We start from the raw sequence: 57,671 nt of genomic DNA, 5'->3' as shown, positions 1-57,671 counted from the left end.
GAAAGTACAATTCAATCATCGTGTCTTGTGGTTTATCAATTTTCCATTGGATTTGTTGTAAGATAGAATTACTATACTTTGTTTCTAAGATAGGGGAAATTGTAAGGTTTCCTTCCATCGTACCAATTTTTGTATCATCATCATACTTGACAGATTCAAATTTTGTATAACGAGTTTCTGGTTCCCCTTTGTGGATGTGAAAACCATCCAAATTACCATAATAAGATTTTCCTAAAACCAAAGGAGTTGAATCATTTTCAGGAAAACCAAAACCAATTGTATCTGGTGAATTGTTTTCATATTCTGCGGTTTCAATACCATTTTGAAATAACACATAACGATGGTTTAGCGTGTCAAAGTAAATGGAAATGACTTCCCATGTTTGACGTTTGATTTTCACAGAAGATTCTAATACAAAACTACTTGTCCTTCCATCAGTTTTTTGCAAAAGATTGTTCACAAAAAGTGTTGGTTTCCCTTCGTTTAATTCAAGTGATATGCCGTATTTTTTCCCTTTCACATAAACAGTTCGATCCAAGATCACGGAACCTGCACCTTGTTCTCCCATACGGAGTGGAATGGAAATGCTGAATGGATCTGGGTGGGTTCCAAAAACTGAGTTTCCCGAAACGGAAAGATGGATTTGGTTCCTTCTACCAGAAAAGTATGCGGATTTTTTACCAAAAAATTGTGTTTTGGTATCTTCTAAGTAAGAAGAGGAAACAACCGAGATTGACTTGGAAGGGAAAGAGGTTCCCGATTCAGAAAGGTTTGGTTCGTTTGGTTCCCCTTCAAAATCAAAAAATAACTCACCATACTTGGGTGTATTTTCTTTAGGTTTGAGTGTGTTTTTTTTGCCGGGTTCTTTGTGTTCGACAACACCAATTTTTTTCCAAAGGCTCAAGTTGACAGTCTCCTTTTTGGGGACTTCCCATGAAAAGAGAGAGGTCCCTACAAAAAGGAAACAAAGGGAAATTAGGATTGTTCTTCGATAAGACCCAATCGTTTTTGGTGCCTGCCACCTTCGAAATCTGTTTCGATCCATTTTTTCACAATTCTCAGAGCTAAGTCTGTTCCGAGAACTCTTCCCCCTAAAACGAGTACATTGGCATTGTTATGGCGTTTGGACATTTCCGCCGTAAACTCATCATGGCAAAGGGCCGCTCGAATGCCTTTGAAGCGGTTTGCTGCAATGGACGCTCCAATGCCAGTACCACAAAGAGCGATGAGCCTTGGGACTTCGTTGGAGAGAACCTTTCGGCAAGCATCTCCAATGATGGTTGGGTAGTCGACGGACTCTTCGCTCTTAGTACCGTAATCGACCAATTCATACGATTCCTCGAGACTTTTCCTGAGGAATTCTTTGAGAGCAAATCCTCCATGATCAGAGGCGATTCCAATTTTTTCTTTCATTCGGATTTTTCCTTTCTTTGTTTTAGGGCATCGGTGTAAGACGTGTAACTTTCGACCGAAAGGGAGAGTAGAAACTTATCTCTCTCTCGGAGCAAACTTCCATAATAACCAGTGAATAGGTCTAAATACCTTTCACGTTTGGAACTTGGATTTTTTTCGGATAAATATTCAATTGTCAGTGCGAAAATTTCTTGTTTGATTTCGTTATGAGACTCTAGCCATTGTTTGGCGACCAGAATCTCACTGGGAGTAAGAGGATAGGTTCTATTTTCAGAAAGAAGGATCCTCCATTCTATTTGGAAATAGGATTCTTCCCATTTGAGTCCAGAAAGAAGTGATGGTGTTAACAGTTCTCCCAAATTGGAATCTTTTTCGGGAAGTGTGATCGAAGCTTTGATACAATCTAATGAGTTGATTCTAAGTTCCGCTGATTCTCTAGCAAAAATAGCCATTTTGGTTCGATCCAAATTTTGGATGTCAGGGCTAATGGCTTTTGGCGGAATTTCTTTTTGCAAAGTCACATAACATTGTTTTGCTTCTTCCCAGCCATAATTTCCTTCAGGAATCCAAACAGAATGTGCATAGAGAACACCTGTCGTGAGGCAGAAAAATATCCCTAATCCTAATTTAACCATTTGTCCTTTCAAACTCTTTGATAAAGGATACAAGTGCATCCACACCTTCTTCTGGCATTGCATTGTAGATACTTGCTCTAAATCCACCTACCTCACGGTATCCTTTTAGGCCAGCAAACCCTTGTTCTTCGGCAAGTGACAAAAATTTGGAATCTAAACTGTCATTATGGCTTCGAAACACTACATTCATTGCAGAACGAAAAGCCTCTGGTACAGGGGCATAAAATAAAGAAGAAGCATCAATGGCATCGTACAATTTTTTTGCTTTTCTTTCATTGATTTCTTCCATAACAGAAAGTCCACCTTTCCGTTTTAGGTATTTGTAAACGAGTCCTGCAATGTAAATGGAATAGGTAGGTGGTGTGTTATAAAGAGAGCCGTTTTTTTCCATCAATTCAAAATTCATAAGGTTGGGAATTGCATGAGAAACTTTTCCCAGTTTTTCCTTATCATAAATCACAACGGTGAGTCCAGATGGGCCTATGTTTTTTTGAGCTCCCGCAAAAATGACAGAAAAATCATCGATTGGAAGTTTACGACTGAGTAACTCACTTGTCATGTCTGCAATGAGGGGAGCTTTTTTCAATTTGGGAAAAGTTTTGTATCTTGTCCCATAAATTGTATTATTGGAAGTGATGTACACATACTTTGCACCATCATTGACAGAAGCGTCCGTGATGGTTGGAAGTTCCATGTATTTGGAATCAGCTCCATTGAAGATGGATTTTACATTTGGGTAGAATTTTTTGGCTTCTTCGAAGGCTTTTTTTGCCCAAACGCCAGTTACTGCGAAATCGGCTGAATCACCAGATTCTAAATAATTAAAAGGAATCGCTGAAAATTGTAATGTCGCTCCACCTGGAAAATAAACGACCGCATAACGAGATGGTAGGTTTAAGAGTTCTCGTAAATCAGCAACGGATTCATCTAAAATGGTCTGGAAATGTTTTTCTCTATGGCTCATTTCCATAACAGACATACCAGTTCCTCTAAAATTGAGGAATTCAGACTGAGCCTCTTCCATGACCTCGGTAGGGAGCATGGCGGGACCTGCATTAAAATTGTAGATTCTGTGTGTAAACGTAGGCATTCTCCCACAGAATTTTGAATGTCCAGCCCCTGGTAAATAGATTTTTATTCGAAAACTTGCTTTGCAGAATCGGAAAGGTTGTTAATCTTGTGGGCATCTGAAACCTAATTTCGTGAGGAAACAATGAGAATCTCTCGTTCCATCATCATCTGTCTAATTGTTGTCGGTTTTTCACTGACAGCCCAATCCAAAGCCCCTCTCGGTGAATCCGAAATCAAGGGATCCAAAAAAATTGAATTCATCAACCGTTCCCTACGTAAGGCTTCGGACGACATCATCCAAGAAAACACGGAAACGGGTAAAAAACTCGCAGAAACCTTGGCCAAGGAAAATTCGGCAACTGTGGATGGGGTAAAAATCCAAAGGATTTTACCTGGTGCTGATGGAAAACTCGGAGCCGATATCCTAATTATCTCTGAATCCCAAAGTTTTGATCATATCAACTCCATTGCGAGGATCCTTGCTTCTTACATTGAAAAGTCTTTTCAATACAAAGTAGGTAATGCTGAGACACTCGCTCAGTACATTTTGTACTACAATGCAACTCACAGAAAGGATGCCAAATTTTTTGGAAAAAAATACACTTCTGGTGTAATGGAAGTTACATCCCCTGATAAATTGGGGATTGATACTGTTTATAAAAACTGGCCAGGCAAAACACAAATCATCATTCCCATTGAAGGGAATATCTTAAAAGACAACGGAAAAGATGTTACCACTGATGAATTGGAAAAAGATGTAAATCGTACGGTGAAAGACAAAGAAAAAGATCCTGCCACCAAACAAAAGATGGAAGACGAAGCCAAAAAAATGGACAAGTTGCAAACTGATAAAATCAAAGATGAAAAAAAGGTTTTGCAAGATAAAAAAGACGAAGTGTCCAAAGAAGGTAAGGATCTCCAAGACAAAAAAGAAGCTCTTAAAAAACAAGAAGCGGAAGCCGTCGCAAGTCTGAATGAACTGAAAAAAGATCCTGTAAAAAATAAAGCCGAGATCGAGAAAAAAACGGAAGAAGTCAAAAAGATCGAACAAGAGAAAAAACAAACTGACGAGAAATCCCAAGCAGTCGAAGCAAAAAAAGAAGAACTAAACAAAAAAGAAGAGCAACTTGCTAAAAAAGAAGAAGCAAGAACAGGAACCACTACTTCAAGTGATGGTGCAAAAAAAGATGACACGGTTCAAAAGGTAGAAGCGAAAGTTGAAGAATTAAAAACAGAACTCGCACAAACCAAAGAAGAACTGAAGAAAAAAGAAGAACAAAGTGATAATGTTGTGAACAACAAAATCCTTTTTATGAAGTTTATCAAATATGATACAGACGGTCACTATTCCAATGAACTTTGGGCCATTGATCCAGCAAAAGATGATGCTTTATTCAAAAGTCCTTACAATAATATATGTTCTAAGGAGTTTAAAGAAATTGCAAACCAAGGGGTACTTGTGCTTGGTTATGATGGAGAAAAAGTAGAAACTCGCAAACACAAACTCGTGTTACTTGATCCAGATAAATTAGGTGTAAAAAAGACAAGTGAATCAGCGGATATTTTCTGGCGAACACCTATGATCAATCGTGAAGACAAAATTTATGTGATTGAAAAGGTGAAAGACAAATACCATGTATCACGTTTTAAATCAGATCTAACGTTTGAAAAACGGACAGAAGAACCAGTCGAAGAAAATTCGGAACTCACATTTTTTGGAGATAAAATTTACGTAACCGGAAAACCAAAAGAAGGAGACAAAACAACGATTAAAGTCTTCAAAAAAGAAGACTTAAGTTTACTCAAAACCATTGCTCCGTAAGGAGTGTTGCTGATTCTTTTCCATCCAGTTTCATAAGCGTGTTACCTAACCGGAAACATTCTTATGGACTGGCAGGTTCTCTAAAAATTTGAAAACAATTTCCAAAACAGTTTGGATACTCTCGCTTGTGAGTCTTTTTACAGATATCGCAAGCGAAATGTTATACCCAATTTTGCCAATTTACCTAAAGTCCATTGGTTATTCGATCCTCTTCATTGGATTATTGGAAGGGGTCGCCGAGTTTGTCGCTGGTTATAGTAAAGGATACTTCGGAAATCTCTCGGATATCCAAGGAAAACGAGTTCCTTTTGTGCGATTTGGTTATGCACTAAGTGCTATCTCCAAACCCTTGTTAGCAATCAGTCGATTGCCATACCTTGTCTTTTTTTCCCGTACAATGGATCGGATTGGAAAGGGGGTTCGCACTGGAGCTCGCGACGCTTTATTATCAGAAGAAACCACTGCTTCCTCAAAAGCACAGATTTTTGGATTCCACCGTTCCTTTGATACACTTGGTGCCGTGATTGGTCCAAGCATCGCACTTATCTTTTTGGCAATCTATCCCAATCAATATGTATATTTGTTTTATTTTGCAATTGTGCCAGGTTTCATTTCGGTAGGACTAACTTTTTTATTAAAAGAAAAGGAAAACCAAACAAAACAAATGCGAAAAATAACTAGTTTGTTTTCCTATCTTTCGTATTGGAAACAGACAAATTCCAATTATCGAAAGTTAGTTTTTGGATTACTTGTTTTTGCTTTGTGGAATAGTTCCGATGTTTTTTTGATCCTGAAAGCAAAAGAAGTGGGGCTCACTGACACGACAGTCATTGGGATTTATATTTTTTATAATTTAGTGTATGCCATCTTTGCTTATCCATTTGGGATATTGGCGGATCGTTTGGGACTCAAACGAATGTTTTTATTCGGAATTTTTATGTTCATCCTTGTTTATTGGATCATGGGAACCTTCCAAACTGTGGTTTGGATTGTATTTGCCTTTTTTTTATACGGTCTTTTTGCAAGTGCAACTGAAGGAATTGGAAAAGCTTGGATTAGTAATCTTGTACCTTCCGAAGAAGTAGGGACTGCCATTGGTATGTTCACTGGGTTACAGAGTTTTGCTACTTTTTTTGCAAGTCTGATTGCTGGTTGGATTTGGTTTACCTTTGGAGCAGGTGTTACTTTTTTAGTAACAGGAATGTTTGCCTTATTGGTATGGATGTATCTCAAATTCATACCAATAGGGGAAAGATATTATTCCTAATCTTTTAAATACTCAATCCGTTCGCGAATCGCTTCGTTGGATGGATTTTTCTTTGCTAAATCTTCTAGAAGTTTGATGGCCTGTGTTTTTTTTCCCATAATGTCCCAAAGATCAGAAAGTTCCAGTGCTGGTCTTGGATCATTTGGAGATTTGGTTAGCAGTCCTAAATAAATTTCTTCTGCTTTTTCGAGGTCACCAATGAGTCGTAATGCGGCAGCTTTTCCGAGAAGTGCAAAGTAATCATCGCCACTCGCGAGAATTTTATTAAAACATTCGAGAGCTTTGTCGTAGTTACCAAGACCCCTGAGAGAGTCCGCATAACGGTTGATAATGAGTTTGTTTTCAGGATCGGACTCAAGGATTTTTTCCCAATGAGTGATTGCAGTTTTAAAATCTTTTTTCCCTCGGTAAGACTCGGCAAGACCATAAAGAGCAAAAAAGTTTTTTGGATCTAGATTTTTGGCACGTTCGTAGTAAAGAATTGCTTTATCAAAATCTTTGATCTTACGGTAACTATTGCCAATTTCAGTTAGGATTTTAATATTATTTGGTTGGCTACTCAGAAGTTTTTCCCACCACAAAATCGCATCTGCATACCGTTGGCATGCAAAATACAAATGCCCAAGTCCTACAATGACATATTGGTCGTTTGGATTGATTTGCAGAGCTTCCATATAATACACTTCTGATTCTTTGAAGTTTTTTAACTTCCTGTGGGCATCAGCAACTCTAGATAAAATACTTGCATCTGTGATTGTTATGTGGTGAAATTCTTCCGCAACTTCGATGATTCTTTTTAAACTATTGAGATCTCGGTAGGCATTCATAAGTCCCATAAGGGAAAACTTATTTGTGGTATCTCCACTCAAACATTTTCGATAGTATTGGATGGCTTGTTCTGGTTGTTTTGTTTTGGCATAATAATCACCAAGGCCAACAAGTCCATAGGTATTGGAAGGATCTTCATCAAGTAATATGTCTAATCGTTCTTTTGCTTCTTTGAAGCGACCTTGGTCGAGAAAACGATAAGCTTCTTTTGCAAGAGCTTTTATTTTTGTGAATTTTTCATCTTCTTGTGTTTTTTCAATCTCGGCGTTTTCCATTTTCTCTGTCCAATTTTCAGCATTCCTTTTTAGACAGTAAAAATCGACTCAAAAACGTGAGAACATTGACACCAGGCTCTTTTTTGCAGAAATGACAATGAGGGGGGATACGTATGACATCTACAACCGAAGCAATTACAGGCGGCCGGCTCATGGTCGAATTATTGGAAGAAGCGGGTGTGGAAATTGTCTTTGGATACCCTGGTGGTGCCATTCTCCCTTTCTACGACGAACTGTATCATAGTAAAAAAATCAAACACATCCTTGTGCGCCATGAACAAGGTGCTATCCATATGGCTGAAGGGTATGCTCGTTCGACAGGAAAGTTAGGTGTTTGTATCGCAACTTCTGGACCTGGAGCAACCAATTTGATCACTGGTCTTACTGATGCCAAAATGGATTCCATCCCCATTCTTGCTATCACAGGTCAGGTATCCACTGATGCCATTGGAACCGATGCTTTCCAGGAAGCAGATATTTTTGGAATCACAATCCCCATCACAAAGTACAATGCACTGATCAAAAAGGCTGATGACCTTGCTCGTCATTTTGAAGAAGCCATCAAAATCGCAATGGGTGGTCGACCAGGCCCAGTATTACTCGATTTTCCAAAAGATGTACAATTGGAAAAAACTTCCGTAAGAAAAGCATCCGCTTTAAAAATTGCTCCTCATCATTATGAAAGACCAAAGGTAAAAGGGGATCCTCAAGAATTTGCGGATGCACTAAACCAAGCCAAACGCCCGTTACTCTATGTGGGTGGTGGTGCGATCAATTCCTTTGCTTCTGCTGAAATCAAAGCCCTTGCTGAAAAAGCAAATGCACCTGTGACAACGACACTCATGGGACTAGGTGCCTTTCCTGGAACCCATACACTTTCTGTAGGGATGTTAGGTATGCATGGAACGGCTTATGCCAACAAAGCCGTGTTAGAATGTGATTATATCCTCAATTTGGGTGCTCGGTTTGATGACCGTGTTGCCAAATACCAAGACTTTGCACCAAATGCTGTGAGAGCCCATGTGGACATTGATGCAGCAGAGTTTAATAAACGAATTAATGTGGACCATATTTTACATGGTGATTTGAAAGATGCCATTCGTGAAATCCTTCCTTTTGTAAAAGGTGGAGACCGTACAGGTTGGATTTCCAGAATCCAAACTCTCAAACAAAATCACCCACTCGATTATGACAACAGTGGCGAAAGTATCAAACCCCAAGACTTCTTAAACAGGGTGTATACAAAAACGAAAGGTGAAGCCATTGTTTCTACCGATGTTGGCCAACACCAAATGTGGGCAGCACAGTATTATCTCTTTGATAAACCGAATACATGGCTTACTTCTGGTGGCCTTGGTACAATGGGATTTGGATTACCTGCGGCCATCGGTGCCAAATTTGGTAACCCAGATAAAACTGTGATTTGTGTCACAGGAGATGGTTCTTTCCAAATGTGTATCCAGGAACTGGCAACGATCGCACAATCCAAGTTAGGTGTTAAGATTTTACTTTTTAATAATAACTTTCTTGGTATGGTTCGCCAATGGCAGGAACTTTTTTATGAAGAACGTTTTAGTGAATCACAATGGTCTTATAATCCTAACTTTGTGAAACTTGCCGAAGCTTATGATATCCCAGCAATGAGGATTGAAAAAAAATCAGAGATTGATAAAGGGGTAGAGTTCTTTTTGAAAGACAGTGGTTCAGCACTCATTGAAGTCATGATCCCTGCAGAAGAAAAAGTTTTCCCTATGATCCCTGCTGGTAAATCACAACAAGATCTCATCGAATTCAAAGACTTGGGGAAATTGAAAAAATGAAACATACACTGAGTATATTAGTCAATAACCATCCAGGTGTCATGAGCCATGTCTCAGGTTTATTCACAAGACGTGGGTATAACATTGATTCAATTGCTGTTGGTGTTACCGATAACCCAGAAGTGTCTTCTATGACAATTGTCCTGAATGGAGATGATTTTGTAGTTGGTCAGGTGAAAAACCAATTATTAAAACTGCCTGATGTTTTAAGAGTACAAGATATGGCGTATGCGAGTTCCGTACAAAGGGAACTGGTTCTTGTTTCGTTCTCCATCAGTGAAAATAATCGTAGTGAAGCACTTACAATTTGTAACGGATTTGATGTGAAAATTTTAGAAATGACAGAAGATTCCCTTCTCATTGAGTTTTCAGGAAATTCACGTCAGGTGAGTAATATCATAGCGGTTTTAAAACCATTTGGGATCCGAGAAATTTCAAGAACAGGCCAAATCGCCATCGCCTATCGAAACCAAAACGCTGTTTAGAATCCTCTTGACAGTGGTCTAAATTTAGACCAAAATTGGGGGCAATTGAGATTTGTCCCTATGAAACGTACTCTTGTTTTTCTAATTTCCTTCTTCCTTGGTTCTTTCCTTTATTCTGATGCTGAGAGAAAACCTGTTCCTTTAAAACGAGGGAGTGGGGCAGAAGTCTTGTATTTTGATTTTGGAGAAACCGCACCAACGAGTTTTTTCCAATCCGAAAAACTCCAAGAACCAAAACTGGAAGATTTGAAGTTAGGATTTTTGGATGCAGCCCCAGGGTATTATTTGGGACCAGATGGGGGGGAAGTCTACCAATGGGTTAAAAACCATTACCAATGGAAACGGGCTGATGGCAGTGTGTTTACAGAATGGCCCACTGGGATTTTTAAATTAGATTTTCCAACTGGGACTGGATTTGTTTTTGCTCCTGCACTTACATCATGTAATGGATGTTCGCCGACACTCGTTTGGAATTATCCAGACAATTCCAAAATCACAAAGTATTGGATTTCCCACCGAAAAGAATACGATACCATTTACCAAAAACCTCTCGAGTTTCAAAACTACCTCCTCGTAAATGAATCCAAATTCGGAAAACCAAAATTAGAGATAGGAAATCTTGTTTTTTATGGTTCGGATAAGTGGAATGAGTATTTACGTGTGTTTGGTGAAGAAGTCAAAACAAAATCTCTATTTACTATTTTAAAAAATGAATTTGGTTTTGAAAATCGTGGGAAAATTCCTGTCCTACTCTTTGATGACTACCCAACTGCAAAAGAGTATGTAGGATTTGATCTTCCGGGAGCCAACCAAACGGAATTGGGACTTGGGGGTAAGGATGCCATCGTTATGTGTTGCGGCGAACAAATGCCAGAACGATCGGGAAATCCAAATTTTGATGCCGACTCCCTTCGACGGGTTAATTTTAGTATGGTACTCCAAAAACTGACACGAAACGCAGAACAAGTATCTTGTTTAAAAACCATAGCCGAAACAGGAACACAACCTTCCCAAGAAATCCTTGATCCTTGGTTTGAAGAAGGATTGGCCTCTTATATTGAATCTAGAATGAGTGACCGCAAACGTGTTTGGGTTTATGCGGAAACAGAAAAATTAATCCGCGAAAATAAGGCACCCAAGTCCTTTAAATCTTTGTTAGACGCCAAATACAAAGACAACATTCCTTATCTTTTTGGTGCCATCTTAGTCAAACACATCCATGATGTGTATGGAAAAGACGCTATCACTTCCTACCAAAAAGAAACTTGTTTAGGACTTGAATCGACTCTCGCCTTACAAAAAGTAACTGGTGTGAGTGCTGATTCCATTTTGAAAGAGAGCACAAAACGATTTGAAACAGACAAAATTCAAATCTTAAAGGATACAAAATCACTCTCTCTTTCTGGGTATACAATCATGAACCCACAACTTCCCAATGAATATTTTTCCTTTTTGGAGAAAGGTTTTGCAATCAAAGATTCGGCGAAAGATATCAAATCATATGAGGAACTTCCTCACCTATACAAAATCTTTGTTGCAAATGTTGAAGATTTTTCTGGAAAACGAGAAGGGGATTTTTTAGGGCCCAAAGGAACGTATTTTTTCTTATGGAAAAAAGGAAATTACCGTTGGTATGGAGATGGTTGGGAAGCCAATGTATTCCCTGGAAACCAAATCGTGTTTCGTGGATCCAATTACACCATCGTAGAGTGGGAAAATGGAAAAAAACAATATGTGGCACCTAATGGAACTTCGGTTTTATTTTCCAACAGAGAGTCCGTCCAGTATTCGGACTAAATCAAAAAAAAACCGATTTGGCATTTGATTACCAAATCGGTTTCTCTTCCAAAGGAAAGTAAACGATTAAAGTCTAATGACCTTCTAACCAGCGTTCTGCTTCAAGTGCGGCCATACAACCACTACCTGCGGCGGTGATCGCTTGTCTGTACACTTTGTCTTGAACATCTCCTGCAGCAAATACACCTTCAACATTGGTTTGTGTGGTTCCGGGTTTTGTGATGATATAACCTGTTTCATCTAAATTCAATTGGCCTTTGAAAATTTCCGTATTGGGAACGTGTCCAATGGCATAAAAAAGTCCACCCACTTCCAAGTCTTTTTGGGATTTGTCTTTTGTACTTTCGAGTACAATGGAAGTAAGACCACCAGCACCACCTTTTGCTTCCACAACCGTTTGGTTCCAGAGGATTTCAATTTTGGGGTGTTCCATCGCACGTTTTTGCATGATTTGGGAAGCGCGGAGTTGGTCACGTCTTACCACAAGATACACTTTGGAGGCAAATTTTGTCAGGTGATTTGCTTCTTCGACTGCCGAGTCCCCACCACCCACGACCGCGAGAGCTTTGTTTCGGTAAATGGGAAGGGCACCGTCACAAACCGCACAAGCGGAAATCCCACGTTGCCAAAATACGTCTTCTCCTTTTACAAACATACGTTTGGCGGTTGCACCTGTCGCTATGATAATGGATTCTGCTTTGATTTCTTCGTCATCAGACCAAATGGTAAAAGGGCGTTTGGAAAAATCGACTTTGGTAATGGTTTGGGTATGGATGGTGGTACCGTATTTTGCCGATTGCTCGCGGAAAAGTTGGGTGAGTTTGGTTCCATCGATCCCTTCTGGAAAACCAGGGAAATTCTCCACTTCTGTTGTGGTTGTGAGTTGACCACCTGCGGCAACACCTCCTGCCATAAATCCTTCATACATCACTGGGTTTAAATTGGCTCTCGCCGCGTAAATGGCTGCTGTATGTCCTGCAGGACCTGATCCAATGATGACAACTTTGTGGTTCATATTCTCTCCTAATCTGTATCTAGTTCGTTATTCTTTAGACTCGGTCTAAACGATTTGTGCCTATTTTGTTTCACACGCCCGCACCCAAGGTGCATAGTACGGGTCACCCGAAAGTGGGCTAGTTTCTAAACTCTGGAGGTAGTCCTTTTGTTTGACCCCTCTCGTAAGACAGAGATAGGTAGCTTCAAAAAATTCCAAGGTTTCTTTTTTTCCTTGGAAGCGAATTTCCTCTAAAATTTCCAGTGCTTCTTTTTCGTACCCTGTGGTAAGATAGAGGCGGAAGAGTTCTCTTTGTACTTCCGTGTCGTCTTTTTTTTGTTTGTGGTATTTTTCCAAATAAAAGATGGCCGTGGCAATGGATTCCACACTGTCGGCAAGGAGAAGTCCCATCCGTTTGAGGACAGGGTCATACTCAGGATTTTCCCGGAGCGAAAGTTCGTAATAATAAAGGGCTTTTGTTTTTTCTCCGACCAATTCCCATTTTTTCCCTTCTTCAAAAAGTGTTCGTTCTTTTCGGCCGCAATTAACGACTAACAGGAAAGAAAGGATGAGTAAAAAAAAGGGAGTGATTCGATAAGACACATCTCCTTTTTTCCTGACATAGCCATTTGTGGCAAAAAAAATAATAAGTCTCTTTAAGCTTTTTGTCCGACTCTTTAAGTAACATAAGAGAGTAAAGATGGGTTCCAAATTGCCAGTTTCTCAAAATCAGCTTTTACAAACATTCCAAGAGTACCTGTCCGTAGAAAAAGGACTGAGCGATAATTCGATTTATTCCTACGGATACGACCTGAACAAGTTCGCCATCTTTTTGGAAAAAGAACATATCAACTTTTTAGAAGTAAAAGCAAACGACATCATGCGTTTTCTCGAAGAAGAAAGAGAACGTAAAATCTCTGCAAAAACTCTTGCAAGAGAAGTTGTGGCAATCCGTCAGTTTTACAAATACTTACGAGATGAAAAACGTCTCGATTCCAATCCAACGGAAAAAATTGAGACTCCTGAAGTTGCAAGAACCATCCCTGATTACCTCACACAAGCGGAAATTGAGGAACTCTTCAGAAATATCAAAGAGGACAATTTGTACGAACTTCGTGACAAATGTATCTTTGAATTACTTTACTCTTCTGGCCTTCGGATTTCAGAAGCATGTAATTTAAAAATGTCCGATATTGATATGGAAAATATGACCATCACTGTCGAAGGAAAAGGGGGTAGACAACGCCTTGTTCCTTTTGGTGAAAAGTCTTTGGAAATCCTCAAACGTTACCTCACAGAAAGTCGCACTGAAATTTTGAAAAAAAGAACCTGTGACTTTGTATTCGTTTCTAAAAAAGGATCGTATATCAATCGTAAGTCGGTTTGGAGACTTCTGAATCACTACATCAAACGTACTAAAATTAAGAAAAAAGTCACTCCACACACGTTACGTCACTCGTTTGCAACTCATCTACTCGAAAACCACGCAGACCTTAAGTCCGTACAAGAGTTACTTGGTCATATTGATATTTCTACCACACAGATATACACACATATGGCAAATAAAACTCTGAAGGAAGTTCATAAGAAATTCCATCCGAGAGGATAATGTCGAACCCCACGAAACATGCGGACTACGGAAAAGTAGTCCGTATCCAAATTCCCTCCAACCCTCGTTTTGTTTCTCACACTCGAAATTACTTTTTCAATTTATGTTTAGAACATGGATTTTCCCTATTTGATTCCATGGATTTAAAATTGGTCATTGGGGAAGCCATCACCAATATCATTCGGCACGCTTATTCCAGTCGCACAGACAAACCCATTTTCATTGAAATCCAATTTGATAAAGACAGAGTGGAAATCAAACTCCGCGATTATGGAAAAAAAGTAGAACCCAAAGATTTACGGAGTTTTGACGTGAGTGATTATAGAGAACATGGCATTGGGTTATTTATGATCCGCGAACTCACCGATTATTATTTTTTAGACCAATCCTTTGAGATTGGAAACCAGATGGTCCTCATCAAAAGAAAGTAACCTCCATTTTTCTCGACAAAGGTTTCCCATTTGGAATTTTATCCGTATGGAAACAATTCACGCAACCACCATCCTCTCTGTTCGTAAAAATGGAAAAATTGCAGTAGGGGGAGATGGCCAAGTTTCGATGGGAAATACCGTCATGAAACATACAGCGAAAAAAGTTCGTCGCCTTTACAACGGTAAGGTGATTGCTGGCTTTGCTGGAAGTGCGGCTGATGCCTTCACACTCTTTGAACTCTTTGAAAAAAAATTAATTGAACATGGTGGATCTGTTTCTCGTGCTGCAGTGGAACTTGCACGTGAATGGAGGATGGACCGTATGTTACGAAGGCTTGAAGCTCTCCTCATCGTATGTGATGCCAATGAATCCTTTCTCATTTCAGGAACGGGGGATGTGATCTCACCAGATGATGGTGTACTTGCCATTGGATCTGGTGGTAATTTTGCCCTCAGTGCTGCAAGAGCCCTTGTAGAGAACACTGACTTAGACCCAAAAGAAATCATCACAAGAGCCATGAAGATTACCGCTGACATATGTATTTATACAAACCACAATTTAGTGATCGAGGAATTATAATATGACACTCAAAACCATACTAGCAGAAGTGGCAAACGATCCACACAAAACAGAGGATCTCACTCCGCGCCAAATTGTAGAACGATTGGATGAACACATCATTGGCCAAACAAAAGCAAAACGAGCTGTAGCAGTGGCCCTTCGTAATCGTTCCAGAAGGCGTAAACTGGAAGAATCATTACGAGAAGAAATTTACCCCAAAAACATCATTATGATTGGGCCTACAGGAGTTGGGAAAACAGAAATTGCTCGTCGTCTGTCCAAGTTATGTGGTGCGCCCTTTTTAAAAGTGGAAGCCACAAAATATACGGAAGTTGGGTATGTCGGTAGGGACGTCGAATCCATGGTTCGAGATTTGGCCATGGGTGCATTAAACCTAGTGAAAGCGGAATTTCGAGACCGTGTGAAAGACAAAGCCGCTGAAAAAGCAGAAGAAATCATTTTAGATGCGATCCTTCCTCCTATCTTTCATAAAAAAGAATCTGAGTTAAACCCTGAAGAAAAAGAACGTTTTGAGAGTTACAAGGAATCCAGAGAAAAGTTTCGCGACAAGGTACGGAAAGGAATTCTTAACGAACAAGAAATCGAAATCGATATTCCTAAACAATCCCCTCAATCAGGGATGCCCATGTTGCAGGTGTTTGGTGCGGGGAATATGGAAGAGATGGACAACCAAATCCAAAACCTTCTTGGGGATTTGATGCCAAAAAAATCTGGTAAACGAAAGGTGAAAGTTTCGGATGCACAGAAAATTTTATTAGAATCAGAAGCAGAAAAACTCATCGATTCGGATAAAATCCAATCAGAAGCAGTACGCCGAGTGGAAGAGATGGGGATTATCTTTCTGGATGAAATTGATAAAATTGCAGGAAGAGAGGGGCGCCAAGGAGCCGACGTTTCGCGAGAAGGGGTACAACGGGACCTTTTACCAATTGTAGAAGGATCAACTGTGAATACAAAACTAGGTCCAATCAAAACAGATCATATTTTGTTCATTGCCGCTGGTGCCTTCCATATGACAAAACCATCTGACCTAATCCCTGAGTTACAAGGAAGGTTTCCGATCCGTGTGGAATTGGAAACACTAACGGAAGGAGATTTTATCAAAATTCTCACAACACCTAAGTCGTCTCTCACCAAACAATACGAGGCGCTTCTTGCCACTGAAGGAGTGAAGATTGAATACACAAAAGATGGAATTGCTGAAATTGCAAAACTTGCCTTCCAAATGAATGAAAAAAACGAAAACATTGGAGCAAGAAGGCTCAATACCATCATGGAAAAATTATTGGAAGACACAAGTTTTGAAGCTCCCGATTTACCAGAGGATAAAAAACATGTGGTCATCAATGAAGAGTATGTATCGAACAAACTTAAAGGAATCATAGAGGACAAAGACCTCAGTCGATTTATTTTGTAACAAGTGTTACCCGTTCGAATCCTCGAACGGAATTCCCTACCAGGATGGCCTCTGCTTTCAGTAAGTCATCTTTGGTTGTGGGTTTTACCTTCACCCAATTTTTTTGGAGAAGTCTTTCTCGAAAGACTCCTGGAAGTCCGCCTGTGTCTAAGGATGGCGTGTACCACTCTCCCTTTTCTTTGAAAAATAGGTTACGGATTGTCGTTTCTAGCACTCTGCCATCCTTGTCAAAAAGGATACAATCATCGATCCCTAATTCTTTACAATCTTCTGTTAGTTGGTTGTAAACACTGCGGTTTGTTGTTTTGTGATATAAAAATACATCATCTGAATTGATGGGTTCTTTTGCAAAACCCAAAGAGATGGTAGGTCGGATGGAACGTTTCGGAAGTGGAGTTGATTCCCATTGGAAGTTACCTTCTTCACTCAGTAAGAAACGTATCCTAAACTTTCCAGGTAATTCTGTTTCCATCCTATGGAAAGTATCTTCTAATTTTGTTTTTGAAAATGAAAATCCAAACCGTTTCGCTGTACTTTCCACTCGATTCCCATGTTCTTCCTTTAAGAAGATTTTTCCATTGGAAAGTTTCAAAGTCTCTAAGATTTGGAAACTGGGTGGTACGGGACTTGTCAGTACCTTTAGTTTGGAGAGGCATTCTTCATATTCTTCATTGGGTGTGGAAAGCACTGTGACCCCACTCCCAATTCCATAAATGGCATTATGAGTTTTGCCAATTGAATCTGTTTCTAACGTACGAATCGTAACACTGGCACGGATCCAGGGAAGATGGTTTGTTTCCTCTGATGTAAAAAAAATACCTGTATAAACTCCTCTGTTCTCAACTTCCAAAGAACGTAAAAGTTCATAGGAATTCCGTTTGGGAGCACCAATCACTGACCCTGATGGAAACAAGGAAGAGAGGACTGTATTCCAAGAAAATGGTTTGTCTAGTTTTGCCGTTACTCTGGATACCATTTGCCAAACAGTACTGAGACCTCGGATTGAAAAAAGTTCTTCCACTGCAACTGTTCCTTGTTTGGCGACTCGTCCCAGATCATTTCGATACAAATCTGTGATCATTACATTTTCGGCTCTTTCCTTTTCGGAAGTTTGTAGGTGTAAAAAATTCTTTTGGTCTTGTTCTTTTGTATTCCCTCTAACGATGGTTCCTTTCATTGGTTCTGTGGTGATCGTTTCACCTTGTACTTCAAAAAAAAGTTCAGGTGAGAGTGAAACAATTGTTTTGTTTTTTCCTTCGTAAGGATAAAATACTGAATATTTTGTTTTTTGTTTTGCTTTGAGGTTTTGGTACAAGGAAAACAAATCACCGTGAATCTGTAGTTCTACGGGAAAACATAAATTCAATTCATAACTTTCCCCAAGTTTCAGATATTCTAATGTTTTTTCCCATTGGTTTGTATATTGGTCTTTTGACCATTTTGGTTTGGGATTTGAAATGGAAACTGACGTATCGACCTTGGGATCAGGATTTTTATACTTTGATCTTTTTTTGTTTTGGAAGATGGTGATATGAAGGAGAGGGGTTCCTTCCATTAAGGGAGAAGATTCTAAATCCAAACCTTCAATGAAGTGATAGCCTAATTCATAATTGAGGATCCCACAAGGGTAATTTCCTTTTTTTCTTTCTATATCCAATCGATCGAATAAGGATTTGATTTGGCCTTTTAGATTTTGGTTTCGATTGAGTTTGAGTTGAATTTCTTCAATAGGACCAAAGTAATGATCGGAAATTGTATATCCAGGTTCTGATACACAATCTTCGAAGAGAAGGCCACCTAAGTTTCGGTAGTTCTCTTCGAATTGTATCCAAGGAATGGATTCGATAGGAATCAAAACTCCATTTTTTGGAGTGCTTCGAGTGGGTAATTCAAATAGACAGTTGTGGTTTTTTTACTCGTTTGGATATCAAAACACTCTAAAGGATCAAGTCCCAAGTTATAAAAACCTTCATCTATCATCGCAATTCCAAAACCGGCACTTTCTTTTTCATCTAAAAAGTCAGGGCGAAAGAATTCGGCACTATTCCCTTGTTTTGCAAGTTCTGCGTGACGTTCTCTACTTTTCCGAATCCTATTTAAATCCATTCCCATAATCGGTGAATCGTTACGAATCCGAATGTAAACGGAAGTAGGACGGATTTCAATTTTCATCGAAATCTTTAGATCATACTTTTTGACCTTTTCTCTAACAATTGTTAAGAATTCTTTTTCGTCTTCGTTAAGATTGTGTTTTTTCGTTCTCTTTTTGTCTGAAAGGGTTAGGATTTTTTGAACCACTTTTTTGATTTTATCGGGCACAATGTAACGTTGCATTGCATCTCGTAGTGGTTCTGTTTCTAAAATGATATCAAGTAACTCTTCTGCTTCTTCTTCAGGAGTTTGGCCTTGGGCTTTCAGTTTGTTTAAGAGTTCATCTTGGAAAATGACAAATCTTGTATTCGCTTTTACCGCATTGAGTAGGGCTTCCATGAGTCCACTAAAGAGGTGAAAAGAGGTGAGAGGGTTTGCACCCACACGGTTTAAAATTCCTTGGACCACTTCGTTTACGATATCACGTGTCGATTTGGTTAGACCTTTTAATTCAAAATGGAAATAATCCTTTTTGATGAGGTGGTCTAAGTTTTCAAGGATTTCTGTGCCTTTGTATTTGATTTTCTCGTTTGCCATTGAGGTTCGCTAAACTTTTATGTATAAAAAACGGGAAAACAAGGTTTTGTAAACCAGTTTTCCGACCGAGTGAGCAGGTTTGTTTGTATATGAAAGAATTCCTTCTGAAAACTCCTGATTTAGGTGACACTGAAAAAATCGAACTCGTCCGTTGGTTATGCAAAGAAGGCCAATCTGTGAAGGAAGGGGACGAAGTGATCGAACTTGTGACTGAGAAAGCTGCATTTCCTGTCGAATCCCCTTATTCTGGTACCTTAAAAAAAATCATCATGGAACAAGGATCGGTGGTGAAAAAAGGAGATATCCTTGGAATCATGGATATTAACGAATGAAAATCCTTCATATATCCGATTTACATTTCCCGAAAAAACTCTCATTGTTTTCACTTCGTGGGAAAGCCATTGTCGGATACCTCAATTACCATGTGAGGAGAAGGTCAAAACACCCGGTAGTTCTAATCGCTGCCATGGTGGACACCATCAAAAGTTTAGAATATGATGCACTCGTAATCTCTGGTGACCTAACAAACGTTTCACATCCAAGTGAATTCCAAAACGCAAAAGACATCCTAAAACCGATTTTAACGGACAAAACGTTCTTAATTCCAGGAAACCATGACCGTTACCAAAAAAGGGCAATGGGCCCAAATCCTTTATTTGAAAAGGCATTTGCAGAATGGATGGGTGAGTCTGTAAACTCCAATCATTACTTACGCACCAAACGAATTGCAGGAAAATTATTTGTTGGATGGGATTCCAATTTAGCCATTCCGAGAATCACAGCAAACGGATATGTTGCCAAAGAAGTGGTCGAAAAAACAGTGAAGCTCACGGAAGAACCGTATGTGCTTGTGGGACACCACCCACTTTGGAATCCCAAAACAGAAGTCGAATCTGCTTCCCACCGAATGTCCAACAGGAAGGAAGTGGTGGATGGATTACAGACCAATCCTCCAGAATTGTACTTACATGGGCATACTCATACCAATTGGGTCAAACTTCCTGGGAAAGAAACTCCCTTCACCATTGTGAACTCAGCATCAAGTACACGGCTTTCGGATTCCAAACATGAATGTGGATTCCATTTGATCGAGCTGGGAAAACAAACCCATTACCGTCGTTTCATCTATTCAGATAATAAATTTACAGAGACAAATCCCATTCTTTACGAAGAGACTGAGGGAGTCGTCTAAAGGACATACCATGGCGAATTCTAAAATTGATTTAACAACCATCCAACGGCAACTCATGCAAGTGAAACACCCGGAACTCAAAAAAGACATTGTGAGTCTCGGAATGGTAGCTGGTGTCACTCCCACTGATGATGGAATCGAAATTCTAATCAAAACTCCTAATGCAGACCGTCGTTTGCAAATTGGACTCGAAGCTCAAACAAGACAGTTGATTTCCAAAATTGAAGGTGCAGGTAAAGTAAAGATTAAGTTTGAAGTCGACCAGAACTTAAAAATGGAAGATGGAAACAGAATCTTCGGGGTGAAAAAAGTCATCGCTGTGGGTTCTGGAAAAGGGGGAGTGGGGAAATCAACTGTCACTGCAAACTTAGCGAGCACCTTAGCACGTAACGGTAAAAAGGTGGGGATTTTGGATGCCGACATCTATGGTCCATCCCTTGGTAAGATGTTTGGAATTAATGGACGAGTTGCATTAAAATCCGAAGAAGATAAAATTTACCCAATTGAAAAACATGGTATCAAACTCATATCCTTTTCCTTCCTCGTCACAGAAGACCAACCAGTGGTTTGGCGTGGACCTATGCTTGGAAAGGCCATTGAACAGTTTTTATACGATGTAGTATGGGGAGAGTTGGATTACCTCTTCATTGATTTACCCCCTGGCACTGGGGATGTACAGTTATCTCTTGCCCAACTCATTGACCTGGATGGAGCTGTCATTGTCACCACTCCACAAGAAGTGGCGGTGTTAGATGCAGGTCGTGCTGCTGCCATGTTCAAACAAGTAAAAGTACCAATCCTTGGGATTGTGGAAAACATGTCTGGGTTTGCTTGTCCAAAATGTGGCCACGTGACCGATGTATTTTCCAAAGGAGGAGGGGAAAAACTTTCCAAACAAGTCGGAGTGCCTGAGCTCGGTGCAGTTCCACTCACACTCGATGTCATGAGTTCGGGCGAAGCCGGGAAACCTGCCTTACTTGACGCAAAAGACTCACCTTTACAACAGGCTTATTTTAAGATTGCAAAGAATTTAGAAGAACAAATTGCCAATTGGGAAGATTAAAAAATCACTTGTGTCTTCCTGCACATTTCTTAGTCTAAAGGATACACTATGAATTTTGAACGCGGTTCCAAACCAAATCCAACCGGGAATTTAATCGCATACTGCCATGTATTCGGAGAGAATCCGATTGCACCAGGTGGGAAAATCATAGCCTCGAATGTGGTGGTGAGTTTCTTAAAAATTGGAGACAACTACCCTGTGGTGACCTTTCCACCAGTGGCACTTCCATCCAAAGAGGAACTCATGAAAATCCTCTCGGACAATATCCATTTGTATGATGTGGTGCAACTTCCAGACTTCCAAATGCCAGAAAACAAAGATTTGGCAAACCAATACATACAAGAACGAATGGAACAATTTAATTCCATGGTGATGCGGTATGTGGAATTCTGTAAGGCAAAAGAAAAGAAAACCCAAACCACAAATCTCAGTGACCAACTCGAGCAGGTAAGTGAACCACTGGAAACCCTCGCCAATTTATCCATCGAGTTTCGCAATACTTCGGGCATTGCCAGAGAAGCAACTAGGCTCAAGATGGAACGAATTGTGGACTACTTTCATACAAACCATCCAACACTCGACATTGATAATTTTAAAAAAGCTTTGTCGGTTCCAGGAAAGGTTGGGGATGAACTCGTTGGCCTTTACATCCAAAAATTCAATGCCATACAAATTGAAAATTATGAAACGGCTTCTGATCTGAGAAAACGCATTTTAGAGATCGAAGAATCTACGGCTACGTAAGCATTAGGTTCCGATTCAGCCGTAAGGATGCAAACCCTTCTTTCCATGAGGGGTTTATTTCTTAGGATTCTCTTCTTAAGCTGATATTTTTCAAAAATCCTTAAGGCATCGGCCGAAAACCATTCCAATTTCCAACCTAAGAGTAACACTGTCATGGCACTTACCTTCCCAGTTTCCCCAGAAAAGAATGTTTCGCTTAAAAAACGAATGGAGACACTTGGCATCCACGAATCGGATTTAAAAGAACAATTTGTAAAAGCGAGTGGAAAAGGGGGGCAAAACGTCAATAAGGTGGCAACTGCCGTTGTATTACTTCATATCCCTTCAGGCAAACAAGTGAAATGTTCGATCTACCGTACCCAAGGACTGAATCGTTATAAAGCAAGGGACTTACTCTGTTTGGAAATGGAGAGAGAATTGGAACCTTCAAAGTCCGAATCCTCTATTCAAAAACTTCGTAAGAAAAAACAAAACAAATACAATAAGGCCCTAAAAAAGAAATTGGAGAAAGAAAAATTAGAAAGGAACGATCCTATCTAAATCGAATCTTCATTTTTTATTTTCTGTTCCATCCTCAGAATCGACGATAAGCCAAGATAGGATAGTTTAAAATTGAAAATTATTCCTATTTTATCTTTTCCATACGAATGTTCTGGAAATTACATTTACATTTTTTTTTTCAGATGGAATTTAGCCGATTGGTTATACTTTTCGATTTTTTGGCTTTTTTTATAACGATTCGATTCCTCCTAGTTTTTTCATTTTTATCCTTACTTTGTTTTCAATTTCCATCGGTTGTTTGTATTTTTTGAGAAGATTTATGGGTCGGGTCGTTGGAACGTCATTCAGTTGATGTGGCGATTCCATGTTTTATTTCAATTGTGATCTTAACTTTCGCCTATACGGATACTATTTTGATGTCCATAAGAAACTTAATATTTGTTTGGTTTTGGTTACAAACCCTGTCATCCAAATCATTGTTTCCTTTTCCAATTGTGTTTTTTTAAACATTACAAACATTTGTTAAACCTTAGGTTTTTGCTTTCGTCAATGAACGAGGATTTTGTGAAAATATATCCCCCTTAATAATCAATTATAGTTTGTTAAACGGTGGTAATGAGATACGATTTGAACGATGATTTTCTATTTCTATCGAAAATTTATACTTGCTGAATGAGAAATTATCATCTAACAATACCAAAAACTAATTCTTTGTATGCGATTATTTTAATGGTATGCAGTTACCTGATGGAGAAACAATGAAAAACCGCTTTTTTCGCTTCTACCCAATAATTTTATTATTCGGGTTTATCCTTTTTGGTTTGTCTCGGCAAACCCACATTTTGGCTGAACCTATACCCTCTAAACTATCTTCTACCAATTATCCAATCATTCGTCAGTTTGGTGATTCGATAACCTTTGGTTACGGATTTGTTCAGTGCTATGGGATTCCAGGCATCTGTATGAACTACGGTAATAATGGTCAAAACTCATGTTCTCCCTGTGCTGTACAACTTTGGGGAGGTGGATACCGCAATTGGATGACAGTGATTGCCTTACAACCTGCTAATCAGTTTGTTTTTGGAACAGTTGGTTATCAATGTGGTGGATCAAATGCAATTCAATGGAGTACGAATTCCATGTCCCATGATGGTTATCCAGGGTTTCGAACAGACCAACTAGTACCAATAGCATCCTTACCGAGTATAGCTGACATCACTTTAGTACATGCAGGAACAAACGATTTTATTCAAGGTAAGTCTGTTGACAGGGCAACAGTTGGCTTGACATACATTATACAAAACTTAATAACACAAAATCCCTCTACAACTATTTACGTGGCACAAATTATACGTTACATGAAACCTGCTTCCACATGCATTTCCTGTAAAGATTATTCCGTTTTGAATCCAATCGTTGAACAATATAACCAATGGATTTCGAACCAATTGACAAAAACAATAATTGGTTTTCCAAATCAAATTGTGATTGTTGATATGTATGATGCACTTACGTCTTCATCAGATTATTCATTTGATGGTGTCCATCCAAGTTCCGCTGGTTATCAGAAAATGGCTTGTTCTTGGGTTCGTGCCATTAAGAAGATGCCTTCTATGCCAGGTAGCCCTTGTTCCGATCTTTCCTTGGGAGAAACGAAAAGTTTATCCACTCCATTAAATTCAGATGTGGAAAAGTCATTACCTCAACCAGAACTAATCCAACAAATCATGCAAGGAAAGTACAAAGGATTGTAATATAATCGATTTCCTTCGATTTGATTTTTATACAAAAAAAGCCTAAGCAGAATCCCACTTAGGCTTTTTAAATGAACAGATTGTTCAGAAGAGAATAGGGAAAATGATTTACATCATACCGCCCATTCCTCCCATACCACCCATTCCTCCCATGCCGCCCATTCCAGCACCAGCAGCATCTTTCGGCTCAGGTTTGTCTGTAATGGTCACCTCAGTGGTGAGGATCATCGCACCAATAGAAGCTGCATTTTGAAGGGCAGAACGAACTACTTTCGCAGGGTCAACTACACCAGCTTTGATGAGGTCTTCCCAAACCATAGTGAGTGCGTTGAATCCTTCGTTTCCTTTTTTCGCACGAGCTTGTTCCACAATCACAGATCCTTCAAGACCTGCATTGGAAGTGATCATACGAATAGGCTCTTCTAATGCGCGTAAGATGATGTTTGCACCAGTTTGTTCGTCGCCAGAAAGTTTTAATGCTTTCACTGCGTCTTGTGCACGTAGTAGTGTGAGTCCACCACCAGGAACAATTCCTTCTTCCACAGCAGCGCGAGTTGCAGAAAGAGCATCTTCTACACGAGCTTTTTTCTCTTTCATTTCTACTTCAGTCGCAGCACCAACGTGGATCACAGCAACACCACCAGCAAGTTTTGCAAGGCGTTCTTGGAGTTTTTCACGATCGTAATCAGAAGTTGTGTCTTCGATTTGTTTTTTGATTTGGTTCACTCGGCCTTGGATGTCTTTAGAAGCACCAGCACCTTCGATGATGGTTGTGTTTTCTTTGTCCACTACCACTTTTTTAGCACGGCCTAACATCTTCACATCTGCGTTTTCAAGTTTCATTCCGAGGTCTTCAGAAATCACTTGTCCACCAGTGAGGATGGCAATGTCTTCAAGCATTGCCTTTCTTCTGTCACCAAACCCTGGAGCTTTTACAGCCACACATTGGATGGTTTTACGAAGTGTGTTGACAACGATTGTTGCAAGAGCTTCGCCTTCCACTTCTTCAGCGATGATGACAAGTGGTCTACCCGCTTGTGCAATTTTTTCAAGCACTGGGAGAAGGTCTTTCATCGAAGCAATTTTTTTGTCGTAGATTAAGATGAATGGATCGTTAAAAGTAGCGATCATTGCTTCTGGATCTGTCACCATGTAAGGAGACACATATCCACGATCAAATTGCATCCCTTCTACGATATCAAGAGTGGTTTCAATTGATTTTGCTTCATCAACAGTGATCACACCTTCTTTACCTACTTTGTCAAATGCTTGCGCAATGAGGTTACCGATTTCTGGATCATTGTTTGCAGAGATTGTTGCAACGTTTGCGTATTCTGCTTTGCTATTGATTTTGATTGCGTGTTTTTTGATTTCTTCTACAGCGGCAAGAACTGCTTTGTCGATCCCGTGTTTAAGAGCCATTGGGTTTGCACCCGCAGTCACGTTTTTCAAACCTTCATTGATGATGGCTTGTGCAAGGATAGTTGCAGTAGTTGTTCCGTCACCCGCAATGTCGTTCGTTTTGGTGGAAACTTCTTTCACCATTTGAGCGCCCATGTTTTCGATTGCATCTTCTAGTTCGATTTCTTTAGCAACCGTTACACCGTCTTTTGTGATGGTAGGAGATCCAAATTTTTTGTCGATGACTACGTTACGGCCTTTTGGTCCGAGAGTCACCTTTACTGCGTTAGCGAGTTTGTTTACTCCGCTAAGAAGTTTTCTACGTGCTGTTTCATCAAATTCTATTGTTTTAGCCATGATTCTTTCCTTTTAGATTTAGTTTGTCACAACACCGAGGATGTCGCTTTCACGGATGATGAGTAATTCCTTTCCGCCTTGTTTGATTTCTGTTCCGGAATACTTTCCGTAAAGAACTGTGTCTCCTACCTTTACTTCTAAAGGAACGAGTTTACCGTCTTCGTAACGGCCTTGTCCCACAGCGATGACTTTGCCTTCTTGTGGTTTTTCTTTGGCAGTGTCTGGTACGATGATGGATCCGATTTTTTCTTCCGACTCATTCTTTGGCTCTACGACTACTCGGTCGCCTAAAGGTTTGATTGATGCCATGAGTGACTCCTTTTATGCAATCTACTGATTAATACTAAGTTTAGCACCTTTCAAAAAAGAGTGCTAAACTCCAGTACCATAGAATGTTTGTAGGAGAAATAGGTCAAGCACTTTCAAGCGAAGAGTGCCAAAAAAGGATTAGAATCCAAATAACCCTGTTTTTTTCCGTTTGGAACCCCGTTTGGGAGTGACCCCAAGCATTCCGAGGAGTCCCCTTGTGACTTCTTTTGCCACTGTCCTTCCGACTTCTCTGGCGAGTGGGTTTTTGGAAAGGGTTTCCACAAAACTTGGGTCTTCCTTTTCCAGTGCCCGTTTGGATTTGGGTTTTTTCGTTCCTGCCTCTTCTTCCGCTGTTTCTGTTTCAGAAGCGATGGTTTCCATTTTTTTCGTGAGCATCTCGTGGGCACTTTCGCGGTCGAGAGAGTTTTCGTATTTTTTGACCATATCGGATTCCCCAATCAAAGTTTCTAGTTCCTTGGAAGATAAAGTCCCCATCCGAGATTTGGGTGGTGAAAGTAGAGTGTGGACAAGGGGAGTGGGGGATCCTTTTGTACTGAGAGCAGTGATAAAGGCTTCACCGATCCCAAGTTCAGTGATCACTTCTTTGGTATCATAAAAGTCCGTTTCAGGATAATTTTCTGCGGCAGTTTTAATCGCTTTGCGATCGTTTGCTGTGAAAGCACGAAGAGCATGTTGTACTTTAAGTCCTAGTTGCCCTAAAATTTCTTTTGGCAAATCGGTTGGAGACTGTGTACAAAAGATAATCCCAACTCCCTTGGAACGGATGAGGCGCACCATAGTTTCGAGTTGTTTCAGTAGATCACTCGAAGCTTCATCAAACACCAAATGTGCTTCATCAATAAATAAAACAAGTTTAGGTTTTTCCAAATCCCCTTCTTCAGGGAAGTTTGCATAAATTTCAGTGAGTAGGGATAACATAAACGTTGAAAAAAGTCGGGGTTTTGTTTGGATGTCTGTTAGGCGGACAATCGAAATTTTTCCTTTTTTTGATTCTGTTTTTAATAGGTCTTCTACATCAAAAGAAGGTTCACCAAAAAAATCTTCTCCACCTTGGCTTTCTAGATCCATTAACTTACGTAAAATGATGGAGACACTTTGAGAAGAAACAGTTCCATATTCTTTTTCTAATTCTTCTTTCCCTTCGTCGTTAATGTATTGTAGTGCTTTCTTAAAATCCTTGAGGTCAAGGATTGGTAATCCCAAATCATCACAGTACTTAAACACTAACGAAACAACACTACTTTGTGTATCGTTTAGTTCTAAAATCCGAGAGAGTAAGATGGGACCAAATTCAGCAACAGTAGCTCGTAATCTCACTCCTGGTTCTTTAGAGATGGATAAAAATTCTACAGGGTAAGCACTAGGTTTCCAATCCACGCCTAATAGTTTTGTACGTTCTTTGATTTTATCATTTTCTTCCCCTTCGGCTCCTAGACCAGAAAGGTCACCTTTGATGTCCATAAGCACCACTGGAACTCCCACATCAGAGAGTGATTCGGTAAGGAGTTGTAAGGTTTTTGTTTTCCCTGTACCCGTCGCACCAGCAATGAGACCATGGCGGTTTAACGTCGAAAGGGGGATTTGTACTTTGGCCTCGGGGAAAGTATCCCCATCAAATTTCCCACAACCAAGGAATAAGGATCCATCACTTGGGTATCCTTCCTCGATTTTTTTTGTAAATGCATCAGATTGTTTGGCCATTCGTTCCCTCGAAAATCCACTAGTTCGACTTGTTTCCCACCGAAGTCAATGTTTTCTAGTACGGAAAAAAGGCACGAGTCCTTGGGGAACTTGGTTCTTTGCCACAAATTTCTCGTAGTAATCCTAATATGATTTGAGTTTTTCCAAAATCTTTTTACTCTTTGGATGTGGAACGGATTCTCACAACCAAACGAGTTTATCTACTTTTCGTAGTTTTTCTTTTATTTCCCTTCGTACAATGTAACCGAGGGATTCCCTCTTTATCCTCGGCCAAAACCATCCAAAATGGGGTTTTGGATCTCACGCAGGAAGATCTAAATTCCCTAGAACCCTTTCCTTTGGCAGGTGAGTGGCATGCGTTTCCTGGGGAAATGCCAGAATCAGAAGCTGAGTTTAAGGCACTCGACCAAAAACCCCCACAAACACTCGCTATCCCTGGGTATTGGGTGAACCAAAACCTTCCTGCGCATGGAGTTGTTACCTATAGGCTCAAATTACAGGTAAAAGAACCTATGAACCTAATGGTATATTTACGCGAAGCTTCTTCTGCGTACAAAATGTACTATCATAATCAGGAACGTGGCCTTGTTTTGTTAGGTTCTGCTGGCAAAGTTGCCAAAACAAAAGAGGAATCGATAGGTTACTATTTGGAAACTGGTCGATCCTTTCGAGCCACACCTTCTACGGTATTGTATTTACAAATCTCGAATTATTTGTACTCTCGTGGTGGTCCTTATTATTCTCCCATCCTAGGAGAAGTGGGGAAAACCATCTTATACCTTCGGTTCAAAGAAAGAAAAAAATCTTTTTTCTTTGGCGCCTTCTTGGTGTTAGCTGTCACACATTTATTTTTGTTCATTCATAGAAGAAAAGATAAATCTCCCTTATGGTTTGCCTTATTGTGTTTTTCTTGGCTCGTTCGAATTTTATTATTTGAAAGGGTTTCCAGGGATTGGTTTGTCGGCAGTGACTTTTTGGAAATGTTACAAATTAGGTTAGAATACCTTGCCTTTTGTGGGATCCAAATTTTCAGTTTACTTTTCTTTTTCCAAATCCAACCACATTTTGTGCCTTCAAAATTTAAACGTATTTTGATGGCTCCCATTTTCATTGAGATTCTCATCATCTTAACCACACCTTACGCGATTTATACAAATTTACTGGTAATCAGCCAAGCATACATGGTTGTGATTTTACTCTTTGCATTTGTTGCTGCCATTCGTTCCACCTTTCACAGAGAATCACGTTACATTGGAGCTTACATCACGTTTGGTACTTTGGTGATTCTTTCTGCAACCATCTATGATTCATTAGTTTTTTTCAAACGATGGGATTTACCGCTCATCACCGACCTTGGATTTGGAATTTTTGCCATGTGCCTTGCGATTGTGATTTCCAAACAAAACGCACATACTTGGGAAACAGCAGAATACCTCACACTTAATTTACGCAAAGAAGTGGAATGGAAAACCCTCGAACTCAAAAAAGAAAAGGACAAGGCAGAAAAAACGGGTGAGTTAAAGGATAAATTTATCTCCATTGTTTCTCACGACATCAGGTCTCCACTTTTTGGAATCTCTTCTGTAGTCAATTTACTCACTGAATCACCACCTTCCCTTTCCCCTGAAAGAGCAAAGCAGGTATTAGGAGAAGCATCAACTGGTCTAAAAAATATCTTGAGTATGGTGGAAGAACTCATCAAATACTCAAGGTTCCAAAATGCGGCCGTTTTCCCCGATTACCAACTGTTTGACTTCCGCCAAATCACAGACCAACTCATCGAACGTGTCCAAGAAATGGCAAAACCCAAAAACATCACTGTCATCACCCATATGGAAGATTCCTCCATAGGGATTGGGGATCCGAACCTCATCGAACATTTGATTTGGAACCTTCTCACCAATGCAGTCAAATTCACAAAAGAATCAGGAACGGTAGAAGTTACCCTTACCGAATCCAATAAACATTGGAGTTTAAAAGTCACAGACACTGGAATTGGAATGCCAAATTACTGGACCGAACATGTGTTAGAAGAAGGATTTCTTTTTGTAAGAAAAGGGACTGCTGACGAAATGGGAGCAGGGGTTGGTCTTGCATTTTGTCGGGAAGTGGCCGATCGCCATGGTGCCCATTTAGTGGTCCAATCCGAAGAAGAGAAAGGCACTTCTGTCGAAATCTTACTTCCTAATTTTGAAAAAATTGTCCTCATTTTGGATGACAATCCAGGTTATAGAAAACAAATCAGAAAGGTTTTAAAAGACCTACCTTGTATCATTTGGGAAGAAGAATACCCTGACCATGCATTGTATTCGGTCTCTCGACTCAAACCTGATCTCATCATTGTGGATTTTTCGATGCCGGAAAAAACAGGAATCGATTTTTTAAGAGATTTGTATTCGAATCCTGAGATGGAAGAAATTAGATCCTTACTTGTGTCAAGTTCCCATACAGATCCAAACACTGGTACTAAATTAGAAACAGAAGTGATTGCACTAGGAGGAGATGCTTTTTTATCCAAAACATCTCCTGATGCAAAATTGGTCGAGATTGTCAAACGACTCCTCGACCTTTGAGAGTTAGATTAACATTTGTTCTTTGGCACGTCCAATGAGTTCGGCAACGGTTTTTGCGTTAAAACGATCCTTGAGGCGTCCCACATGGTATTCCACAGTTCGTTTGGAAAGGCCAATTTCCGTTCCGATTTCTTGGTAGGTTTTTCCATGCCCAAGAAGGGTAAGGATTTGTTTTTCCTTTTTATTGGCTACCTTCCCATCTTGTGGTTTGCGATTGAAACTGAGTTTTAGGTTTTTAGAATAAACTGTTTTCCCCGATGCAATTTCGTTTAGGTTTTTAGTAAGGCTACTCAAATCATCGCTTTTTAAAAGGTATCCATCAACCCCAGCTTCAATAGCCGAGTGGACTATCGGTTGTTCATCGAGCATAGTGAGGGTAACCACTTTTAATTGTGGTAAATCTTTTTTCCAATCCTTCACCATATTGAGAACATTTTCTCCAGGAATGCGAAGGTCGAGTAAGACAAAATCTGGTTTGGTTTCTAAAAGCAGGCCTGCAATTTGCGACGAATGTTCCGCTTCGCCAACCACTTCAAAATCATTTGAAGCATTCACGACATGTTTAACGCCGACCCGGGTCACAGCATGGTCTTCAACGAGTAATACCTTCTTTTTAGGTGTCATAAATTTCCCTTTATCTGGATCTAGGATTCTGTTTTCTTCCTAGCGTTTCCCCCTAGTAGACGAGGAGAACTGGAAATATTAGTACTATTCCGTTTCATTTGTCCAGAAAAAATCATGGGTCTTTCTACTTAATTTTCTCTTGCAAAAACAGGAAGTTTCCCCCATGTTCAGAAAGATCCTAGGAGAATGAATGAATACTAAAGTAGAGAGTCTCAAAAAAATATATCTCTTCCAAAAGTTAAACCAAGATGAACTATTACATATCGCTGAAAAGATTCGGGAAGTCCACCTACCTCCTAGAAATGTTTTGTACGACATGGGCGAAGATGCTGAATCTATGTACATTGTGAAGTATGGAACTTTACAAATCTCCACTTCTACAAGCCATGGGGACGATGTGAACCTCATCACTCTCGGAGAAGGGGATCACTTTGGGGAATTACCATTTTTTGATGATGAAAAACGGTCTGCCAAAGTCGAAGCCAAAGAAAATTCCGAACTCTACGAACTTCGTTACGCTGATTTACATGATATGTTTTCCAAAAATAAGGAAATGGAACTTAAATTTTACAAAGAAGTCACCCATTACTACATCCGAAGGCTGCGAAAACTAACGCACGATTTGGCGTACGCAAGGGAACTGCGAAAACGATTTGCGTAAAACCTTGTCTTAGAGACAAAATGATACTAAATTAGTATTTTTTATTGCGCACATTCGAAAAAACCTTTTCCATTCCTCAGTTTCTTCCTATTACAGCTAAGGAATGGGTTTTGCAAACCGATACTATTATCGTAGGCAGGGAGAAGGAATGCATGGTGGACCCCGAAATCCTAACCGAGAAGATCGTAACACAAAATAAGACTTTCTTGGTGGATTTGAAGAAAAACCAGGCTGGATTTTACCTGAAAGTATCGGAATGGTCGAATAGCAAAAAATCCTCGATCTTTCTTCCGGCGGAAGGAATCGATCGAATGATCGAAATCTTGCATCAATTTAAAAGCCGGATAGCCGATAATGAGAATACGAAAGACCCGGAGTTAGGAGCCTTTTAGGAGTGAGTTTCATGGGGAAATTAGGAATGACCAAACTGTTGTTAGGCCTCTTCCTTTCAATAGGAATGTTGTACGCACAGGCAGATACTGGCGGACAAAATACAGCTAACACTGCAAATGATGAGGATAGCCCTCTTAGAAAAATCGTTTTAGATGATTTCGAAGAGGCTGAGGATTGGAGAGTCAAAGCAACCACTCCACTCGGAGAAACAAGAACTTTGAAACTCGTTCAACGCGGGCTCATCAAAGATGTATTCGATGAAAAAACCGTTCCAGAAGATGGCGGTGACAAACTCGAAAAAAACCATATTTTAGGAGTCAAAACTCATTTTGCTGCTAAAGGGTTGGATCGTGTGGAACTTTACCCTCCGCATGAATACATCATCAAAGGGAAAGTAAGACAAATTTCTGTATGGGTTCTTGGAAGAAAATACAGACACACCTTATTTGCTAAATTCAGAGATTATAAAGACGTAACACATAATATCCGTTTGGGTCGATTGGATTTTTTTGGATGGAGAAAGTTGACAGCAACTGTTCCTGGTTTCATCCCACAAAGTTCTAGATTTGCTCTTTTAGATAAAAACCTTCATTTTGTTTCACTTTTTGTGACATCCGATGTTCACGAAGTAGCAGGGGACTTTTACTTTTATGTAGATGACTTGCAAGTGAGAACAGACAGATCCGAAGCAAAATACCCTGGATCTGAAATTAAGGACAATTGGTAAGCGGGGAGACGGGAACAATGAAACACAAAAATACCAAAATCCTAACTTTAGTAGCGCTAACCTCGGTTGCACTTATCGGTTTTGCGCAAGCGCAATACAAAGTATCCAATGGAGTGGCAACACCAGTTGGAAATGATATTGGAGCTTTAGAACTAAAAGCAATTACCATTGAATCTTGGGACAATCCAGTTGCTTCCGCACCTTACGGTTGGGAAGTTTTCACCGATAAAGACGGTGTGAACAAAGATGGATCGGGAGACATGAAGTACGATGAAAACAATAAGTATTCACCCGTACTCAATGACTCTGTGAAGTCTCCTCTCGTTATGAGAGAAGTGAAATTGGTGCCAGGAAAACCTGGTGACGTAAAAAACGTAGATGCTGGGAATGCAAAGGTATTGGCAGTGAAATTCCAATTTACCTTTCCAGGAAACAACATCGTGACCGTTCGTCCGCCTCGTGCACCTGAATACGAAATCACAAGAGCTCGTCCTTATATTGACGCAGACAACAAAAAGAAATTGGAAAAGGTGTATGGAATTGAAGCACCTGGTAACGTAAAAGCCATTTCTGTTTGGGTTCTTGGTCGTGGAAATGAATACGATTTGGAAGGTTGGTTAGAAGATTATAACGGCAATAGCCATATTTTCCCTTTCGGATCTCTTGACTTTGTTGGATGGAGACCACTCCATATCATCATCCCTCCAGGGATCCCGCAGGAAGCAAATGCTTTCCCTGCAACGAGAAACTTGATCTTCAAACAGTTCAAAATTCGTTCCAGACACAATACTGGACCTGAAACTGTTTACCTTTTCTTTGATGAACTACGTGTCCTTGCGGATACATTCGAAGTTCACTTTGATGGAGCAAACCTTGACTTTGATGAAGAGGATTGTAAAAACAAAGTGAAGTTGGAGCAAATGCTCCAAAAATCGGGAGCGATCTCCACTGGCGCAAAAGTGCGTGATTGTGGGGGAAGTAACGGTTCTTCCCAAAACAAATAGATCCCTTTTCACTCCAAGGGAATCTACTTGGACCAGGAAAACCCAGCCAATCGGCTGGGTTTTTTGGCTTTACAGAATCGAACGGACCTGGAAAATGAACCCTAGGACTGTTCTTTTCGCGGATTCATCGCTAAATTTACCGTAACAACTTTATAGGAACTATGAACACCCTTTATTGGAAATACGAAGAGGGAGATTCTTTTCATGCCTGAGACTATTACCGAAGACAAATCAAACAAAATTGCCGAGAACGACAAACTAACACCTCTATTTAATGAGGAAATTTATGTTCGTGCTGATGCAGGAACGGTGCCCGTTTCTAAATTCAAAATCTTTGACGATGTCATTGATGCATATAAGGCAGAAAATCGTTTAGCGGAAGCTAAACAAAAAATCGAAGACCATTTCAAAGAACACCCTGAATCAATCTCCGCCAAATACATGTTAATGATCATCTCTTTCATGGAAGATTCCATGGGTGATGCGAATTTGGTGAAGAACATTTTGGATTCTTTTAAAGCACATGCAAAATGGACCATCATTGAATACATTACTGATTCTATTTTACGTTTTGGAGACCATAGACTTGCTCTCCGTGTGAAAGCAGAAGCACTCGATAAACTTAAAAAAAATAAAGAACTCAAAGTTGTTTTAGAAAAATTAGCAAAACAAGACCGTAAAAACCCAGAGATCGCAAAGAAGTATGGATTCTCCATTATGGAAGAAGACAAACCAAAAGCGATGTCTTATCTCAAACTTGCGGTTGAGATGTATGCAAAAAACAAAGAATACGTTCCGATGGAAGAAATTTGGCCTACCATCGTTCAAAACAACTATGAAGACGTAGCTTTTTTTGACAAAATTGAAAGGATCCTCCTTGGCCAAAGAGAAAAAACTCGGTTAGTTGGTCTCCTTTACCCAATCGTTGAACCTTTTAAGGCAATGGAAGATTGGGATCATGTCATTTACTTCTTAAAGAAAATTTTAGAACACGAACCTGCTTCGCAAAAAGCAAGAAACGAACTCATTCGTTCTTATAAACAAAAATATGCGGCGCACTCGTTACTTGAAGATTTCCTAAAGATGAGTGAACTTGGTAACAACCGTAAGCCTGTTAAACTTTGTATTACAAATTTCGAACGTAACATCGTATTTGATACCGGTAACTATGTAATGCATAGAAACTGGGGTGTAGGTAAAATTACATCCATCTCTCAAACGGGAGATTCTATCTTTGTTGATTTTGAAGAAAAGAAAGACCACAAACTTTCGATCCAAATGGCGATCACTTCTCTCAAACCTTTGAAAAAAGATCATATTTGGGTACAACACTACGAAGATAAAAAAGGCATCACTGCCATGTTCCAAGAGAACTTGGCTGAATTCCTCAAACAACTCCTCACTTCTTACGAAAACCGAATGCTCATTTCTGATATGAAGAATGAACTCATTGGAACTTTTTTGAAAGCAGATGAGTGGTCAAAATGGTGGGCAAAAGTCAAAACCGTTCTCAAAAAAGAAGCCAACATCGGAATGAATCCTAAGAAAAAGGATGAAGTGGTTTACCATGAAAAACCGATCACTCACTCCGAAACACTCACACAAAAATTCCAAGCTACCAATGATGTGAATAAAAAATTGGAAATCGCAATGGAAGCAGTGCGTGATTCTGATGAAGCAGCCGAAGCTGGTGAATTTTTTATCTCCCATTATGTGGAAGAAGAATCAGCAAGAGATATCATTCGAAAAATTTCTGCTTACCTTTATTTGGAAGAGGCAGGAAAGGCTTGGCCTACGGAAGAATTTTCACATAGAATCCGTGAACCAGAATTAAAAACCCTCATCCAAACTTTGACAAAAGAAGATGCTCTGAAAATTTCTAAGTCCTTAGAAAATACAGATATCAAAAAAGGGTTTAAAGATCTCATCCGAGCTCACCATCCAGAAGCAATCAATATCCTCATTGGATTACTTTTCGAAGTTCCAGTGAAGGTAAACAGATCTGTATTCCAAAACTTAGTTGCTGATGAAAAGTATGCAGAACTCAATTTGTTTGTAGAAACTGTATCTAACAAATCAAAAGAAAACCCAGAAGTTTTCCTTTGGGTAGCAAAATCGATTTTATCTCATACTTGGAAATTTGATTGGTTAAAGGTAAGTGAAGAAGACTTAGTTCTTCGTGTATTCCGTATCTTAAAACCTCTTGCCAAAATTGAGGACAAGGGAACGAAACTCAAAAACCAAGCGATGGACATTTTGTTCGGAAAAGACAATAGCCTTCTTCGTGACATCTTAACCAATGCTGATGATGAGTATGTTCGTAAACTTTTTGCTCTATTCAAAGAAGTTCCTTATGTGACTGATTTAGAAAAAGACCAGTTGTATGCACTCATTAACGAACTCAAACCAAACATTGTATGGGATGAGTATGATTCAGAAGAAGATGCAGATGACGATCCATTGGCAAACCTTCCACACGATGTGGTTCTTGTAACAAGACGCGCATTTAATGCGAAAAAACTTGAATTTGAACACCTTGTGAATGTTGAGATGGCTGAAAACTCTCGTGATATCGGAGAGGCCCAAGAAAAAGGGGACTTACGTGAGAACGCAGAATACAAAGCAGCGATGGAAAAACAAGTACAACTCCAAGCAGCGATCAAACGTTTGGAAGCAGAACTGAAAAGTGCTCGTATCTTAGATTTAAGTGATGTAAAAACAGAAAAAGTAGGAATTGGAACCACAGTTCGTTTGAAAAACAAACAAACTGGTGAGGTTGTCACTTACTCCATCTTAGGTGCATGGGATGCGGATACTGAAAAGAATATCATCTCTTACCAATCACCACTTGCGAAGTCTTTACTTGGTAAAAATACAGGCAATGAAGCGACTCTAGTTTTCGGTGCAACAGAAACGGTTTACGAAGTATTGGATATCGCTCGTTACTCAATGACTGGACAGGAAGCCTGAAGGTCTTCCCTCCAACCATTTGTAGAAATTAAATCCAAAAACGGCTCGGAATTGTTTCCAGCAAAATCAGAGGCCTTAACTTCCAAAAGAAGATAAGGCCTTTCTTTTTGTAAACTCTTAGGAATGAGAACGCGAATCGCACCCCTGTCGGGATCATATTCATACGGAAAACTTTGCCCATCTACCAGTAGTTCTACATTCGTTTTAAACCCACTTCCCACATCCGATAATCCATAGTATTTTTCTTCTAAACAGTGGTTTCGTACTTCTGGGAGTTCAATGTACCTTGCAATTGAGGTCATAGGAAAAACGTTAGGTGGTGTTTCGTCTGATAAAACCATAAGAAATCCAACTTTGGTTAATTTGAAACTAAAACCATTGGGTTTTCGTTTTGGTTGTATACCTTGGAATTTGCCAATAGAAGAATCAAAAAAATATAAAGAATCTTTGATAGAAGGGGTAAAGCCTAAATTCATCTCTCCCTGGCCTTCCCCTTTCCAACTCATTCGTTTGGTTTCAACTTGGTAAATTTTACCTTTTAAAGGAAGTCCCTTTGGGATTTTAAATGGAATTTCTTTTTCTAATAGCTCTGTGATGAGTAAACTACCATCACCTGAAATCTCTGCTTTGGTTAGATCAATGGAGATAACTCCATCCAATGATTTGTATTTGTTTCCTGTTTTTTTGCTAATAGGTTTTACGCTGAGATCCAATGTTTGCTCTTCATGGATAATATCAAAAAATACAGAAGACACATTTCCTGTGGCATCCCTTAATGAAGCCTGGACTTGGACCTTATCTTTTTTCGGAAATGAACTGAGATCGATCGAAAAACCTTCCTCTTTAAAGAGTTTTGGTTGTTCATACATATGATAAAAATAAACAGGTGGAGACAACGAAGATCGATTGATATCGTAAAATTGGTGTTTTTGTGATTTATCTTCAAAGGATAAAAAGTCAAAGTTTCTTGAGAAAACGGATTTCCCGTTCACAAAAAGATCCATTCCATAAACATTGTTTTTGTTTCTAGATCGAATTTTGTCATAACCACTTAAACGGATTCGTATCTTTCCTGTTAGTTGGATAGGAGAGAATTTATCTCCTTGTTCTGTATACAATTCAAATTTTCCCTTCCCAATTTCTTTAGCAGTGAGAAGTAGTGGTTTTTCCAATCCGTCTCCTTCTAAAAACATAGATACGATGGTTGGGGGAGTGACATCCTTTTGGTGGATTTCAGCAAAGTATAGCGGATTGATATTTCCTTTTTCAGATCTAAATTCTAAATGAAGGTGAGGAGGGCCAGATCCAGTTTCCCCAGTTTTTCCAATCGCATTGCCTTTTTTGGTAACAAACATTCCAGGAGGAAGTTTGAGTTGGAATCCTGTCGGGTCTCCCATAAGGAGTAGGGCTCTTCTTAAGAGTTCTAATTCATACAAGGTTCCACCAAAGGAGTGTAAGTGGGCATACTTTGATTTGATTTTGTATTTAGGATTGTATAAATTTAATGAAAGTCCATAACCTGTTTTGGAATAACTGATTTCTTCCACATAACCGTCAAAAGTGGCTAAGATATTGTGGCCGTTTAAGCCATACGATTTAAAGTCTGAACCTAAATGTAGATTATGGTTTCTGATTTCAGCAAAAGTTCCAGAAACGGGAGAATAATATGGTAACGGAAATCCAACTTCTGAATGAGGGATTTCTGGAATTTTTGATTCAGCAAATAAGGTGGGTACCAAAAAAACTAAGGATAGTCCAAAAGTAAAAATCTCTCTAGGCCGCATGGGAAAAGTAGAAACCAACCGCATACTTTGTCATGCCTTTCCTTGAAGAAAAGGAAATTCTCTTCGGTTTCGATTCCCTTGACAAACTAGACTTGAGACCTAGTATGACAGGGAACAAATTCCCATGAAACAAGGTGTCATCATTTTACTCTTTCTTACCGTCTCTGGTTGTTCTTTTCTATTTAAGGAACCAGGTAGACCACCAAAAATCGATGGAGTTCCCGTTCCCGATTCCAAAAGACTTTTATACATTCAAAATGTAAGAAACAACACCTATTCACCTGGGATGCACACCCGTCTGACGCAAATGATCATGGAAGAGATTGATCGGAGAGGAAGGTTCATCACAACTCGCGAAAAAACTCTCGCGAAATACCGCTTGTATGCGGAAATTGTCCACTACCAAAAAGTGGGGGATCTCATGGATTTGGCTGACCAACACATCACTTCTGAATTATTTGTGGTCACTCGAGTGGAAATCATTGAAGCCGAAACGGGAGTCAAAATTCCTATGGAACGAAGTGAAATTCCTGGAAGAGTGCATTTTTCGACCCAAATTGGGTATCGAGAATCAGAACTAGAAGCACAAAATCGACTGTTACGTGTGATGGCCCTTCGAATTGCGGAAGAAGCAGAAAGGGCTTGGTATTATTCTCTCTCTGGTGTATTGAATTAATTTAATTATTTAGGAGATTTAACCCTTGCAAAACGATCCTATTACCAATGAAGACACAAAAAAAGAGATGCTCGCCTTTGAAGAATATCTCAAAGAAAAAGGTTTAAAAATTACAAACCAACGTTTGTTAGTTGCGCAAAAGATTTTTTCTTCTCATAACCACTTTACGGCGGAAGGTTTGCTAGACGAACTGAAAGACAATAAAGACCGCATTTCAAAGGCTACCATCTACCGAATCCTTGCGATTATGGTAGAAGCCGGGCTTCTCGAAGAACATGACTTCGGTAAGGATTATAAATATTACGAACACATCATTGGTCACGAACACCATGACCATATCATTTGTATGCAATGTGGTAGGATTGTTGAGTTTATCGACGAAAGGATTGAAGAATTACAAAACAAAGCTGCTTCTGAAAATGGGTTTACCATCACGGGGCATAGTTTGAATATTTTCGGGAATTGTTTGAACTTTGCAAATTGCGAACATAAGAACAAAAAGTAGTGACTTCGATATTTAAAGAAGGAGTCTACGATCCTGGATCGTACGCAAGGACTGGTACATTAACTCTAGGTGGGATTCAAATCCCAACACCTATTTTTATGCCAGTGGGTACTCGGGGAAGCATCAAGTCACTTACATCCGAAGACATCAATGAACTGGGATACGAGCTCATCCTTGCCAATACTTACCATCTGTATTTAAAACCAGGGAAAGAAGTTTTGGACCATTTTGCTGGTCTCAAAAATTTCATGTCTTACAAAAAAGCATTACTCACTGACTCCGGTGGGTTTCAAGTTTTTAGCCTTGCGAGTCTTTTTAAATTTGAAGACGACGGTGTTCGTTTCCAATCCCATATTGACGGGAGTTATCATAAATTCACACCTGCTTCTGTCATTGATGTGCAGCGGTCCATTGGTTCCGATATCATGATGGTTCTCGATGACTGTGCTCCTTATGGTAGTGATACCAAACGATTGGAACTTGCCCTGGAAAGGACACATCGGTGGGCCAAGGAATCGTATCAGTATTGGATGGAAAATCCAAACGGGCAAAATGTATTCCCGATTGTCCAAGGTGGTGTGAACGAATCCTTGCGGCTGAAGAGTTTAGAAACCCTTCAAAACATAGCTTTCCCTGGGATTGCCATTGGGGGACTCAGTGTTGGGGAACCACGGCCGGAATACATTCGTATATTGGAATGTATGGCTTCCTATTTGGACAAACAAAGGCCACATTACCTGATGGGTGTTGGAACTGTTGTGGACATCCTAGAAGGAGTCAAAAATGGGATCGATATGTTTGATTGTGTTTTGCCAACACGAAACGCGAGAAATGGGCAAGTATTTACATCGAGAGGCAAAATCAACCTACGAAATGAATCCCATCGATTGAGTGAATTGCCCATTGATCCCGAATGTGAATGTAAGGTATGTAAAACATATAGTCTTGGTTACATTCGCCATTTACATAAAGTAAAGGAATTAACCGCGTTTTCCTTATCCACCTACCATAATTTATTTTTTATGCAAAGCTTCATGGAAAAGATGCGAAAGTCCATAGAAACAGGCAATTTTCGGCCATTTTATGACCATTGGAAAAATTTGTTTGGTAGCTAAAATTATTAGGTTGACGTACCTATTTTTTTTGAATGCAATTGTACCGTCATTTCTACATTGATTGTAGCTTCATTGAGGAGTCTCTAGACACACATGGAAATCACCAGAAGGGAAAAAGATAAAATCGTAGTACTCGATATTAACGGGGAAATCGACCTTTATAACGCGCCTGAGATCAAGGATGTAATTGCCAAATTGATCGAAGAACAAAAGTATTGCATCGTCATCAATCTCGAGAAGGTATCTTATATCGACTCTTCCGGAATTGGAGCTTTAATTTCAAGTTTGTCCAACCTGAAAAAATACCAAGGTGGATTAAAGATCATCAACGTGGCAGGTTCTGTCCGTAAGGTATTTGAACTCACAAAGTTGACTTCATTTTTTGAAATTTTCGATAGCGAAGACGAAGCAGTCACAGCTTTCAAATAAAAGAGGAAGCGTATATGCGCTTCTCTCTTTTTTTTACCCCCCTACCAAACATTAAGGAGTTTGTTATGTTAAGAAAGAAAAAGACATCTGTCTTTCTCTCCGCTTTGGTATTGTTCTCAGCAGGTTTTGTAAACTGCTCCCAAGAACTACCTCTCAAAGAATTAGCTTTGGCAAAATCTCAAGTAGAAAGAGCTGAAAGACTTTCCGCAGAAGAATATGCCCCTGAAGAATATTCTGAGGCTAAAAAAAGTTTAGTTTCTGCAAATGAATTTGCTGCCGAAGAAAAAGCATCGGACTCCAAAAAGAGTGCTGACTATGCAATTTCCAAAGCTTATGATGCATTAGAAAAAACATTACCGAAGTTAGCTGCAAAATCGAGAGAAGAGGCAGTTGCTGCCATTGACGCTGCAGACGAAGCATACGCGTCTGAATACACTCCCGAAGAATATAAAAAAGCAGTGAGTGCAAGAGATGCAGGTGAAACTAAATTAGCACAAGCTGATGCTAGCCTTGCTTCTTACTTACGTGAAGATAAAGACGAAACTGCAAAAGAATTAAAAAGAACTGTTGCTTTACAAGAATATGAAGATGCTCATAACCAATTCCAAGAAGCATCAAAGATCAGTTCAGACGCAAGGAAAGTTGCACTTGAGAAATCAGGTGGAGCACTTGTAAAATCTGCAGACGAAGTAGACGCATTACTCGATAAAGCAGCATCCTATTCAAAAGCAGGAAACCCTGCCATTGATGAAGAAAAAGCGAGAGTGGCTTCTGCAAGAGAAGACATCCAGGCAGGTAAATTAAAATCAGCGGACGAAAAAATCAAAGCTGCTCGATTGGCATCTGCATCCCTACTGCAAGATTCTATTAAAGACCATGCAAAAAATCGAAATGCACAAGCACGTGAAGTGGTTGAAGATGCAAACGTTCGATTTGGTGAGTTAAATGCAGAAACCTATCTCAAATCAAATGCAAAAGAATCATATGCAAGCACACAAGAAAACCTTGGTGCATCCAATGAATCTTTACAAGCATCTGGGAACTTATTAGAACAAGATAAGTTTGAGGATTCGATTGCTCAATCCGAGGAAGCAATTCGATTGGCGGAAATTTCTATCGACCAAATCGAAACTCTCAAAGGAAAAAACAACGTAGCTAAAAAAGATCGCAAAACGGTAGAAACAACCGAGACAACAACCACTGAAACAAAAGATACAAAAGCATCTTCTTCTCAAGTGGAAGAATTGTCTGGTGGTTGGAAACGATACACAGTAGAAAAATCCAATCCTGCAGATTGCCTCTGGAGAATCGCAGATCGTGAAGATATCTATAGTGATGCAAAACTTTGGCCACGTATTTTTGAAGCGAATCGTAAATCCATTCGTAATAAAAATCTAATCTATCCAAAACAAAAACTCAATATCCCACCAAAAACGGGGAAAATTGGAAAAGCTCCTAAGCAATAAACATTGTTTAGGTGATTTGAAAAAAGCTGTCGTAAAGACAGCTTTTTTTTTGTCTAAATTATAGGATGAATATGAATAGAGGATATACAACTCCCGTAACATCAATCACAGAAAAAGACTTTGAATCTTTGGTCCAATTGGCTTTGGAAGAAGATTTGCCTGCGGGAGACATTACAACGGATACTTTGTTTTCTGTTGAAGAATCTTGTACTGCTATCCTACTTGCGAAAGAGGAAGGTGTATTATGTGGACTTTCCGTGATTCCATGCCTAATTCAAAAATCGAAAACAAACGTAACTTGGAGTCAGATTTTGGAAGATGGGGCTCCCTTATCCAAAGGAACGATCATTGGTGAGTTAAAAGGATCTCTCGTTGGCATCTTAAAAATGGAACGTATTTTACTCAATTTCATCCAATACCTTTCTGGAATTGCCACAAATGCCAATCGAGTTGCCAAACAGTTTCCAAATCTCCTCATCCTAGATACTAGAAAAACCTTACCTGGTTATCGAAAATTAGCAAAATATGCGGTATACACTGGTGGTGGTGCCAATCACCGAATCAATTTATCTGATATGGCGATGTTAAAAGATAATCATATAACAAAAGCAGGTTCGATTCAATCAGCGGTACAAATGGTACGGCAAAAAAATCCAGGGAAAAAAATTGAATTGGAAATTGATGGGCTCTCCCAACTAGAAGATGCCATCGAATCCAAACCAGATATCCTTCTTTTGGATAATTTTTCCGATGGGGATACCGAAAAAGCAATTTATATCTTAAAAGATAAAGCCCCAGAGATTCGTATCGAATGTTCAGGTGGTATTACACCCGATAAATTAAAATTTTTATCTAAGTTTGAAGGAATTGGAGTGAGTATGGGATATTTAACTCATACTGTGAAATTTTTGGACATAAGTTTGGATATCAAATAATGGGACTTTATCAAGATATAAAGGACAAACAAGAGTTATTTGATGCTGTCCAAAAAAGACTTGGTCCTGAAAAAGCACAACTTATCGAAAAGGCATATCACATTGCCGATAAAATGCATGAAGGGCAAAAAAGGCTTTCTGGCGAACCATATATCATCCATCCGATGAATGTAGCTTCTGTTTTAGATGAATTAGGTCTAGATGAAAGGGCAATCGCAGCAGGATTATTACATGATGTTGTAGAGGATACAAGTTACACCAAAGAAGATATGGCAAAAGAGTTTGGTGAGGACATTGCTGCTCTTGTAGAAGGTGTTACAAAAATCTCTGAAATTAAATCGCAATCGAAAGAAACTGAAGCTGCGGAAAACATTCGAAAGATGTTACTTGCTACAATTAAAGATGTGCGTGTGATGTTAATTAAACTGGCAGATAAAACACATAATGTCAGAACTTTAAAATTCCAACCGGAAGAGAAACAGAAACGAATCGCCAAAGAAGTGTTATCTCTTTATGCTCCTATTGCAGGTAGGCTTGGTGTTTATAAGGTAAAATTTGAATTGGAAGATTTAGCCTTTCAGTCTTTACATCCAGAAGAATATCAAGAAATCAAAAAAAGAGTTTCTGCTAAAAAATCTGAACGTGATGAATACATTGAAAAAATTAAAATTATCTTAAAACAACGATTAGCAGAAATCAATATTGATGCAAGGATAGACGGAAGGGCCAAACATTTTTATTCAATATATCGCAAGATGGTCACCAAGGAAAAATCTTTTTCTGAAATCTTTGACCTACGTGCTGTTCGAATCATAGCGAATGAAATTAAAGATTGTTACGGTGTGCTTGGAATTGTACATACCTTATGGACTCCTATCCCCGGAAGATTCAAAGATTATATTGCCACTCCCAAAACAAACCTTTACCAATCTTTACATACAACTGTGTTTGGACCAGACGGTCGTCCCATGGAAGTACAAATTCGTACAAAAGAAATGAATGCCATTGCTGAGAATGGAGTGGCAGCACATTGGGCATACAAAGAATCGACGAACCTTTCTCGTTCATCTGTTATCTTACAAAATGGTGTAGAAAATGCCTTCCGAATGAAGTGGTTGGAGATTTTAAAATCATGGCAAGATCCAAGTTTAGACTCAAAAGAGTTTATGGAGGAACTCCAATATGATCTTCATGAAGATGAGGTTTTTGTTTTTACACCAAAAGGTGAAATCATCGAAATGCCTAAAGGTGCGACGGTTTTAGACTATGCATTTCGTATCCATACTGATGTAGGCCTTCACGCGCGTGGAGGTAAGGTGAATGGTAGAATGGTTACACTTCGTACGGAATTGAAGTCGGGTGACCAAGTAGAAATCATTACGGAAAAAAATTCGAAACCATCACCAATCTGGCTTCGGATTGTGAAAACTTCTGGCGCCAGACAAAAGTTACGTGCTTATTTTCGAAAACTGCAGGAAGATTCCCAAAAAGAAACCATTGGTTCTGTCTTAGAAGCTTCAAATCCAAGCTTTGATGAAAATACCATCAAAGAAATCAAAAAAGTAAAAATTAAAAAACCAACAAAACCGAACCAAAACCAAGAAGAATCAAAGGAGTTTGGGATATCGGTTGCAGGTTGGAATGATGTACCAGTTCGAGTTGCCTCTTGTTGTACACCAATTCCAGGGGATGAAATCATCGGTTTTATCACACGTGGAAGAGGTGTTAGTGTTCACAAAAAAGACTGCTCAACGGCAACCAAACAGTTAGAATGGATGAAAACAATTCCAGTTCGATGGGAAGGACCTGGTGAACCAATCCCTATCCAAATTGAAGTTCGTGCCAAAGACGTACAAGGGATTTATCTATCGATGGTGGAATCCATTTCGAGTACAGAAACAAATATTTTGGAGGCAGGTGCTTCTTCTCATCCGAATGGAACACTGACCGCCAAATTCATGTTAGAAGTTGATCACTTGGACCAACTAAAAGAAATATTAGAAAATTTGAGAATGATTCAAGGTGTAGTGTTTGCTGAAAGGGTTAAAAAATAAACCATTGTATCTCATTTGGTTCTAATTTGAAATACATTCCTTCTTTTTGTGGTTTGCCTTGCGGGTAAACCTGATTCGAAACAATATTGATTAATGTTTCCTTGTATGGTATTTTTTCCTCATAAGGAATCCATCCTGAACAAGGTACCTGATGATAATTCCAAAGGAAAAGTTCTGTCTGATTGTTTGAGATCAGCAATCGCATAAAAACAGGCAATTGGTTCATTTCTAAGTAATGTACAGTTTGGTATTCGATCTGAGTGGAACGTTTGGAAATTGTGGAAAAGGCTCTCCTGTAAAATTCTTCTGTTTCTCTGTCAGGTGATTCTTCATCTGCATTTTTCAATTGGACAGGAATTTTTTTGAGAGAACCAACTTCTTGGCCATCAAATAGAAGTAGAATGCCTGGTAGACAAGATAATAAACTAAAGTATGTTTTGGAATGTTCGCCAAATGTAAGTTTGGCTCTATTTTCGTCGTGGTTTTCCAAAAAACGAATTAAGTTTGGCTTTGAAATCTGTTCAGATTCATATGAAATGAGTTCTGCCACCTGATCTAATTTATGATGCACCAACTCGTCATAAAGTGTCTTATCATAAGTAGCATCAAAACCTAATGAACGTAATGTACCATCTAATCCCCAATAGACTTCTGCATAAAATCGAAAATGTGGGAATTCACTTTTGATGGAATTGATAACATTTTCCCAATGATATACGGATCGTTTCCCGTGAGTTTTTTCAAAAATATCAGGTAAAAGTAACATTGCCATATCGCATCTAACACCATCGCAGTGTTTTGCGATCTTATTTAAAATTTGAATGTGGTGATTTTCTACTTCAGGGTTTGAAAAATCCCATTGGATTGTATCCGTCCAACCATCATAATACGGATCTTTACCATGTTTGTAACGATTTCCATTTGGGTGTAAAAAACTATTTTTATCCTCTTCCGTAGGGATAGATTTTAGAAATAAATTTGGAAATTCGGAAACCAGTGGCGAATCAATTGCCATATGGTTGGGTACAAAATCGAGAATTAGTTTTTTGTTTTTGGATTGGAACCATTCGTATATGACTGTTAGGTCTTGATCTCCACCTATCAGAGGGTCCAAATTGTATTCATAAATGGAATAGGGAGATCCGTAAATATCAGTGTTTGCCAGTTGTGATTTAACAGAATCGTATCCTGGCCTTAGTTCAGGCATTGTTTGTGCGATTCTTTGTGAGCTTGGACTATTTTTCCAAACACCCATAAGCCAAATTTCATCTGCCCAATCAAAGGGAGTTTTTTTTTCTAATTCATTCAAAATAACAGGAAGATGTTCCCCCTTTTTTCCACAAAAAAGCCTTGAGCCTATCTCGTACAAATGGATTTGATGGAAGGGATGTTTCATAAATTAGTTCAATACCATATGGTCCGTTCCCAAGTAATCAAGTTTGTTTTGGTGGGGATTACCTGTCTTTTACCAATTCTTTTTTTCCAAAATTGTTCAGAAGAGGACAATAAAGAAAGTCTGAGCCGCGTGGTTGACCTTGCTTGGGAAGGTGATCCAAATTCCATACCGAAAGCCTTACAAGTAAAAAATCCAGTCGCGGACCCTAAGGCAAAAAAGGGAGGTAGAATACGGATCTACTCTCATCAATTTCCAAAATCATTGAACTATTACTTAGACCAGTTTACAACTACTGCACGAATCTTTACAAGTTTATACGAACCGCTTACAGCTTATCATCCACTTACGCTGGAAACCATCCCTCACCTTGCAAAGGAATGGAAAATTTCTCCAGACAAAAAGAAGTTCACTTTTTATTTAGATTCCAATGCACGTTGGTCTGATGGGAAACCTGTTACCGCAGATGATGTTATTTTTACTTATGATACTATCATGAATCCAAAAAATGGAACGGCAGTATTTAGAATCTCTCTTTCTCGTTTCTTAAAACCTGTTAAGGTAGATGACCTAACAGTTGTTTTTGAGGCAAAAGAAGTTCATTGGAATAATTTTAATGATATCGCATCGTCCATCTTTATTTTACCAAAACATCATTTTGAAGGGAAAGATTTTAATAAAGAAAATATGGAATTTCCGATCGTTTCAGGTCCATATAAAATAACAGAAGTCAAAAAGAACCGATACATCAAATTAGAAAGAAGAGGAGATTGGTGGCAAAGGGCATATCCATTTAACGAAGGTCGAAACAATTTTGATCAAATTGTATACAAAGTTTATAACGAAGAAGCAGTAGCCTTACAAGCATTCAAAAAAGGTGATATAGACATTTATCCTGTTTACTCAGCATTTGTATGGGTAGAAGAGGCAAAAGGGGAAGCTTTTGATCTTAATTGGATTGCCAAACAACGTATTTTCAACTTGAAACCAATTGGATTCCAAGGTTGGGCAATGAACTCTCGGAGATCTATATTTGCTGACAAACGTGTGAGAGAAGCAATGAACTTACTTGTGGATCGGAAATTAATGATCGATAAACTAGCGTATGGTGAATATGATCCAACAAATAGTTATTACCCAGATTTTTATTTAGGTGGTGAAAAAAATCCAAACATTCCAACAGAGTTTAATATTGAAAAGGCGAGAAAATTACTAGCAGAAGCTGGTTGGAAACCTAACTCGGAAGGGATTTTGGAAAAAGATGGAAAACCATTCCAGTTTTCAATCCTTGATCGAGATAAAAAAACAGAGAAATATTTTACAGTGTTTCTGGAGAAAGCCAAAGAAGTGGGTATCCGAGCATCGATTGATACATTGGATTTAGCTGCTTGGAGTGAACGAGTTGATAAATATGATTTTGATATGACTTGGGCCGCTTGGGGGTCCGGGATCTTTAAAGATCCTGAATCACAATGGTTATCAAAGTATGCAGATGAAGAAGGGCAACCTAATTTACCTGGATTAAAAATACCAGAAGTGGACAAACTCATTGAAAAACAAAAAACTGAATTTTCAGTAACCAAACGAAACGAAATTCTCAAACAAATTGATCGAATTGTTTATAAAGAATACCCATATGTATTACTATGGCATTTGCCAAGCACACGACTTTTGTATTGGCAAAAATACGGAATGCCTAGTTTACCACTTGGTAAATATGGAGATGAGAGTTTTTCATCTGACTATTGGTGGTATGATGAAGAAAGAGATAAAAAGTTAACTGAGAGCCTTTCTAAAAAAGAAAAGTTTTTCGATTACGAATCCATTGTTCGTTGGAAGTAATCTTAGTTAGTGGCAGATAAAAAAGGTCCAATCAAAGGGATCCGTGATCGGATCTCACAACTTTGGAATCAATATCCTAGTTGGGGGAAAATTCCACAATTTTTAGAATTGTTGGAGAAGGGTCTCGACAAAGAGCTGTTTGTCGATCCAAATAAAAATGAAGAACCCATTCCACTGGAAGACTTACCAGTGGATGAAGTTCTTCGAAAATCTGGTTTTATTCGAAATTTATACGAGAGGTTATTTCCTGTTTCGCATGTCTTTCGAATGACCTATCGTTACAATCGTGAATTTTTAGATAATTTTATGCCTCTGTCCTTAAACGATTATATAGGACGAGGTTCTTATAAATTTGTTTATAAACTTCCTTGGAACCAAGTGGTCAAGATAGGAAAATCAAAATTACCTTCTGATGTGATTTTCGGTTCCCTATTCAAAGAAGTAGGCAGAGATTTAACTCGATTTTTAAAACCTGAGGAAATTGAACTTAGAGATTTCTTAAAAAGGCAAACTTTCCGAGATTCCAAAAAAGACGAAATTGATTTTAAATTCAAACGATTGGGTTTGGAACGGTTACATTACTGGAAACTAAAATCATTGATTCCTGATTTAGTTGTTCCCACCCGTTTTTTTATGGGATTACGAATGAGGAAAAATCCATTTGGAATTCCAAACGTCACCCTGACACCCTGTGACCAACAACCTCTTCTTGCAGGGAAACATTTAAAAGAATTTACCATCCGCAACGAAAAATTAGACCAAAATCCGATTTTGGATAAACTATTCCCAAAATGGAAATTAAATTTTGATTCTCACAGGTTTGGAGTGATCTCCAAATCGAAACTCAAAAAAATTGCAGTGGATTTTAATCGTGTGATTGAAGTTACAAAGTATTTAGCTGAAGAAGAAAAATTAATATTTGATATCCATGCAGAAAACATCATCATCACGTTACCTGATTTTGAACTAAAAATTTTTGATTTTCATGTGTTTGACGACTATCTCTATGAACCTTCTTTAGAAAATCCAACTCCCGAGATGGATCACATTCTAATCATTGAAGAGTTTATCAAATCGTTTGAATTGGATTAGTGTATGTTGGATTTAAAACGTAATTTTATTTCTTATTATCTATTAGCAGCAATGATGATTTTGTTTGCTATTTACCAAGCATATCACTGGAGATGGATTTGTGATGATGCTTACATAAGTTTTGTGTATGCTAGAAATTTCTTTGAAGGAAATGGTTTAGTATTTAATCTAGGGGAGAAGGTGGAAGGATATACAAATTTTCTTTGGACTCTCTTTTTATCCCTTGGTTATTTTGTTGGTATCAAACCACAGCTGTTGTCTGTGTTTACAGGAATCTTTTTTTATATTCTAGTTTTGTGTTTGTTTTTTACTGCTGAAAATAAAGTTTCTTTTGGAAATGTTTACCCTTTACTCATTGTCCATTTGGCATTTTTATTTCACTTGTACATATTCGCAAGTTCGGGTTTAGAAACTTCTGTATTCACTTTTTTTTTAAGTTGGGGATTGTTACTTTGGGAAAAACAAAACAAACGTGTGTTTCTCGTGTTTTTCCTAACATCACTCATTCGCCCTGAAGGGGCTTTGTTTTTGGTTTTCGCATCACTGGATTGGATACGAAAAAAACAGTATAAAGAACCTATTGTTTTTGGAGTTTTGTTCTTACTTTTTTGTACGTTACGTTTTTTTTATTACGAAGATTTTTTTCCGAATACCTTTTATGCCAAAGGGAATAAAGGAAGTTATTTTTCACAAGGGTTCTATTATCTTTTGTATTTGTTAAGATCCTATCCATTGTTTCCGTTTGTAATTCTACTCACTGTTATTCAGATCTTCCATATCTTTCGTACAAAAAAAGAAAATCAATTCCTTGTTTATACCCTCATACTTTATATCGTTTATGTGTTGTATGTCGGTGGTGACTTTATGGGGAACCGGTTTTGGATTCCGATTTTACCTTTTTTCTCTTATTTAGCATTCCAAAGGATCCAGTTTTGGACAAACGAGTCGCAAATTGAGTCCAATCAAAAATATCGTTTTTATCAGATCTATTCCAAAAATTCGATTCTGTTTGCCTTAGTCTTTGTCCTTTCTTCTGCGATTTATACCGACCCATTAAAATCCGATGGCAAACGTGTACCTGATTGGCATGGAATTGGCGAAGAACGAATGTTTTATGAACAACACTTAATTGATCAAAATGGATATGATGAAGGTGCTCTAGAGAATTTTCGAGTGGCATTTTTTGGAGCGCAGGCTCATTTCATTTATTATTTAAAACCCAATTTTGCGTTTGAAGCAGAGTCAGGGCTTACGGACAAAATTTTTGCGAAAAAACAAATCGATGTTAGGGGGAGAGTTGGTCACGAAACAAAACTCTCTTATGAGGATTTGAATTTTCGTAAAATCGATCTTTTGCTCGATCATCGTCTGCCTGAATTAGATCTTCCCTTTGTCACTTATACATGGCGCTCTTCGCCACTTAGGTTTTACCTTTGGAATTATGATCCAATCAAAATGAATCCACTTTGCCAAAGGAAGGATTGGAATTGTGATGATCTAACGAAACGTTTTTTGTCTGAAGGTTTGGATTTGAAACAAACAGTCTTTTTTGGGAAAAACGATTCCAAATGAAACAATCTGTATTGGTTCCGTATGGAAAGATTACTTATGGCACATTGGGGAAAGTGGAACTCTCAAATACGATTCAAGGAAACCAAGTGTTTCCAAAATCAGCCAAGGATTGGCTCACATATACTAGGGAGGTTTTTTCAGAAACCTATTCAATTCCAACGTATCAGATCCATAGTTTAGGGCAAGTTCATGGTGATCACATTGAAAAGTTTCCTTCTGAAACAAATCATATACCAGTCATCGAAGTGAAGCAAGGGGACGGACTTTTTTCCTTACAAAAAAACCAAGTTCTTGTGGTGCGAACTGCTGATTGTGTGCCCGTATTCCTTTATTCCATAAAACAACCGTTTGTTTCTGTCCTACATTCCGGTTGGAAAGGTACACAATTAGGAATTACTGAAAAAATGATCGAAAAACTCATCAGCGAAGGTTTTTCCTTTGAGGAATTAATTCTCGAACTAGGGCCTTATATCCAAAGAAAACATTATGAAGTGGGAGAAGATGTAGCAGTTTTTTTCACCGAATTGGGAACGGAAGTTTGTATGCCAATCAGTGGTGGTAAGTTTCTTTTGGATGTGGGACTTGCGATTACAAAGAGAGTGGAACAGCGATTTGGTGAGAACATTCGAATTGTCAATCGACATACAGATGTTTTCCAAAGCCCTCTTTACTTTAGTCATAGGACCAAAGAAGAGGGTCGGAATTTGAATTTTATACTTTGGGAATCTTAATCAGAGTTTCTTTGATTTTTTCTAAGATTTTTTCTCGTTTGATGGGTTTTACAATATAGTCCATCGCACCGTTTTCTAATAACGCTTTGATGACTGAAGGAGTGTTTTCTTCCGAGATAAATAGAATCCTCGGTAATACTCCCATCTCTTTCATATCCCAAAATGCAGCATAACCATCTACTTCTGGTAAAAAGATTTCAATGGTAACAAGGTCAATTTGTTGGCGATTTTCCTTGTACAGTTTAAGAAGTTCTTTTCCCGTTTCAGCAATTCCTATGATTTTGAAACCTTCCGATTCCAAAATCTGTTGGAGTTGTTTCGACTGGAATTTGGAATTCTCAGCAATGAGAATCTGATATGGTCTGCCTGTCGGTCCTATGCCTGCTTGCATGATGTTCTACGTACCTTATCCAAGTGCCTTTTCGATTTCAACACCAATTTCTTTCGTTCCAAGGACTGTTGTTCCTTCTTCGGCGATGTCTCGTGTGCGAAGCCCTTTTTTGAGCACTGTGCGGATGGCGTTTTCGATAGCAACAGCCTCTTTTTCCATAGAGAAAGAATATCGTAACATCAGAGCCCCAGAAAGAATTTGAGCAATCGGATTGGCGATTCCTTTCCCTGCGATATCAGGTGCAGAACCACCAGATGGTTCATAGAGTCCAAAACCAGATTCTGAAAGGGAAGCAGACGGTAACATACCAATCGAACCTGTGATGATGGAAGCTTCGTCTGAAAGGATATCTCCAAACATATTCTCACAAAGCATCACATCAAATTGTTTCGGTTTGACAATGAGCTGCATGGCTGCGTTGTCCACGTAGAGGTGTTCCAAAACACAGTCCGAGAATTCTTTTTTATGAAGTTCCACCACAACTTCTCTCCACAATACGGAAGTGGTGAGAACGTTTGCTTTATCAATGCTTGTTACTTTCTTATTTCGTTTTTTAGCCGCTTCGAAAGCGGTGCGAGCAATACGTTCAATTTCCCTTCTGGAATACCGCATGGTGTCATAAGCAAATTCTTCAGGCCCACTTCCTTCACGACCTTTTGGTTTTCCAAAGTAGATCCCAGAGGTTAACTCGCGTAAGATGAGAATATCAAGGCCATCACCAATGATGTCGCCACGGATGGGGCTTGCTTTTTTTAATTCTGGGTAAATGATCGCAGGTCGAAGGTTGGCAAACAAATCAAAGTGTTTGCGAAGTGGGAGTAGGGCACCACGTTCTGGTTGTCTGTCGGGAGGAAGGCCTTCCCATTTTGGTCCACCTACTGATCCAAAAAAAATAGCACTGGATGATTCACAAAGTTTTAAAGTTTCTTCTGGTAGCGGAAATCCAGTGGCATCAATGGCTGCCCCGCCAACTAATGCGTGTTCAAAGCTAAATTCACTTGCTTTGTTTCCTAATGCTTTCCCTACCACTTGCAGGGCCACTTCCATTACTTCTGGGCCGATTCCATCACCGGCTAGTACTGCTACTTTCTTCATTTCATTTCCTTTAAAACTGATTCTAAAATATCCAACCCTTCTGTCGCTTTTTCTATGCTTAAGATGAGAGGAGGGATAATACGAATGACTTTTCCTGCTGTGCTATTGACCACAAGGCCACGTTTTAAACATTCTTCCACAACGGGTCTTGATTCTGCAAAGAGTTCTACACCAATATGAAGGCCTCTACCACGGACTTCTTTGATTTTACCTGTGGACTCCATCATTTGTTTTAAACGAAGGAACATTTGTTCCGAGATGGTGGAGACATGATCGAGTAAATTACGTGATAGGATGATCTTAAATGTTTCATATGCAGCTACACATGCTAGGTGGTTTCCACCGAAAGTAGATCCATGCATCCCTTTTTCCAAAACAGATTCATATTCCTTCGAAACAACAAGTGCACCCATCGGAAATCCTGATCCGAGTGCTTTTGCGAGAGTAAACGCATCTGGATACATTCCGTAGTGTTCAAAACAAAACATCTTTCCTGTTCGACCCATGCCTGTTTGGATTTCATCAAACACAAGAAGAGAATTGGTTTCTTCTGTTAGTTTACGTGCAAGGTTTACAAACGACTGAGAAAGTGGAATTACGCCACCTTCACCGATGATGAGTTCCATGATGATCCCAGCAACGGATCCACCGTATTGTTCAAAAGCTTGGATGAGGGAATCTTCGTTATTGGCTTCTACAAAATGGATGTCAGCTGCGAGTTCTCCAAAACCATTTCGAACCGATTCATTTCCCGTCATGGACATAGCAGACAAAGTTCTTCCATGAAAACTAGATTGTAGGGCTAAAATGACTGGTTTGTCTATGTTTTGGTTTACCCCATGGCGACGCATGAGTTTGAAAGCAGCTTCGTTTGCCTCAGTTCCTGAATTGCATAAAAACACTTTTCCAGGGATACTATTTTCAATGATGACTTCCGCAAGTTTTGCTTGTTCTTCCGAATAATACAAGTTCGAAGAATGGAAAATTTTATCCATTTGGTTTCGAATGGCTTCAATGAGATCTGCTTCTCCATGACCTAAATTGGAAACAGCAATGCCAGCTAAAAAGTCGATATAACCCTTGTTATCTTGGTCAAAGAGCATTTCTCCAACACCATATTGAAAGGCAACTGGGTATCTGTTGTAGGTATTGAGAAGGTATTTATCCGAAAGTGTTTTGATACTTTCAAATTTAGTTTTGGTTTCGGAACTCATAATAGGCCTGCTAGTTTTAAAAATTCGGTTTCAGCGAGGGAAATTTCAGATCCAAGTGATTCCCATAGGGATGGGATCTCGGATGTTTTTTTCGGTTTTTTCTGGGAAGCAAAAGAAGAATAAACTTTTACCTTAGGTTCTGTTCCTGAAGGACGTATGGTGAGTTTTGCATTTCCTTCCAGTTCTACTTGGATTACATTAGACTTTGGCATCCCTTTGAATACAGAGGTTTTACTTTTGCCGGAAGCAGTTTGTGTTTCATAGTCTAAGACACCCACAACCTTTCTTCCCCCAATCATTTTTCCGATTAGGTTTTCTTTTCGTAAGGCCTCAATGGATTCTTTGATTTTGGTTTGTCCAGAACTCCCTTCTAATGTTAGTGAATATAGACTTTCGCGGTAAAGTCCATACTTCAAATAAATTTCTGTTAGGTAACTGAGTAGGTCTCCTTTTTCTGCGAGGATCTCTACAAAAAGAAGTGCACTCGAAAGGGAGTCTTTGTCGCGAACAAATGGTACGGGAAGGTATCCATAAGATTCTTCTCCACCAAATAGAAACAAATTGTTTTTCTTTTTTTCAATTTGTTTCATTTCTTCTGCGATGTATTTGAATCCAGTGAGGACATTTTTGATTTTGATTCCATTTTTTTTGGCAATTGCTTCTTGTAAGTCAGTTGTGACGATGGTTTTCACTAAGTGGAATACTTTGCCTTTTGCTTTTTTTTGTTCACAAAGGTAAGCTGCCATAATGGACCCAATTTGGTTTCCATTTAGATACTCATATTCCCCATCGGACTTTCGAACACCCACTCCCAATCTGTCTGCATCTGGGTCTGTGGCAATGAACACTTCCGCTTTTTTCTTTTTGGCGTGAAACTCACATAAGGCGAGGGCTTCTTTTTCTTCCGGGTTTGGGTATTTGACCGTTGGAAACTCACCATCTGGTTTTTTTTGTTCTGGTACTAAAAATACAGATTTATATCCGAAATAGGATAACATCTCTTTCATGTACTCTCCACCAGTCCCGTGTAACGGAGAGTAAACGATTTTTAAGTTGGTGCGAGTTTTTGGTTTTGCTTTGGATTGGATTTTTGCGTTTTTTAAATCCTTTAAGTAACTTTTAAAACAATCAGTTCCCACTGACTTCACAAATTTTTTATAAACTTTGTCTGTTTTGGAAAGCATTGGGATGGACGACCAATCTTCAATCTCACCAATTCGTTTGATGATAAGGGCATCGTCTGGTGGGACAAGTTGTCCTCCATCGGAAAGATAGGCTTTGAACCCATTGTATTCTGGTGGGTTATGAGAAGCAGTGATGACAATCCCACCACTTGCTTTGTAATAACGAATGGCATAAGACAATAGTGGGGTAGGTGTTACCTTGGGAAATAAATGAACGGTAACTCCGAGGGTAGCACCAATGCCTGCTGAAAGTTCCGCGAATTCTTTTGATAACCTTCTGGAATCATACGCGATGACAATGGATGGATTTTCTTTTGTGTCTCTTAAATAACTAAGAAAACCAAGAGCAGCACGACCCACTGTATAGAGGTTCATTTTGCCAATTCCATTTCCGATTTTCCCTCGGATCCCTCCCGTACCAAAACTGAGCGGGTGTGCATATGAATCGACGAGTTCCGATGTGATTCCTTTTTGCCAATCTTCGTATGCCTTTTTGGCTTCGGATTGGATTTCTGTAGAAAAAGGTGATTTCGTCCAAGATAGGATATTGTCTTCTGGTTTCAACATAGCTTACATACTAATCTTTTGAAGCTAAGTTGTCTGGAAATCAATTTTGGAACCAAGAGAATTTTTCATAGAAGATAGACTGGAACGATTCCGTCTGACCGCATTTTGTAATTTAGGGGAAAGTGGACTATCCCACTATACGATGGAGGAAATGCTTTCCATGGCGGGACTTAGTTGGAAAGATCTTTCCCAAATTCCGATGTATGATGCACCAAACCAAGGCTCATACGAACTCCGTATGGCCATCTCCAATTTGTATCCAGGTGTTTCACCGGAAGAAGTGCTTGTGACAACGGGAACTGGCGAGGCCTTGTACATTGCGTTCCAACTTTTGGTAAAACCAGGTGATACCCTTGCGCTGGTTTGGCCTGCTTTCCAAGCCTTGTATGAAATCCCAAAAATGCTAGGTGCTAACATCCTCCCAATTCCTTACACGAATGCATTTTCCGCATTTACCTGGAAGGGCATTGAAGCCGATCTCTATTTGATCAACCAC

Annotated in this window: 52 protein-coding genes (2 of these 52 cut by a window edge); 33 read left to right on the top strand and 19 right to left on the bottom strand. The window is 39.2% G+C overall.

Annotated features, from left to right (window positions below; genetic code table 11):
* The 4 genes in view from DI076_RS04620 to serC are tightly spaced (each overlapping or abutting the next) and all read right to left on the bottom strand, a layout consistent with a single transcriptional unit that may run on beyond the window.
* Positions 1-1,045, bottom strand: the 5' portion of a protein-coding gene (locus tag DI076_RS04620; RefSeq protein ID WP_245918272.1) for a concanavalin A-like lectin/glucanase. The gene continues 689 nt to the left of window position 1, outside the view; only the first 1,045 of its 1,734 coding nucleotides appear in the window; its start codon is at positions 1,043-1,045; its stop codon lies off the left edge, out of view.
* Positions 976-1,413 carry a ribose 5-phosphate isomerase B gene (rpiB, locus tag DI076_RS04615; protein ID WP_108958816.1) on the bottom strand — a complete coding sequence of 146 codons (438 nt, stop codon included), beginning with the start codon at positions 1,411-1,413 and terminating at the stop codon, positions 976-978. Before rpiB ends, DI076_RS04620 begins: the two co-directional genes overlap by 70 nt.
* Positions 1,410-2,048, bottom strand: coding sequence for a hypothetical protein (locus DI076_RS04610; RefSeq protein ID WP_108958815.1), 639 nt, complete (start codon positions 2,046-2,048; stop codon positions 1,410-1,412). Before DI076_RS04610 ends, rpiB begins: the two co-directional genes overlap by 4 nt.
* Positions 2,041-3,138, bottom strand: a complete 1,098-nt coding sequence (serC, locus tag DI076_RS04605) for a 3-phosphoserine/phosphohydroxythreonine transaminase (protein ID WP_108958814.1) — start codon at positions 3,136-3,138, stop codon at positions 2,041-2,043. The genes DI076_RS04610 and serC overlap by 8 nt, the downstream gene beginning before the upstream one ends.
* 123 nt (positions 3,139-3,261) lie before the next feature.
* On the opposite strand from serC, the gene DI076_RS04600 reads away from it, so the two are divergent.
* Both DI076_RS04600 and DI076_RS04595 read left to right on the top strand, forming a co-directional pair.
* A complete protein-coding gene (locus tag DI076_RS04600; RefSeq protein WP_108958813.1) occupies positions 3,262-4,941 on the top strand; it encodes a P83/100 family protein in 1,680 nt (559 codons plus the stop codon).
* A gap of 88 nt (positions 4,942-5,029) precedes the next feature.
* Entirely contained in the window at positions 5,030-6,208 is a 1,179-nt protein-coding gene (locus tag DI076_RS04595; protein WP_108958812.1) for an MFS transporter, read from the top strand.
* Here DI076_RS04595 and DI076_RS04590 read toward each other — a convergent pair.
* Positions 6,205-7,311, bottom strand: coding sequence for a tetratricopeptide repeat protein (locus tag DI076_RS04590; protein WP_108958811.1), 1,107 nt, complete (start codon positions 7,309-7,311; stop codon positions 6,205-6,207). The genes DI076_RS04595 and DI076_RS04590 overlap by 4 nt on opposite strands.
* A 113-nt stretch (positions 7,312-7,424) precedes the next feature.
* Here DI076_RS04590 and ilvB point away from each other — a divergent pair, with 113 nt between their 5' ends.
* Genes ilvB through DI076_RS04575 form a run of 3 tightly spaced genes read left to right on the top strand, consistent with a single transcriptional unit; the run spans position 7,425 to position 11,413 of the window.
* The gene (gene ilvB / locus DI076_RS04585) at positions 7,425-9,131 is read left to right on the top strand and encodes a biosynthetic-type acetolactate synthase large subunit (protein ID WP_108958810.1); all 1,707 of its coding nucleotides are present in this window, start codon (positions 7,425-7,427) and stop codon (positions 9,129-9,131) included.
* Positions 9,128-9,616, top strand: coding sequence for an acetolactate synthase small subunit (ilvN, locus tag DI076_RS04580; protein ID WP_108958809.1), 489 nt, complete (start codon positions 9,128-9,130; stop codon positions 9,614-9,616). Before ilvB ends, ilvN begins: the two co-directional genes overlap by 4 nt.
* Positions 9,617-9,676: 60 nt before the next feature.
* Positions 9,677-11,413: a peptidase MA family protein gene (locus DI076_RS04575; protein WP_108958808.1), complete on the top strand. Its 1,737-nt coding sequence runs from the start codon at positions 9,677-9,679 to the stop codon at positions 11,411-11,413.
* 73 nt (positions 11,414-11,486) lie between these two features.
* Here the strand turns inward: DI076_RS04575 and trxB are convergent, their stop codons facing one another.
* Together trxB and DI076_RS04565 are read right to left on the bottom strand one after the other, a co-directional pair.
* The gene (gene trxB, locus DI076_RS04570; RefSeq protein ID WP_108958807.1) at positions 11,487-12,428 is read right to left on the bottom strand and encodes a thioredoxin-disulfide reductase; all 942 of its coding nucleotides are present in this window, start codon (positions 12,426-12,428) and stop codon (positions 11,487-11,489) included.
* Positions 12,429-12,488: 60 nt separating this feature from the next.
* Entirely contained in the window at positions 12,489-13,010 is a 522-nt protein-coding gene (locus tag DI076_RS04565; protein WP_108958937.1) for a tetratricopeptide repeat protein, read from the bottom strand.
* Positions 13,011-13,107: 97 nt separating this feature from the next.
* Here DI076_RS04565 and xerD point away from each other — a divergent pair, with 97 nt between their 5' ends.
* From xerD to hslU, 4 genes are read left to right on the top strand one after another with little or no spacing between them, the layout of a single operon-like run.
* The gene (gene xerD, locus DI076_RS04560; RefSeq protein WP_108958806.1) at positions 13,108-14,016 is read left to right on the top strand and encodes a site-specific tyrosine recombinase XerD; all 909 of its coding nucleotides are present in this window, start codon (positions 13,108-13,110) and stop codon (positions 14,014-14,016) included.
* The gene (locus DI076_RS04555) at positions 14,016-14,447 is read left to right on the top strand and encodes an ATP-binding protein (RefSeq protein ID WP_108958805.1); all 432 of its coding nucleotides are present in this window, start codon (positions 14,016-14,018) and stop codon (positions 14,445-14,447) included. Before xerD ends, DI076_RS04555 begins: the two co-directional genes overlap by 1 nt.
* 46 nt (positions 14,448-14,493) lie before the next feature.
* Entirely contained in the window at positions 14,494-15,027 is a 534-nt protein-coding gene (gene hslV / locus DI076_RS04550; protein WP_100727469.1) for an ATP-dependent protease subunit HslV, read from the top strand.
* A gap of 1 nt (position 15,028) precedes the next feature.
* Positions 15,029-16,447, top strand: a complete 1,419-nt coding sequence (gene hslU, locus DI076_RS04545) for an ATP-dependent protease ATPase subunit HslU (RefSeq protein WP_108958804.1) — start codon at positions 15,029-15,031, stop codon at positions 16,445-16,447.
* Here the strand turns inward: hslU and DI076_RS04540 are convergent.
* The gene (locus DI076_RS04540) at positions 16,437-18,302 is read right to left on the bottom strand and encodes a bifunctional chorismate-binding protein/class IV aminotransferase (RefSeq protein ID WP_108958803.1); all 1,866 of its coding nucleotides are present in this window, start codon (positions 18,300-18,302) and stop codon (positions 16,437-16,439) included. The genes hslU and DI076_RS04540 overlap by 11 nt on opposite strands.
* Entirely contained in the window at positions 18,299-19,135 is an 837-nt protein-coding gene (locus DI076_RS04535) for a hypothetical protein (RefSeq protein ID WP_108958802.1), read from the bottom strand. The genes DI076_RS04540 and DI076_RS04535 overlap by 4 nt, the downstream gene beginning before the upstream one ends.
* An 89-nt stretch (positions 19,136-19,224) precedes the next feature.
* Here DI076_RS04535 and DI076_RS04530 point away from each other — a divergent pair, with 89 nt between their 5' ends.
* The 6 genes from DI076_RS04530 (at position 19,225) to DI076_RS04500 (ending at position 24,389) form a co-directional block, all read left to right on the top strand.
* Positions 19,225-19,467 (top strand): biotin/lipoyl-containing protein, encoded by a 243-nt coding sequence (locus DI076_RS04530; RefSeq protein WP_108958801.1) that lies wholly within the window; start codon positions 19,225-19,227, stop codon positions 19,465-19,467.
* Positions 19,464-20,327, top strand: a complete 864-nt coding sequence (locus DI076_RS04525; protein ID WP_108958800.1) for a metallophosphoesterase family protein — start codon at positions 19,464-19,466, stop codon at positions 20,325-20,327. The genes DI076_RS04530 and DI076_RS04525 overlap by 4 nt, the downstream gene beginning before the upstream one ends.
* Positions 20,328-20,337: 10 nt before the next feature.
* Positions 20,338-21,390, top strand: a complete 1,053-nt coding sequence (locus tag DI076_RS04520) for an Mrp/NBP35 family ATP-binding protein (RefSeq protein WP_108958799.1) — start codon at positions 20,338-20,340, stop codon at positions 21,388-21,390.
* Positions 21,391-21,438: 48 nt separating this feature from the next.
* Positions 21,439-22,134, top strand: coding sequence for a hypothetical protein (locus DI076_RS04515; RefSeq protein ID WP_108958798.1), 696 nt, complete (start codon positions 21,439-21,441; stop codon positions 22,132-22,134).
* A 153-nt stretch (positions 22,135-22,287) separates the two neighbouring features.
* Positions 22,288-22,674: a peptide chain release factor family protein gene (locus DI076_RS04510; protein WP_108958797.1), complete on the top strand. Its 387-nt coding sequence runs from the start codon at positions 22,288-22,290 to the stop codon at positions 22,672-22,674.
* Positions 22,675-23,477: 803 nt separating this feature from the next.
* Positions 23,478-24,389, top strand: coding sequence for a GDSL-type esterase/lipase family protein (locus DI076_RS04500; protein ID WP_245918271.1), 912 nt, complete (start codon positions 23,478-23,480; stop codon positions 24,387-24,389).
* 108 nt (positions 24,390-24,497) lie between these two features.
* Here DI076_RS04500 and groL read toward each other — a convergent pair whose 3' ends face one another.
* The 3 genes from groL to DI076_RS04485 form a co-directional block, all read right to left on the bottom strand.
* The gene (gene groL / locus DI076_RS04495) at positions 24,498-26,147 is read right to left on the bottom strand and encodes a chaperonin GroEL (RefSeq protein WP_108958796.1); all 1,650 of its coding nucleotides are present in this window, start codon (positions 26,145-26,147) and stop codon (positions 24,498-24,500) included.
* An 18-nt stretch (positions 26,148-26,165) separates the two neighbouring features.
* Complete coding sequence (gene groES / locus DI076_RS04490) at positions 26,166-26,456, bottom strand: co-chaperone GroES (RefSeq protein WP_015678658.1); 291 nt, start codon at positions 26,454-26,456, stop codon at positions 26,166-26,168.
* A gap of 138 nt (positions 26,457-26,594) precedes the next feature.
* Entirely contained in the window at positions 26,595-28,178 is a 1,584-nt protein-coding gene (locus tag DI076_RS04485; RefSeq protein ID WP_108958795.1) for a helicase HerA-like domain-containing protein, read from the bottom strand.
* 176 nt (positions 28,179-28,354) lie between these two features.
* On the opposite strand from DI076_RS04485, the gene DI076_RS04480 reads away from it, so the two are divergent.
* Positions 28,355-30,751, top strand: coding sequence for a hybrid sensor histidine kinase/response regulator (locus DI076_RS04480; RefSeq protein WP_439957268.1), 2,397 nt, complete (start codon positions 28,355-28,357; stop codon positions 30,749-30,751).
* 3 nt (positions 30,752-30,754) lie between these two features.
* Here DI076_RS04480 and DI076_RS04475 read toward each other — a convergent pair whose 3' ends face one another.
* Complete coding sequence (locus DI076_RS04475; RefSeq protein WP_108958793.1) at positions 30,755-31,375, bottom strand: response regulator transcription factor; 621 nt, start codon at positions 31,373-31,375, stop codon at positions 30,755-30,757.
* Between the two features lie 190 nt (positions 31,376-31,565).
* Between DI076_RS04475 and DI076_RS04470 the strand changes: the two genes are divergently transcribed.
* The 5 genes from DI076_RS04470 (at position 31,566) to greA (ending at position 37,130) form a co-directional block, all read left to right on the top strand.
* The gene (locus tag DI076_RS04470) at positions 31,566-32,036 is read left to right on the top strand and encodes a cyclic nucleotide-binding domain-containing protein (protein ID WP_100744621.1); all 471 of its coding nucleotides are present in this window, start codon (positions 31,566-31,568) and stop codon (positions 32,034-32,036) included.
* Positions 32,037-32,191: 155 nt separating this feature from the next.
* Positions 32,192-32,428 (top strand): PurA ssDNA and RNA-binding domain protein, encoded by a 237-nt coding sequence (locus DI076_RS04465; protein WP_015678642.1) that lies wholly within the window; start codon positions 32,192-32,194, stop codon positions 32,426-32,428.
* A gap of 11 nt (positions 32,429-32,439) precedes the next feature.
* Positions 32,440-33,156, top strand: a complete 717-nt coding sequence (flaA2, locus tag DI076_RS04460) for a flagellar filament outer layer protein FlaA2 (protein ID WP_100744622.1) — start codon at positions 32,440-32,442, stop codon at positions 33,154-33,156.
* A gap of 17 nt (positions 33,157-33,173) precedes the next feature.
* Complete coding sequence (flaA1, locus tag DI076_RS04455) at positions 33,174-34,160, top strand: flagellar filament outer layer protein FlaA1 (protein WP_108958792.1); 987 nt, start codon at positions 33,174-33,176, stop codon at positions 34,158-34,160.
* A 204-nt stretch (positions 34,161-34,364) separates the two neighbouring features.
* Positions 34,365-37,130 (top strand): transcription elongation factor GreA, encoded by a 2,766-nt coding sequence (gene greA / locus DI076_RS04450; RefSeq protein WP_108958791.1) that lies wholly within the window; start codon positions 34,365-34,367, stop codon positions 37,128-37,130.
* Here the strand turns inward: greA and DI076_RS04445 are convergent.
* The gene (locus DI076_RS04445) at positions 37,103-38,914 is read right to left on the bottom strand and encodes a M23 family metallopeptidase (protein ID WP_108958935.1); all 1,812 of its coding nucleotides are present in this window, start codon (positions 38,912-38,914) and stop codon (positions 37,103-37,105) included. The genes greA and DI076_RS04445 overlap by 28 nt on opposite strands.
* Before the next feature lie 124 nt (positions 38,915-39,038).
* On the opposite strand from DI076_RS04445, the gene DI076_RS04440 reads away from it, so the two are divergent.
* From DI076_RS04440 to DI076_RS04410, 7 genes are all read left to right on the top strand, one after another.
* Complete coding sequence (locus tag DI076_RS04440; RefSeq protein WP_108958790.1) at positions 39,039-39,590, top strand: LPS assembly lipoprotein LptE; 552 nt, start codon at positions 39,039-39,041, stop codon at positions 39,588-39,590.
* Between the two features lie 67 nt (positions 39,591-39,657).
* Positions 39,658-40,095: a Fur family transcriptional regulator gene (locus DI076_RS04435; protein WP_238761753.1), complete on the top strand. Its 438-nt coding sequence runs from the start codon at positions 39,658-39,660 to the stop codon at positions 40,093-40,095.
* On the top strand, positions 40,095-41,210 hold the full coding sequence (gene tgt / locus DI076_RS04430) for a tRNA guanosine(34) transglycosylase Tgt (protein ID WP_108958788.1): 1,116 nt from the start codon (positions 40,095-40,097) through the stop codon (positions 41,208-41,210). The genes DI076_RS04435 and tgt overlap by 1 nt, the downstream gene beginning before the upstream one ends.
* Before the next feature lie 93 nt (positions 41,211-41,303).
* Positions 41,304-41,639 carry an STAS domain-containing protein gene (locus DI076_RS04425; protein ID WP_002975418.1) on the top strand — a complete coding sequence of 112 codons (336 nt, stop codon included), beginning with the start codon at positions 41,304-41,306 and terminating at the stop codon, positions 41,637-41,639.
* A gap of 65 nt (positions 41,640-41,704) precedes the next feature.
* Entirely contained in the window at positions 41,705-43,105 is a 1,401-nt protein-coding gene (locus DI076_RS04420; RefSeq protein ID WP_108958787.1) for a lipoprotein LipL71, read from the top strand.
* 71 nt (positions 43,106-43,176) lie between these two features.
* The gene (nadC, locus tag DI076_RS04415; RefSeq protein ID WP_108958786.1) at positions 43,177-44,040 is read left to right on the top strand and encodes a carboxylating nicotinate-nucleotide diphosphorylase; all 864 of its coding nucleotides are present in this window, start codon (positions 43,177-43,179) and stop codon (positions 44,038-44,040) included.
* Positions 44,040-46,094, top strand: coding sequence for a RelA/SpoT family protein (locus DI076_RS04410; RefSeq protein WP_108958785.1), 2,055 nt, complete (start codon positions 44,040-44,042; stop codon positions 46,092-46,094). Before nadC ends, DI076_RS04410 begins: the two co-directional genes overlap by 1 nt.
* Here the strand turns inward: DI076_RS04410 and DI076_RS04405 are convergent.
* Positions 46,084-47,403: an alpha-amylase family protein gene (locus DI076_RS04405; RefSeq protein ID WP_369689757.1), complete on the bottom strand. Its 1,320-nt coding sequence runs from the start codon at positions 47,401-47,403 to the stop codon at positions 46,084-46,086. The two genes, DI076_RS04410 and DI076_RS04405, sit on opposite strands and share 11 nt — an antisense overlap.
* A 78-nt stretch (positions 47,404-47,481) precedes the next feature.
* On the opposite strand from DI076_RS04405, the gene DI076_RS04400 reads away from it, so the two are divergent.
* From DI076_RS04400 to DI076_RS04385, 4 genes are read left to right on the top strand one after another with little or no spacing between them, the layout of a single operon-like run.
* Positions 47,482-49,329, top strand: coding sequence for an extracellular solute-binding protein (locus DI076_RS04400; protein WP_245918267.1), 1,848 nt, complete (start codon positions 47,482-47,484; stop codon positions 49,327-49,329).
* A 30-nt stretch (positions 49,330-49,359) separates the two neighbouring features.
* Complete coding sequence (locus tag DI076_RS04395) at positions 49,360-50,421, top strand: hypothetical protein (protein ID WP_245918288.1); 1,062 nt, start codon at positions 49,360-49,362, stop codon at positions 50,419-50,421.
* 3 nt (positions 50,422-50,424) lie between these two features.
* Positions 50,425-51,993: a hypothetical protein gene (locus DI076_RS04390; RefSeq protein WP_108958782.1), complete on the top strand. Its 1,569-nt coding sequence runs from the start codon at positions 50,425-50,427 to the stop codon at positions 51,991-51,993.
* Positions 51,990-52,724: a purine nucleoside phosphorylase YfiH/LACC1 family protein gene (locus tag DI076_RS04385; protein WP_108958781.1), complete on the top strand. Its 735-nt coding sequence runs from the start codon at positions 51,990-51,992 to the stop codon at positions 52,722-52,724. The genes DI076_RS04390 and DI076_RS04385 overlap by 4 nt, the downstream gene beginning before the upstream one ends.
* Here DI076_RS04385 and DI076_RS04380 read toward each other — a convergent pair.
* Genes DI076_RS04380 through DI076_RS04365 form a run of 4 tightly spaced genes read right to left on the bottom strand, consistent with a single transcriptional unit; the run spans position 52,705 to position 57,175 of the window.
* Positions 52,705-53,115: a response regulator gene (locus DI076_RS04380; RefSeq protein ID WP_100727496.1), complete on the bottom strand. Its 411-nt coding sequence runs from the start codon at positions 53,113-53,115 to the stop codon at positions 52,705-52,707. The two genes, DI076_RS04385 and DI076_RS04380, sit on opposite strands and share 20 nt — an antisense overlap.
* Positions 53,116-53,130: 15 nt before the next feature.
* A complete protein-coding gene (leuB, locus tag DI076_RS04375; protein ID WP_108958780.1) occupies positions 53,131-54,210 on the bottom strand; it encodes a 3-isopropylmalate dehydrogenase in 1,080 nt (359 codons plus the stop codon).
* The gene (locus tag DI076_RS04370; RefSeq protein WP_108958779.1) at positions 54,207-55,424 is read right to left on the bottom strand and encodes an aspartate aminotransferase family protein; all 1,218 of its coding nucleotides are present in this window, start codon (positions 55,422-55,424) and stop codon (positions 54,207-54,209) included. Before DI076_RS04370 ends, leuB begins: the two co-directional genes overlap by 4 nt.
* Positions 55,421-57,175: a phospho-sugar mutase gene (locus DI076_RS04365; protein ID WP_108958778.1), complete on the bottom strand. Its 1,755-nt coding sequence runs from the start codon at positions 57,173-57,175 to the stop codon at positions 55,421-55,423. The genes DI076_RS04370 and DI076_RS04365 overlap by 4 nt, the downstream gene beginning before the upstream one ends.
* A 46-nt stretch (positions 57,176-57,221) precedes the next feature.
* Here DI076_RS04365 and DI076_RS04360 point away from each other — a divergent pair, with 46 nt between their 5' ends.
* Positions 57,222-57,671 carry the 5' portion of a pyridoxal phosphate-dependent aminotransferase gene (locus tag DI076_RS04360; RefSeq protein ID WP_108958777.1) on the top strand. 639 nt of this gene lie beyond the right edge of the window, so only the first 450 of its 1,089 coding nucleotides appear in the window; its start codon is at positions 57,222-57,224; its stop codon lies beyond the right edge, outside the window.

Origin of the sequence: Leptospira ellinghausenii (assembly GCF_003114815.1) — a bacterium.
GTDB classification, from domain to species: domain Bacteria; phylum Spirochaetota; class Leptospiria; order Leptospirales; family Leptospiraceae; genus Leptospira_A; species Leptospira_A ellinghausenii.
The sequence above is the reverse complement of the archived record's forward strand: the minus strand, read 5'-3'. Positions and strand labels throughout refer to the sequence as shown.

Bases quoted from the DNA above. Each gene is read 5' to 3' on its own strand.
- rpiB (WP_108958816.1), bottom strand. From the start codon at position 1,413: ATGAAAGAAAAAATTGGAATCGCCTCTGATCATGGAGGATTTGCTCTC.
- DI076_RS04610 (WP_108958815.1), bottom strand. From the start codon at position 2,048: ATGGTTAAATTAGGATTAGGGATATTTTTCTGCCTCACGACAGGTGTT.
- serC (WP_108958814.1), bottom strand. From the start codon at position 3,138: ATGCCTACGTTTACACACAGAATCTACAATTTTAATGCAGGTCCCGCC.
- DI076_RS04600 (WP_108958813.1), top strand. From the start codon at position 3,262: ATGAGAATCTCTCGTTCCATCATCATCTGTCTAATTGTTGTCGGTTTT.
- DI076_RS04590 (WP_108958811.1), bottom strand. From the start codon at position 7,311: ATGGAAAACGCCGAGATTGAAAAAACACAAGAAGATGAAAAATTCACA.
- ilvB (WP_108958810.1), top strand. From the start codon at position 7,425: ATGACATCTACAACCGAAGCAATTACAGGCGGCCGGCTCATGGTCGAA.
- ilvN (WP_108958809.1), top strand. From the start codon at position 9,128: ATGAAACATACACTGAGTATATTAGTCAATAACCATCCAGGTGTCATG.
- DI076_RS04575 (WP_108958808.1), top strand. From the start codon at position 9,677: ATGAAACGTACTCTTGTTTTTCTAATTTCCTTCTTCCTTGGTTCTTTC.
- trxB (WP_108958807.1), bottom strand. From the start codon at position 12,428: ATGAACCACAAAGTTGTCATCATTGGATCAGGTCCTGCAGGACATACA.
- xerD (WP_108958806.1), top strand. From the start codon at position 13,108: ATGGGTTCCAAATTGCCAGTTTCTCAAAATCAGCTTTTACAAACATTC.
- DI076_RS04555 (WP_108958805.1), top strand. From the start codon at position 14,016: ATGTCGAACCCCACGAAACATGCGGACTACGGAAAAGTAGTCCGTATC.
- hslV (WP_100727469.1), top strand. From the start codon at position 14,494: ATGGAAACAATTCACGCAACCACCATCCTCTCTGTTCGTAAAAATGGA.
- hslU (WP_108958804.1), top strand. From the start codon at position 15,029: ATGACACTCAAAACCATACTAGCAGAAGTGGCAAACGATCCACACAAA.
- DI076_RS04535 (WP_108958802.1), bottom strand. From the start codon at position 19,135: ATGGCAAACGAGAAAATCAAATACAAAGGCACAGAAATCCTTGAAAAC.
- DI076_RS04530 (WP_108958801.1), top strand. From the start codon at position 19,225: ATGAAAGAATTCCTTCTGAAAACTCCTGATTTAGGTGACACTGAAAAA.
- DI076_RS04525 (WP_108958800.1), top strand. From the start codon at position 19,464: ATGAAAATCCTTCATATATCCGATTTACATTTCCCGAAAAAACTCTCA.
- DI076_RS04520 (WP_108958799.1), top strand. From the start codon at position 20,338: ATGGCGAATTCTAAAATTGATTTAACAACCATCCAACGGCAACTCATG.
- DI076_RS04515 (WP_108958798.1), top strand. From the start codon at position 21,439: ATGAATTTTGAACGCGGTTCCAAACCAAATCCAACCGGGAATTTAATC.
- DI076_RS04510 (WP_108958797.1), top strand. From the start codon at position 22,288: ATGGCACTTACCTTCCCAGTTTCCCCAGAAAAGAATGTTTCGCTTAAA.
- groL (WP_108958796.1), bottom strand. From the start codon at position 26,147: ATGGCTAAAACAATAGAATTTGATGAAACAGCACGTAGAAAACTTCTT.
- groES (WP_015678658.1), bottom strand. From the start codon at position 26,456: ATGGCATCAATCAAACCTTTAGGCGACCGAGTAGTCGTAGAGCCAAAG.
- DI076_RS04485 (WP_108958795.1), bottom strand. From the start codon at position 28,178: ATGGCCAAACAATCTGATGCATTTACAAAAAAAATCGAGGAAGGATAC.
- DI076_RS04475 (WP_108958793.1), bottom strand. From the start codon at position 31,375: ATGACACCTAAAAAGAAGGTATTACTCGTTGAAGACCATGCTGTGACC.
- DI076_RS04470 (WP_100744621.1), top strand. From the start codon at position 31,566: ATGAATACTAAAGTAGAGAGTCTCAAAAAAATATATCTCTTCCAAAAG.
- flaA2 (WP_100744622.1), top strand. From the start codon at position 32,440: ATGGGGAAATTAGGAATGACCAAACTGTTGTTAGGCCTCTTCCTTTCA.
- flaA1 (WP_108958792.1), top strand. From the start codon at position 33,174: ATGAAACACAAAAATACCAAAATCCTAACTTTAGTAGCGCTAACCTCG.
- greA (WP_108958791.1), top strand. From the start codon at position 34,365: ATGCCTGAGACTATTACCGAAGACAAATCAAACAAAATTGCCGAGAAC.
- DI076_RS04445 (WP_108958935.1), bottom strand. From the start codon at position 38,914: ATGCGGCCTAGAGAGATTTTTACTTTTGGACTATCCTTAGTTTTTTTG.
- DI076_RS04440 (WP_108958790.1), top strand. From the start codon at position 39,039: ATGAAACAAGGTGTCATCATTTTACTCTTTCTTACCGTCTCTGGTTGT.
- DI076_RS04435 (WP_238761753.1), top strand. From the start codon at position 39,658: ATGCTCGCCTTTGAAGAATATCTCAAAGAAAAAGGTTTAAAAATTACA.
- DI076_RS04425 (WP_002975418.1), top strand. From the start codon at position 41,304: ATGGAAATCACCAGAAGGGAAAAAGATAAAATCGTAGTACTCGATATT.
- DI076_RS04420 (WP_108958787.1), top strand. From the start codon at position 41,705: ATGTTAAGAAAGAAAAAGACATCTGTCTTTCTCTCCGCTTTGGTATTG.
- nadC (WP_108958786.1), top strand. From the start codon at position 43,177: ATGAATAGAGGATATACAACTCCCGTAACATCAATCACAGAAAAAGAC.
- DI076_RS04410 (WP_108958785.1), top strand. From the start codon at position 44,040: ATGGGACTTTATCAAGATATAAAGGACAAACAAGAGTTATTTGATGCT.
- DI076_RS04400 (WP_245918267.1), top strand. From the start codon at position 47,482: ATGTTTCATAAATTAGTTCAATACCATATGGTCCGTTCCCAAGTAATC.
- DI076_RS04390 (WP_108958782.1), top strand. From the start codon at position 50,425: ATGTTGGATTTAAAACGTAATTTTATTTCTTATTATCTATTAGCAGCA.
- DI076_RS04385 (WP_108958781.1), top strand. From the start codon at position 51,990: ATGAAACAATCTGTATTGGTTCCGTATGGAAAGATTACTTATGGCACA.
- DI076_RS04380 (WP_100727496.1), bottom strand. From the start codon at position 53,115: ATGCAAGCAGGCATAGGACCGACAGGCAGACCATATCAGATTCTCATT.
- leuB (WP_108958780.1), bottom strand. From the start codon at position 54,210: ATGAAGAAAGTAGCAGTACTAGCCGGTGATGGAATCGGCCCAGAAGTA.
- DI076_RS04370 (WP_108958779.1), bottom strand. From the start codon at position 55,424: ATGAGTTCCGAAACCAAAACTAAATTTGAAAGTATCAAAACACTTTCG.
- DI076_RS04365 (WP_108958778.1), bottom strand. From the start codon at position 57,175: ATGTTGAAACCAGAAGACAATATCCTATCTTGGACGAAATCACCTTTT.